Origin of the sequence: Camelimonas fluminis, assembly GCF_014656355.1 — a bacterium.
GTDB lineage: Bacteria > Pseudomonadota > Alphaproteobacteria > Rhizobiales > Beijerinckiaceae > Camelimonas > Camelimonas fluminis.
Genome location: NZ_BNCG01000001.1, coordinates 112,241 through 166,595 on the forward strand (window position 1 = coordinate 112,241; position 54,355 = coordinate 166,595).

Below are 54,355 nucleotides of genomic sequence, written 5' to 3' on the forward strand. Positions count from 1 at the left end.
TTGAAGCCGCGCCAGCAGTCAGCCGGCGCGGCGTCCGAGAGCGCCCCGCCGCCGGTTGCCCCGCGCGATGAGGGGCAGCGTTTGCAATCTGGCCTCGCGGCCGATCCTGCTTCTGTTCTGGCTGCGCGATGAGGGAGGCGGCGGAAGTGTTGAAGACGCGCCCGGCTTCTTTCCCGATGTGGCGGTTCCTGCGGCGGGCCATGCCTGTCATCGCCCTGACGGCGTTCCTGCCGCTGGCGACGGACCTGCGCGCCCAGGGGTTGCTGGACGCCGCCGCGCCCTTGCAATCAGGCTCCAGGGGCGGCGCGCAGCAGCCCCCTGCCCCGCCTCCCCCGCCGGAAGGGGCAGGGGGCGCGCAGCCCCGGCAGTTGCCGCAATCCCAGCTGCAGCCGGCGGCGCCCGCCGCCCAATCAGGCGGGTCGGCGGCGCCGAACCCCACGTTGCAGGGCAGGCGGGTGGTGTTTGGCGCTCCGCCAGGCGGTTTGCCCCAGCGCATCCGGTCATTCCTGCCGCGCGGCTCCGCAACGGATGACGGCCGTTCCGCGCCCAACGTCCAGAGCGCATCGGGTCAGGACGGGGAGTTCCTGCGGGAGGCCGGCGTGCAGTTGCGCCGCATGCCCGTTAACCTGCATGGCTACCGTTTGCGCGGCGAGATCGACGCGACCGAGTGGCCGGTCTACCTGACCGACAGCGACGCCCGTTCCCGCCTCCGGTTCCGCGTCAGCTATCTGACGGCCATTTCCGTGATGCCGGAAGCCTCGGTGCTGACCCTGGTCGTCAATGACGTGGTGCTCGGCCAGACCAACCTGCAGGCGCCCAGCGGCACGCGCTACGTGGTGTTCGACATACCGCCAGAGCTGATGCGCCCGGGCTGGAATTCAATTCGCCTGACCGCGGACATGCGTCATCGCGTCGACTGCTCGCTTGGCGCGACCTATGAATTGTGGACGCAGATCGATGCGGCCAACACCGGCCTGCTGGTGTCGGACGCGCCCAACCGTGTGCTCGACGCCCAGGACGTCGCGTCGCTGGCGCCAGACAGTTTTGGCGCCTTCCCGGTGCGTGCGGTGATCCCTGGCCGGACGACCATCGGCAATATGGACCAGGTCATGAAGGCGGTGCAGGGCGTGGCCCTGCGCGGCCGCTTCCTGCAGCCCGTGGTTGACATGGGGCCGGCGGCGCTGGGCGACGCCGGCATGAACCTTCTGGTTGGCGTTTACAAGGATATCGCGCGCCAGCCCGGCGTTGAAGGGCTTGGCGCGGTCACGGGGCCGCGGGTGGCGCTGCTGCCCGCAGGCGCCGGTCGCCGGCCGATGCTGGTCGTGACCGGTCAGAACGATCAGGACCTGGCCGAAGCGCTGGAAAGCCTGGCGAAGCCGGAGGAGGCGCGGGGCTCGCCATCCGGCCTGGCGGCGCTGGCGAATTACCGGGGTCTGCGCGTGCCGGGCGCCGGACGCATATCGCTGCGCCAGCTCAACATCCCCAGCGTCGAGTTCAACGGCCGTCTGTTCCGGGTTGCGTTTGATCTGGTGCTGCCGCCAGACTTCTACACCTCGGACTACGCCAAGGTGCGCCTGCGTCTCGATGGAGGCTACGTGGCGGGCCTTGGCCCGGAACCGCAAATCTCCATCAGCGTCAACGGCCGTGACGCCGCCACCACGGTGCTCGCGCGTCGTGATGGCGAGGTGTTCCGCAGCAACGAGATCCCGTTCCCGCTCGGCCGCCTGAAGCCCGGGTTCAACCGGGTGGAGATCCTGGCGCGCGTGCCGTCGCCGGCCGACAAAACCTGTGATCCGGTCGCCGCCATTGGCGCGCCCAAGCGGTTCCTGCTGCTTGACAGCAGCGAGCTGATCATTCCGACGCTGGCGCGCGTGGCGGATATGCCCAATCTGGCGCTGTACACGTCCGCCGCGTTTCCGCTGACGCTTGGGGAGCGCACGCAGCTCTTCCTGCCTTCGCCGGACAAGAGCGCCGTGGGCGCCGCCGCGACGCTCGCGGCGCAGATGGCGCTTGCCGCCGACATGGTGATCGATCTCGACGTCACGGTGACTCCGCCAGCTGACAGCAAGCGCTCCACCCTCGTTGTCGCGCCCGCGGGCGCGCTTTCAGACGCGACGCTCGCCGCTGTCGGCGTTGACGCCGCGGCGCTGAAATCCGCCTGGGCCAACCGGCAAAACCCGGCGGCCGTCGATCCGGCCGGGCCATCGACCTATGCGCAGCTGGCGCGTCAGCGCACGGCGCTGACCCGGAACCTGCCGGGCTATTGCATGATGCCGAAGGTCAGCGACGCGGGCGTTGTCACGCCGCGCCTGGAGGCTCAGGCGCCGCCGGGAGCCGGAAGAGCTGGACTGGATACGACCGCGCTGCCGGATCGCGACGTGCTGGCGCAATGGAACGAGAACATCTACGGCCGCACCAGCCTGCTCGCCCAGGTGCGGGGTCTGTTCAACAATATCGTTTCCCTCGGGGCCGGCATGGCCAGCGGCGCGAAATCGCTGGTGCAGGACGCCAGCGGCAAGACGCGACAGACAATTCAGGTGCCGCCTCCGACCTCTCTGGTGATGGCCCAGAGCGTGCTCACGGGTGGCTCCGCGGCGGCGCTGACGCTGGTGACCGCCCCCAATGGCGCGGACCTGTTCGACGCTACGGCCTGTCTGACCGATCCGCTGGTATGGTCCCAGGTCAGTGGCCAGAAGACGCTGCTCGACGCTGCTTCCGGCGAAGTGACAACCATCGCGCCGCGTGAAACGTACTTTATGCCCACCACCGTATTTTCAGTTGTGAATGCACGGCTGGTGGCCGCGAGCTGGCTGTCGCATAATCCGAGCGTCTATGTGGTGTCGTCCCTGCTCGTCGCCATATTCCTTGGCGGCGCGACCACATGGCTGTTGCGTAATATTGGACGGAAACAGTGAAGAGCATCGGCCCGCGGTCGCACCGCCTGAAAAGCCTGTTTCACGCCCTGCTCATTGGCGCCGGCGCTCTCGTCATGGCGTGCGACGGCGCGCAGGCCCAGACGCCGGGACAGCCGTTTCAGAGCCAGCAGCCGTCAGGTCAGGCTGTAAACGGCCAGACCGGAAACGCCCAGGCGGCGGCCGACCCGGAGTTGCGGCTGGATGCGCGGGTCATCCCGCTTGGCGGCGCTCTCAAGTCGCCCGAGATCTGGGCGGCCTTCAAGGCGCGTTTCGTCACGGATCAGGGGCGGGTGGTGGACACCGCCAATGGCATGATCAGCCATAGCGAGGGGCAGGGCTATGGCATGCTCGCCGCTGTCGCCGCCAATGACCGGGAAGGCTTTGAGCGGATCTGGGGCTGGACCCGCGCCAACCTCATGGTGCGTGACGACAAGCTGATCGCCTGGCGCTGGGACCCGGACAAGCGGCCGGGCGTCGGCGACATGAACAACGCCACCGACGGCGATATCCTCGTCGCGTGGGCGCTGGCCGAGGCGGGAGAGCTGTGGAACAACGTCGCTTACCGGGTTGAGGGGCGGCGCATCGCGGTCGAGGTTGGCCGCAAGACGGTGCTGTTCAAGACCCGGTGGGGCGCCCTGCTGTTGCCCTCGATTTTCGGTTTCGGCGCGGAACAGCGGCCTGATGGCCCGGTGGTCAATGTGTCCTACTGGGTGTTCCCGGCGTTCCCGCGCCTCTACCTGGTTGCGCCGGAGATCGACTGGGCGGGCCTGAGCCGGTCGGGTATGGAGCTTCTCGCCAAGGGGCGGTTTGGCCCGGCGCAACTGCCGACGGAATGGATGTCGGCGAGGAGCGCGACCCTCAAGCCGGCTGAGGGTTTCCCCCAGAACTTTGGCTACAACGCCATTCGCATTCCGCTTTACATGGCCTGGGCCGGCCTGGGCGACCGGGCGGACTACGCGCCGTTTGTGAAATTGTGGTCGCCAGGCGGCAAGGGCACCGGGGTGGTGGACGCCAGAAGCGGACGCGCCCAGGGAATGAATGAAAGCGGGTATGCGTCGATCGCGGCGGTAACGCTGTGCGCCGTCAACGGCACGCCCGCTTCGGAAGATTTCCTCCGCCCGCGCGCCAATGAAAATTACTATCCGGCCATTTTGCATCTGATGTCCGTGATCGCCATGCAGATGCGTTATCCGAATTGTCTGCGGGGGGGCGGGCGATGAGGCGTGAGCGGCGCGAGAATCATGGTGCGGGGGCGGGGCGGGTGATTGCCCGGCGGCGCGGTGGTCGCGCCATTCTGCTGGCGGCTTCCGGACTGGCTCTGCTAACGGGTCTGGGTGGTCTGGCCGCCCAGGCGCAGCAACCTTCCCTTGAGCCGCTCGCCAGACCGTCTGGCCAGGGCGCCGGCCAGGGCGTGATCGACGCCGGCCAGGGCATGATCCAGCTCGACGGGTCGCAGCCCGGCGGCCAGATCGCGCCTGCGCCAGCGGTGAACGGCGGGCGACCGCTCACGGAGAAAGCGGCGGACGGACGGCCCGTGGCGCGCCCTGGCGTGCAACCCGATCTTTCGGCCCTGCGGTATTACGTTCTCAGCCGCCAGAAAGAGCGGGCCGACGCCGAGCTGCGCCGCATCCAGCGGCTGTACCCCGGCTGGACCCCACCGCCAGAGGTCTATGACGCGGCGGAGAACACCTCCGGCGACGAGGAGCCTTTCTGGGCGTTGTTCGCGGCTGATCGCCTGGACGAGCTGAAGGCGGCGATTGAATCGCGCCGCAAAAGTGAGCCGGGCTGGCAGCCGTCGCGCGATCTGCGCAACAAGATCGCCCGCAAGATGCTTCGCATGGAGATCGAGAAGGCGTCGCGCGAAGGACGTGAGAAGCTGGTGCTGGCGGCGCTGCGGGATTCCGGGCTTAACGAGCGTGACCTCGAACTGGATCTGCTGTGGCTGGTTGCGGCGGCGGAGGCGCGCTCCGGCCAGCCGGAGAAAGCTCTGGACGCCTACAAGCTGATCCTGTCGACGAACAACAATTCGCAGGAGCGAATCGCGACGGTGCAGAAGGCGATGGCGGTTTTGCCCATGAACGACGTGGACCAGCTCGTCGCCATGGCGCGCCAGGTCAATGGCGCCAGCGAACTGGAGCCGATCGCCATCGACATCATCCGCGCGCGGATCAGCGCCTTCCTCAAGGAAGAACGGACGCAGCCGGTGGATCCGGCCGAATTGCGCCGTTTCGAGGAGTACGCCAACAGCGTTGACGACGGGGCCCAGGCGGCGCTTGTCGCATGGTATTTCTATAACCAGAAGGACTACCGGCAGGCGTTCGACTGGTTCAAAACCAGCATCAGCAAGGGCGGTGACGCCATGGTCGCCCATGGTCTGGCGCTGACGCTGGTCAATCTGACCATGTACAGGGAGGCGGAGGAGGTCGCCTATGCCTGGCGCAATTCGCTGATCAACAACATGATCCTGTATGTCGACATTCTCGAGCGGGATCTGACCAAGACCATTCCGCCCTATATCGAGCCGGAGCGCCTGGCGCGCTATGGTCAGGTGGCGATGCAGATCACCTCCGGCGAGGCGGCTCAGGGGCTGGCCTGGTACGCCTACAACTCATGCCAGTATGACGTGGCGCTCCAGTGGTTTTCGCGGGCGATGGCCTGGTATCCCAAGGAGGCGACCGCTTACGGCTACGCCCTGGCGCTCGATCGCATGAAAGACCGGCAGACCCTGGCCGATGTCATCAACCGCTACGACGGGCTGTTCTACAAGGTGGTCGAGCTGGTGTTTCCCGATGGAACCATCAAGCCGCCGACGCCCTGTGACCTGCAGGAGCGGCAGCAGGCGGAGCAGCGACGCGGGAAGAACCGTCGCAAGGCCGCAGTGGAGGACGTCGCCGCCCCCCAGGCGCAGGACGGCGTGAACTACCTTGGCCAGAACTACCCCCAGCAGATCGCCCGGATGCAGGGTGGAGGCGCAGCGGAAAACCAGGGGCTCGCGGGTTCCGGTTTGCGCGGCTCCGTGCCGCGCGTTCCCGCGCCCGACTCGACGCAGGGCGGCGTGGACCTGCGTGGTCAGCCATTGCAGGGCGCGCCGGCGCAGCCAAAACTGACGGCGAAGGAGTTCCCGATCAGCGTCAATCCGGCCAATCCGTTGCGCTATGCCGGCGTGGGCGCCGGCGCTGTTGTCGGGGCGCCATATGCGCCTGTGACGACGGGCTATCTGGTGGAGCCGGTGAAGGGACCGTGGCCGCTCGTGGCCCGTCGGGTGCCTGGCGTCGGTCCGATGCCTTACGAGCGTTACGGATTTTCACTGCTGCCGGCGTGGAACGGGCTGACGACGGCAACCGAGCCAACCCACGCCACCCAGCCGGCGCCTGCAGGCACGTTGTGGGCCGAACAGCGGCACGCGGACCAGTACATCGGTGGCCGCTAGAGCATGACCGGGAAGAGTGGGCCCCACTGGAACTGGTCACATCAAGCGACAGGCAAACTCTGTTTCGATCTGAGCAGATTTTGCTCCAGATCGTAGCAAAGTAGATACCAGTTTGGGCTAGAGCGCTTTCCGACCAGACGGAATCGTCTGGTCGATCAGAATTCGCTCAAAACAAGGGAAACTGGAGCAATCCCCGATCCATGTAGATCGGGAATTGCTCCAGGAAAGCGCATCAAACCCGGGAGACGGGGCGCAACGCCGCATCCGTATGAACGGAGCCTGCTCCAGTTTTTGTGGATGTGTCCAGGTTCCCTTTTGTGGTGAGATGGCGCCTTGCCCGTTGCTGTTCTGGACGGTCGTTGATGGAGTTGCTGGTGGATATGCCGTTCAGGGACCAGGCGTGGAACCGGGCGCGGATGAGCGTGACATCGACCCGCTTCCGGGCCGCTGCCGGCGCCGTCATGCTGGTTCTGGCCAACGCCAGCGCCTACGCCATGCCTGCCTCAGCAGCGCTTGCTTCATTGCCGCCTTCGGCCGGGCGCGTTATGGCGGTTGAGGAAAGTGACGCCGGGTCGGGGATGCGTCAGCGCATTGTCCTGTCGGGCGGGCATATGGGCGCCAATACGCTTGAGATCGTGCTCGGCCGGGACGCTGTTGCGCCATCCGCAACGCAACTCGAGGCCGAACTCGCCAGCCGCTTCCCCGGGGTCGCCATGACGCCGCTGCCAGGGCGGATGCTGAAGAGCCGCTATGGGGCCATGCACGTCTCCATCGGCGCGCCTGCCGACGGCGGGCGCTGTCTTTTTGCCTGGCAGTCGATCCGCGATTTCCCGGGGGACGCCGGGACCCTGAAGGGCGTGACGCCGGCGGTGGTTCGCATCCGCCTGTGCAGCGCCAGGGCGACCTTGGACCAACTGGCGGAGATGAGCGAGCAGCTGATGCTCACGGCGCCCGCAACTCCGGCGTTGGCCCGGGGGGTGGAAACGGCGGGACTGAAACTGTCGCCGATTGAACAGGCGCCGGCGGATGAAACGCCGCGCATACAGCTTGCCCAGGCGTCGGGGCGGCGGCAGTCCCGGGGCGGGGCCATTCTGGACCCGTCGCGCGGAAACCCTGGCGGGTTGATCGGCCTGCTGCGCGGCTACAGCCGCACGGATCCGATTGGCAGCACGCGGCGGTCCGGACGCGCCCGCTCCGCGCCAGCGCAGGAGACCCGTTTCGGGTACCGGCCACTGCTCGGCAATGATGATCTTCAGCCGCAATCCGGCTTGCTGGGGCGCTGGAATGGTCACAGCGAACCCCGCCGCGTCCAGTCGCCGCGTCCGCGTCGCTACGTAGAGCCGCCTGCGCCGCGCCAGGCCGCGCCGCGTCGCCCCGCCAGAACGATGTCGGCGCCGCCCCGGCGGAGGGCCGCGCCGGCGGCGCAACCGCAGCCAGAGACCGTCCGGCCGCAACGACGTCAGATTGAACAGCAGCCGTCGACGCCCAACGTTCCGGCCCCGCCGCAAGGCTACCAGACGCCGGGAGGCGCGCGTTATCTCGGGCCAGCTCCTGGCGCAGCGCCGGTCCAGACGACGCCATCAGTGGCGCCGCCGGCGGGTCAGGGCGGGGGAACGCTGGTTCCGCAGGTCCCGCGTCCGGCCCAGGATGGCCCGGCGCCTGCTACCGCCGCGCCGCTGCCGCGTCCCGCGGCCAACCCTGGCTCCCAGCCTGGTCCAATGGGTGGGCAGCCGGTCGGGCGCGGGCTTGATCCATCGCTGCCCGGGCGCGCCTATCGCGGGCCTGGGGGCTGACCCAGAACGCGAAGGGCATGGCCCTTTGCGTCCTGGTGGGGCTTGGGCGGCGCAACGCAGCCCCTGCACGGATTTGCCCACACTGATTTGCGTTTTGCCGTCGCGGCGGCGTCAGCAGCTTCGCGACCTGGCATGAGATTGCGCCCAATTGCTGAACGGGAGCGCATGGCGACGGGCCAGGCCAGGCCAAGCCAAGTAAAGCCAGGCCAAGCTATGGCGTCTGGCGACGGCGAAGCCCTGGCGGCCGCCCGGACGCGGCGGCGTCCGCATGTCTGAAACGTCCTGGCGTGTCCTGTGTCGCCCTATCCCGCGTTGACCTTGTGCTCGTCCAGATAAGCGACGATCCGCTCGACGCTGGCGCGGATATCGAGGGTCAGCGCCTTGCGCGCGGCTTCCGGGTCGCGTTGGCGCAACGCCGCGATGATCATCAGGTGGGCGTGGCGCTGTCGGGGCGCGCGGGGCGGATAATCGCGAAAGGCGTTCATCGTCGGCCCACTTTGCAGCCAGAGGTTCTCCACCATGTGGTGCAGCACCGGCATGGCTGCGATCGCGCAGAGCGCCTGATGGAAGCGCTCGTTCACCGCCATGAGCTCCTCCGCCTTGCCCTGCTCGTGGGCGACGCAAAGGGCTTCGTGGATGTCTTCCAGGGCGGTGATGTCCTCCGGGGTCGCCAGTTGCGCGGCGCGGGCGGCGGCCTCGCCTTCCAGCAGCACGCGCACGTCGCTGATATGGCGGTAGCGTTCCGCATCCATGATGGGCACGCGCACCGAACGGCGGTCGACCTGAAACAGGGCGTGCTCGGAGACCAGACGACCCAGCGCCTCGCGGATGGGCGTGGCGCTGATGCCCAGTTCCTCGCTGACCTCTTTCAGCTTGATTTTCTGGCCTGGCTTGTACCGCCCCGCCATCAGTTGCCTGCGAAAATGCCGGTAGGCCTGCAAGGCAAGACTTTCGGTGCGGACGCCTCCCTGGTGATTGGTTTCTGTTTCCATTCCCGCGCTTGTTCTTTGTTTTATGTATATTTTATATGAGATGCAGATTTTGCGCCCGGGTTCAAGAGCGTTGGCGCGGTTTTCCGATTGATTGAACAGGAAGACAGGGTGTTCCGGCGGAGCCGCAGCGTTTTCCCGCTGCGTCTGATGACAAAACAAAACGCCCGGATGATGACATCCGGGCGTCTGGTAGCGAAAGTGGAGGCAGCGACAAGATTTTGTCGCCGCGCGGCCCAGAGTTTTCCCGCGGCGGGTTATTGGCCCGGCCGCGAACGTTGCTTCCGGACAAATGCCAAAGCGCTCGCCAATGTCAGACCCGCCCGTATTGAACCGGGTCTGGCGGGGCTCAGAGCGAACGTGAGATGACCAGCTTCATGATCTCGTTGGTGCCGCCATAGATGCGCTGGATGCGCGCGTCGATATAGCGGCGGCTGATCTCGTATTCCTGCATATAACCATAACCGCCGTGCAGCTGCAGGCATTCGTCGGCCGTCTGGCTCTGCTTGTCGGTGATCCAGTACTTGGCCATGGAGGCGGTCACCGTGTCGAGGTCGCCGACGATCAGGCGCTCGATGCAGTGATCGATGAAGACGCGGGCGATGGTCGCCTCGGTCTTGCGCTCGGCCAGTTTGAAGGCGGTGTTCTGGAAGTCCAGCAACTGCTTGCCGAACGCCTTGCGTTCCTTGACATAGTCGACGGTGATGTCGACCGAGCGCTCGATGGCGGCGACGGCCTGGATGGAGAGGCTGACGCGCTCCTGCGGCAGCTGCTGCATGAGCTGGACGAAACCTTCGCCCTCCTTGGGGCCGAGCAGGTTGGCGACGGGCACGCGCACGTCGTCGAAGAACAGCTCCGACGTGTCGGAAGCCTGCAGGCCGATCTTGTCGAGGTTGCGGCCGCGACGGAAACCGGGCAGATCCTCAGCCTCGACGACGATCAGCGAGGTGCCCTTCGCGCCCTGGGTCGGATCGGTCTTGCAGACGCAGACGATGATGTCGGCGAGCTGACCGTTGGTGATGAAGGTCTTGGCGCCGTTGATGACATAGTGGTCGCCGTCGCGGCGGGCGGTGGTGCGCACGCCCTGGAGGTCGGAGCCGGCGCCCGGCTCGGTCATGGCGATGGCGGCGACCTTCTCACCGCGCGCCAGCGGCGGCAGCCACTTCTTCTTCTGCTCATGCGTGCCATACGCATTGATGTAGTGGGCGGAGATCACCGAATGCACGCTGACGCCGGTGGCCATTTCCGGCAGCCAGGTCTCCAGCTCCTGCATCACCGCCGCGTCCCAGGCGAAGGAAAGGCCGAGGCCGCCGTACTCTTCAGGAATCGAGCAGAGCAGGGCGCCCATCTCGCCAAGGCCGCGCCAGGCCGAGCGGTCGACCATCTTCTCTTCGCGCCAGCGCATCGCGTGCGGCGCAAGCTCGGTCTGCAGATAACGGCGGAACTGCTCGCTGAAGCTGGCGATGTCGTCGGTCATCCAGCTGGAACGGTATGCCATGGGACTCTCCAATCAATGATTTGCGCCGTCAATGCTTGATCCTGGCCGGTATCGCAAGAGGCGGCGGAGACGCATCCGGCGCGGGAGGGTCCGATGCGGTGAAACCTCAGGTCAGCGGCGTCATGACCGCGGTGCGATAGGCTGGACGCGCGCGCAGCCGCGCATACCAGGCGGCCAGATGCGGCAGGTCCGGCCGGGCGATCGGCATCGAAAACCATGCGTAAGCGATGCAGCCGAGCGGAATGTCGCCAATGCCCAGGGCTTCGCCCGAGAGAAACGGCTTTTCCGCCAAGGCCGCGTCCGGGATGGCGAGGAGACGCGAGCAGGCGTCGAGGCCAGCCGCCAGCGCCGCCCCGTCGCGTTCTTCCGGCGTGCGGCGCACCATGTTCCAGAATACGTCGCGGAACGGTTCGGCGAGATTGGCGGTGGTCCAGTCCATCCATTTGTCGGCGCTGGCCCATGCGGCGAGATCCGTCGGGGCAAACGGTTCAGAGCCGTAACGCCGCGCCAGGTAGCGGACGATGACATTTGACTCCCACAGGGTCAGCGTCCCGTCCTGCAGGCAGGGGATGCGGCCGTTGGGATTGAGCGCCCGGTACTCCGGCGTGTCGACAACGCCAAAGGCGCCGCCGGCGTCCCGCCGTTCGAAGGTCAGGCCGAGTTCCCCGGCGCACCACAGGGTCTTGCGGACATTGGTCGAATTGGCTCGGCCCCAGATCACCATCATCGCGACGTCTCCCGGCGCAGCGCGCCAAACAACACATCAGCGCGCGCGCAACGCGCCAATCAGAAAATCGGCCATTTGATCCAGCTCTGGTCCGTGCGCGAATGGCTCGTCGATCAGCAGGGGATGGCAGAAACGCAGCCAGCCGACCATGATGCAGGCGCTGGCCGTGGCCGGACTGTCGGTGAAGAAGGCGCCCTCGGCGACGCCGTCGCGGATGATCTGTTCAGTCATCAGCCGCACCCGCTCGACATGGTCGTCGATGGCCGCCCAACGTTCGTTGACGGCCACCGCCACCATGTCGCGGATGCGGGAATCACCAACGAAATAGCGCATGCTCAGCTGGTGGTTGGCTTCCAGCAGGGCGCGCAGGCGCTGCTCCGCGGTCCCGTCGACGCGGACCGCCGCCTCAAGGCCACGCTCCACCACGTCGAGCAGGTTGATGGCCACCGCCTCGAAGATGGCGCGCTTCGATTCGTAGAAGCGATAGACATTGGCCGGGCTCATGCCGAGGGCCCGGGCGATGTCCGCCACGGCGGTCTTCTGGTAGCCGTATTCGCGAAACAGCCGCTCGGCGGTTTCCAGCACGCGCAGCCGGGCGGCGGCGTGGCTGTCGGTCGCGGGCGCGACCGGGACGGGTTGGCGATCGTTCCGCATCATGTATTCGGGGCCTCCGTCATGGCTCCGTTATTGGCCCCGGCAGGCTGCGTGTCCAGGGATTTGCGGAAGCTCAGGGCATAGAGCGCCGGCAGGAACAGCAGCGTCAGGAAGGTGGCGACGAACAGGCCGCCCATGATCGTCGTCGCCATCGGCCCCCAGAATGCCGAACGCGACAGCGGGATCATGGCGAGGATGGCCGCCAGCGCCGTGAGCACCACAGGCCGGGCGCGGCGCACCGTGGCCTCGATGATGCCCTGGCGCCGGGTCGCGCCATGGGCGACGTCGGTCTCGATCTGATCCACCAGGATCACCGTGTTGCGCATGATCATGCCGGCCAGCGCGATGAGGCCGAGCAGCGCCACGAAGCCGAACGGCTGCCGGAACAGCAACAGGCCGAGCGTGGCGCCGATGATGCCCAGCGGCGCGGTCATGAAGGTCAGCGCCAGGCGCGAGAAGCTCTGCAACTGCACCATCAGCAGGGTGAGCATGATGATGACCATCAACGGCAGCAGACCAACCAGCGAGGCGTTGCCCTTCTGCGATTCCTCAATGGCGCCGCCCATCTCGATGCGGTAGGCCGGCGGCATGGCGTCGCTGATCGCCTTCAGTTGCGGCCAGATCTGCATGGTCACGTCCGGAGCCTGGACGCCGTCGACGATGTCGGCGCGCACGGTCATCACCATGTCGCGGTTGCGCCGCCACATGATCGGCTCCTCATGCAGATATTCCAGCCGGGCGACCTGGGCGAGCGGCACGGAGGCGCCGCCGCGGGTCATCACCGAGAGGTCGGCGATCTTGCCGAGATCGAGACGCTCCGAGGGGAGGGTGCGGGCCACCACGTCGACCTTCTCGACGCCATCGCGCACCGTGGTGACGGTCACGCCGGAGAGCAGCGTCTGCAGCGACTGCGACAGATCCTGCGGCGTCAGGCCGAGGGCGCGGGCGCGTTCCTGATCCACCACCAGCCGCACCGAGGGGCTCTGCTCGTTCCAGTCCAGATGCGGATCGATTACATTGCGGTTGGCGCGCATGACGTCGCGCACCTGATTGGCGTAGTCGCGCACCTTGCCGGTATCCGGGCCAATGACGCGAAACTGCACGGGGAAGCCGACGGGGGGGCCGAAGTTGAAGCGGTCGACGCGCACCCGGGCCTGGGCGAGGGCGCCGTCGGCAATCGCCTTGTCGAGCCGCGCCTTGACGCGCTCGCGCTCCTCCACCCCTTTGGTCAGGATGACGATTTCCGCGAAAGCTTCGTTCGGGAGCTGCGGGTTGAGGCCCAGCCAGAAGCGCGGGCTGCCCTGGCCGACATAGGTGGTGTAAGTGGCGATGTCCCTGTCGTTGTGCAGCAGCTTTTCCGCCTGCTGCGCCGTCGCCGTGGTGGCGCCCATGCCGGTGCCCTCCGGCATGCGCATCTGCAGGAACAGCTCCGGACGCTCCGACAGCGGGAAGAACTGCTGCTCCACCCTGGTGAAGCCGACAAGGGCGAGCACGAACACGCCGGCCGTGGCGGCGACGACGACCAGACGGTGGTTGACGCACCAGGTGATCACGGCGCGCAGGCCGCGATAGAGCCGCGTCTGGTAGATGGCGTTGGGGTCGTGGTGGCCCTTGCTCATCTGCGGCAGCAGCTTCACGCCGAGATAGGGCGTGAAGATCACCGCCACGAACCATGAGGCGACGAGGGCGATCGCCACCACCCAGAAAATGCCGCCGGCGTATTCGCCCGTGGCCGAATTGTTGAAGCCGATCGGCAGGAAGCCGGCGGCGGTGACCAGCGTGCCGGTGAGCATCGGAAAGGCGGTGGAGGTCCAGGCAAAAGCCGCCGCCTCCATCCGGTTCACGCCCTGCTCCATCTTCACCACCATCATCTCGATGGCGATGATGGCGTCGTCGACCAGCAGGCCGAGCGCGATGATCAGCGCGCCGAGCGTGATGCGGTGCAGGTCCAGCCCCATGGCGGCCATGACGATGAAGACGATGGCCAGCACCAGCGGCACCGACAGGGCGACGACGATGCCGGTGCGCCAGCCAAGCGACACAAAGCTGACCAGCAGCACGATGCCCAGCGCTTCGATGAACGAACGCACGAACTCGCCGACGGCGTGGTCGACCACCAGCGGCTGGTCGGCCACCTGGGTCAGGGACACGCCCTGGGGTGCCGCGGCCATGAACAGATCCTTGGCGGCGTTCACGTTCTTGCCGAAGTCGAGGATGTTGCCGCCGCGCGCCATAACCACGCCGATGCCGATGGCGGGTTTGTCCTCCTGACGGATGACATAGTCCGGCGGGTCCTTGAAACCGCGCGTCACAGTGGCGATGTCGCCGAGGCGGAAGACGCGGCCGTTGGCCTCCACCGGCGTCTCTTCCACCGCCCGGGCCCCGTCGAGCGCGCCGGTGACGCGCAGCGGCACGCGCTGGGCGTTGGTTTCGACCACGCCGGCGGGAACCACGGCGTTCTGGCGGGCCAGGCTGTCGAACAGCGACTGCACCGGAATGCCGAGCGTGGCGAGGCGGGCGTGCGAGAACTCGACGAAGATCTTCTCGTCCTGGGTTCCGTACAGATTGACCTTGGTGACGTCGGGCACGCGCAGCAGGGCCTGGCGCAGGCCTTCCGCCACCTTCTTCATCTGGGCGTAGTCGGCGCCGTCGCCGGTCATCATGTAAAGGATCGAGTCGACGTCGCCGTATTCGTCGTTGAAATTCGGCCCGATCAGGCCAGAGGGCAGCGACGGTTTCAGGTCGCTCATCTTCTTGCGCAACTGGTAGAACAGCTGCTGCACGTCCTTCGGCGGGGTGGTGTCGCGGAACGCCACCTGCATGGCCGTGAACGACGGCTTCACATAGGTGATGACCTTGTCGAAATACGGCAGCTCCTGCAGCTTCTTCTCAATCGGATCGGCCACCTGCTCCTGCATCTCGCGCGCGGTGGCGCCCGGCCAGATCGCCGTGACGATCACCACCTTGATGGTGAAGGAAGGGTCCTCGGCGCGGCCGAGCCGCAGATAGGAGATGAGGCCGCCGGCGCTGACGGCGATAATGAGGAACAGGATCAGGGCCGGATGGCGGACGGCCCAGGCGGAGAGGTTGAAACCCTTCATCGCGACGCCTCAGAAGCTCAGGCTGTCGACGACGCGGACTTTCCGCGCCGGGTCGATGCTGTGGACGCCCATGGCGATCACTCTGTCGCCCTCGTTGACGCCGCCGGCGATGATCACGTCGTGGCTGTCGTAGGCCTTGACCTTCACCGGCGTCAGCGCGACGGAGCCGTCCGGCTTGACCACATAGACGGCGGGACCCGCGTTCTGGTTGAACAGCGCGGCCAAAGGCAGACGGGCGACGCGGTCGGAATGCGCCGCCTTGACCGACAGGGTTCCGGTCATGCCGATCTGCACGTCATTGTCGGCGTCGGGCAGCGAGAACCTGGCCTGATAGGTGCGGGTGACGGTGTCGGCCGAAGGCGACAACTCGCGCAGGCTGGCCTTGAACGTCTTGTCGGGACGCGCCCACAGGGTCAGCGTCGCCTCGCCTTTGCGGATGCGCTCCAGCATGATTTCGGGCGCCGCGACGATCGCCTCCTTCTCGCCGCTGCGGGCGATGCGGATGGCCGGCTGGCCGGCGGCCACCACCTGGCCTGGCTCGATCAGGGTCGCCGTCACCACGCCGTCGGCGTCGGCCTTCAGGCGGGCGTAGGAGATGCTGTTGCGGGTCAGTTCGACGGCGCGCCCGGCGCGGGCGATGCGGCCGCGCGCTTCTTCCGCCGCGGCGCGGCTGTTGTCGACGGCGACCTGGGTTGACCAGCCCTGCTGGCGCAGGTCGGCGGCCCGCTTTTCAGCGGCGGTGGCCTGGGCGAGGGCGCCGGTGGCGGCGCGCAGCTCGGCCTCCGCCTGCTCGGCCTGGAGCTTCAGGTCGACGTCGTCGAGCACCGCGAGGGTGTCGCCGGCGCGGACGCCCTGGCCCACTTCCACGGCGCGACGGGCGACCTTGCCGCCAACGCGAAAACCGTGATCGCTCTCAACGCGCGGGCGGATGGTGGCGACGAGGGTCCGGGCCGGATCTTCCTCGCCATAGCGCACTGTCGCCACCAGCACAGGCCGGTCCGCGCTGGTCTTCGCCGGCGTCTTGTCGTTGCAGGCGCTGAGGGCGGTCAGGCCCGCAAGGGCGATTGCCGGAACAAAGCCGCCGCGCCATCGGCCGCCCCGGAAAACGCCCTTGTGGCTCGCTGGCGCATCGCCGGAACCGGGAACGCGGATTGATCGCACAAAACTGGACAGACGGGTCATGCGGGGTCTCATCAGGCGGCCGCAGCGCGGGCTTTTGCAACAGGTGTAACTGACGAATGATGAATGTCAACTTTCGTCAGTCGAAAGGTATTCAGTCCTGCCAAAGCCTTTTGTCTTAACGCTCCATCGCCTTGGTTAGCGCAAAATTTACCATTCACCGCCACTGTGCCCAGGTAGCCGAAAACCGTGCTGAAAAGCCGGGCTGAACACCGGGGGCGGAGCGTGGGGGACATCAGCCGCAGAGGCGTCGTCAGAGGAATTGCGGCGGCGGTCATCGCCAGCGCCGCCGGGCCAGCGCTGGCGCGACCCCAGGATAGCGCGCGCTATTTCGCCGGCATGGCGACCGATCGCGGCCAGAGCTACCGACGCACCAATTTCAACGTGATCGATCCGCGTTGGCGCCGCCAGCTCGTCCAGTATTATTCGGACGAGCCGCAGGGCACGGTTGTGGTCGACACGCGCCACCACTTTCTCTACGTGATTTTTGAGAACCGGACGGCGCTGCGTTATGGCGTCAGCGTCGGCAAGGAAGGTTTCCAATGGTTCGGCCGGGCCCAGATTGACCGCAAGGCGATCTGGCCGCCGTGGTCGCCGCCCGCCGACATGCTGAAGCGTCGGCCCAACCTGCCGCGTTTCATGCCTGGCGGCCCCGACAATCCGCTGGGCCCACGCGCGCTGTATCTGTATCGCGACGGCCAGGACACCGGCTACCGGCTGCACGGCACGACGGAGCCGTGGTCGATCGGCGCCGACGCCTCCAGCGGCTGCATCCGCATGTTCCCCGAGGACGTCATCGATCTGTACCAGCGCTGTCCGCAGGGCACGCGCGTGCTGGTGCTCCGGCACATCGCGGCCCGCGCCGGCAATACGGCCTCCAGGTGACGTGTATCCAGGTGACATGCCTCCAGGTGACATGCATCCGGCGTGGCTGGAGCGTTTTCGGTGAAAACCAGTTCACGGAAAATGCTCCATCGCTTTGAACCAACGCGTTTCCTCACGCGAGGCGGCGTCCGGCCCGCTGGGAAAAGTTCCGGCGTCGGCCCTGATCCGCTTCCTGTCTTGCAGGCCATCTCCATGACCATGATCCGATCCGGCGCCGCCACCATGATCGCGGGAGTCGCCCTGGCGATGATGTTGGGCGGTTGCGCCGCCGAACGCTTCAACTTCGCCAGCCTGACCGGGAAGCAGCAGGCCGCGCCAGTGGCGCAGGGTGGTGCTCCCGCTCCCACGTCCGCTCCTGCGATGGCGCAGCCGGTCGCCACACAGCCAGCGCCGCCGAAGGCCACGCCCGCCGTTTGGGCGCCGCCAGCGACGCCGACGGGCAAGGTCACCGACGCGCCGGTCGGCGCCGGCGTCAATGTCCAGCCAGGCGGCAATGAAGATTTCATCGTCAATGTGGGCCGCCGAGTCTTCTTCACGGAAGGATCGGCGCAACTCACCAACATCGCCCGCGACACCCTGGACAATCAGGCGGCCTGGCTGAAGCGCTTTCCGAAATGGAACGCCAAGATCCAGGGATTCGCCGATGATCCGGGCACGGACGCAAGCAACATGACTCTCGGCCAGCAGCGGGCGGAGGTCGTGATGGTTTATCTGGTGTCGAAGGGCGTGGCTGCGGGCCGGCTGCGGGCCAAATCCTATGGCCGCGAGAAGCAGCGCATCGTCCGCGCCTGCACCGACGCCTCCTGCACCGCCCAGAACCGGCGGGTTATCACCAATCTGGAGGCGGCGCGTTGAAGCGCCTTCAGCCGAAACGACGTCGTTCCGGCTGAAGGGAGCGGTTCAATTCAATGAGACAGGGCGAAACTCCGTTTCAGGGCGAACGGATTTTCACTCTGGAAGCGCCGGGCCACGGCATTGCTGACGCATCGGCAAGCACATGCGCGGGCGACGCCGCATCCCGGCGGGCCGGCATGCGCGCGCGTTTGCGATCCGGTTTCAGTCCACGCCCTGGTCGGGATCGCGCGGGGTCGGGATGGCGGCTTTCGGCTTCAGCTTCTTGATGACGCCCGAGTAGTTGAGGATGACGCGCTCGCCCACCTTCAGCACGCCGCGCACGAACAGCACCGAGCCGCCGGCCTTCAGAACCTCGCCGGTGGCCTCGACAATTTCGCCGACATAAGCGGCGCCGATGAACTCGCTGTTCAGCGACACGGTGACCGAGGGGCCGCCGCGCAGGTGGTCGAGGGCGAACATGAAGATGGCGTGGTCGGCGAAGGTCACCAGACAGCCGCCGTGCGCGACGTCGATGCCGTTAAGGTGGCGCTTCTCGATCTGGAAGGCGCACCGCACCGCGCCGTCGGGATCACGGCGGTGGTAGAACGGGCCAGAGCGGGTGTCGAAGGTGTCGCGGTCCGGCCGTCGCCAGCCGGCCCATTCGCCGGTTTCGATGAGGACGGAGCGGGCGTTGCTTTTCGGCGCGTCGCTTTGGGGCGGGGCGCCTGGGGGAAGAGCGCCTGGGGAGACGTCGGTCGTCAAGGGGAAGTCCTTCGCGGTCGGGCGCATCCTCCGGCGCGGCGATGACCGCAATGCCGGGAATGGGCGGGAATTTGCGCGCGGCGGGCGCTCAGGAGGCGTTTGCGAGGCCGCCGTCGATGGTGAGAATCGCACCCGTTGTATAAGCCGAGCGGTCGCTGGCGAGAAAGGCCGTGGCGGCGGCGATTTCTTCCGGAGCGCCAGGGCGGCCGAACGGCATGTCCGCCGTCAGCTCGCGCCAGCGCCCGGCGTCGCCGAACTGGCGCTCCGCATGGGCGCGCAGCCGGGTTTCCATGCGATCCGTGGCGATGGGGCCTGGATTGATCCCGACGACGCGGACGCCGTCGCGGTGGCTGGCGCCGCCGAGGGCGCGGGTGAAGGCCATCAGCGAGGCGTTGCCGGCGGCGCCGGTGATGTAGTGGGCGTCAAGCCGCTCGCCGCCCATGCCAATGATATTGACGATGACGCCGGCCCGCCGCGCCGCCATGCGGGCGTAGAAGGCGCGGGTCAGGCCGATGAAGCCAAATACCTTCAGGTCCCAGGCTTCGCGCCAGCGCTGCTGGTCGACCTCCTGCAGGGTTCCCTGTGGAATCGCTCCGGCGTTGTTGACCAGAATGTCGGCGTCGCAATGGGCGTCGGCCAGCACCGCCGCGCTGGCGTCGCGGGCGATGTCGGCGGCGAGAATGGCGATGTCCGCGCCCGGCGTTTCGGCGAGGATCGCTGATCTGGCCGCTTCCAGCCGGGTTTCGTCCCGGGACGCGAGGACAAGCCGACAGCCTTCCGCCGCCAGTTGCCGGGCGATGGCGAGGCCGATGCCTTTGGAGGCGCCGGTGACCAGCGCCTTGCGTCCTGTCAGATGAAGATCCATGGCCTGTCTCCTGTGGCCGGGCCGGCCCCCGTCACGCCGATTCGCGCGGACCCCAGACCAACGCGCCCGGCGGCCACGCCGCCATGGGGCCCGGCGGCGCGCCGTTCAGCGCGGCCAGCCGGCCAGCAGGCCGCGCAGGGCCGAAACAAAAGCCAGCGGTTGATCGACCATGATGTGATGATGCGCCTCCGGGATCATCACGCAAGGTGAGCCAGGCGGCGCCACTTCAAGCGCGTAGTCAATGATCTTCTCGGTCAGGAAGATCGATTTCTCGCCGAAGATCATGGCCACCGGGCATTGCGCCGTCGACATGTCGATGTGCGGCGCGCCGTCGTGGTAGCCCTTCCACATGAACGGATCGAATTTCCAGGTGAAGCCGGCCGGGCTGTCCGCCGTGGCCGCGACCTGCTTCAGCGAGCCGCGGGCAATGAAATCAGCGATATAGAGGTTGTCGCAGGGCTGGACGGGCTGGAAGCGAAAGCGGTTCATGGCTTCCTGCCAGGTCGGGTAGACCCGGTTGGGCTGCGGCGTCTTCAGCGGGCCGCGCCTTGAACGCCGGTCGCGACGGCGCTCAGGCGACATGACCGGCGAGTCGACGGTGATCGCCGCGGCGATCTCCGCGCCATGGCGGGAGGCGCAGGCGGTGAGCGGCAGGCCGCCAAAGGAGTGGCCGACGAACACGGGCTTGCCGGCGTCGAACAGCCCGGCGGCGCGGGCCACCGTCATGATCTCTTCGACGAAAACATCGAGATCGTACTGCGCGCGGTGGTCTGAATTGCCCATGCCGGTCCACGACATGGCGGCCACCCGGTAGTCGGCGGCGAAGAATGGCGCGATGAAGCTCCACCAGTCGGCGTGGGCGCCGTTGCCGTGGAGAAACAGCAGGCCCGGCTTGCCGCGCTCACCCCATGTCAGCATCTCGACGCGGGCGCCGCGCACCTCGACGAAATCGCGCGCGGGGGCATGCCTGATGGCGTCGTCAAACCATGCTGGCGCTGGCGGCGGGGCGCCGTTGAAAGAGGCGAGCAGGGACGGCGGCGCGGCGGATTGCGCAGCGCCGGCGTCGGCGGTGGTTTGGGCTGGCGACTCCAGGATCGTTCTCCCCGAATATCTGATCAAATATTTTGTTCCGGATTTTCAGAGCCGGCGAGCGGAGTCAAGCTGGGAGGGTGGCGCGCTTCGATCCCGACCGCCATGATGTTCGCGCCAGCGACCCGCCCGGTGCCGGCGGGCGCCCGCAGCCATGCAGCCAGCGCTGCAGCCGGTATGGCGCATCCATGGCGCGGGGCTGGCGTTCCCGCCGGTTTCCGTGCAACGTGATTTCTGGCAGCATAATTCCTGCATAAAAAATATCGGTTCTCAGGACTGGCCCCTGCTGGTAATCCTTGCCAGGCAGAAAAGGGAACGACCGGGTCGCGCAAAGCCCCGGCGCTAACGGGAGAGGAAACGAGATGGATTTCACCATCACCGAGCGTGAGTCGTACTGGCGCGACCGTGTCCGCAAGTTCATCCAGGACAATATCGTTCCGGCTGAAGCCGAATACGTCAAGGAAATGGACCTCGTCGGCAAGGATCGCTGGCGCGTCTCCCAGGTGCTGGAAGGCCTGAAGGCCAAGGCGAAGGCCGAGGGCCTGTGGAACCTGTTCCTCGCCCCCAACCCTGAGCATGACGAAGGCGAATATCGCGGCGCTGGCCTCACCAACCTCGAATACGCCATGTGCGCCGAGGAGATGGGCCGCTACGGCATCGCTTCGGAAGCCTTCAACTGCTCGGCGCCTGACACCGGCAATATGGAAGTGCTGCACCGCTACGGCACCAGGGCGCAGAAGGACAAGTGGCTCAAGCCGCTGATGAACGGTGAGATCCGTTCGGCCTTTCTGATGACCGAGCCGGAGGTCGCGTCCTCCGACGCCACCAATATCGAGACGGAAATCGTCCGCGATGGCGATCATTACGTCATCAACGGCCGCAAGTGGTGGTCCTCCGGCGTGGGTGATCCGCGCTGCAAGGTCGCCATTGTCATGGGCAAGACCGACAAGTCGGCCCCACGCCACCAGCAGCAGTCGCAGATCCTCGTGCCGATGGATGCGCCCGGCATCGAAGTCGTCCGCATGCTGCCGGTCTTCGGTTATGACGACGCTCCGCACGGCCACGCCGAAGTCATCCTGCGCAATGTGCGCGTGCCGGCGGAAAACCTGATCCTCGGCGAAGGCCGCGGCTTCGAGATCGCCCAGGGCCGCCTCGGACCGGGCCGCATCCATCACTGCATGCGCACCATCGGCGTCGCCGAGGTTGGGCTGGAGAAGATGGTGAAGCGCCTGCAGTCGCGCGTCGCTTTCGGCAAGAAGGTGTCCGAGCAGTCGATCTGGGAGCAGCGCGTCGCCGAGGCCCGCACCGACATCGAAATGACCCGTCTGCTCTGCCTCAAGGCGGCGGACATGATGGACAAGGTCGGCAACAAGGCCGCCGCGCTCGAGATCGCCATGATCAAGGTCGCCGGCCCGCGCATCGCGCTCAAGATCCTTGACGACGCCATCCAGGCCCATGGCGGCGGCGGCGTCACCACCGATTTCGGCCTGGCCTTCAAGTGGGCGCACATCCGCACCCTGCGCCTCGCCGATGGTCCGGACGAAGTGCACAACCGCGCCATCGCCCGCATCGAGTTCGCACGTCATTCCAACGCAGGATAACACTGAAGTGCTGGATAAGAAGGAAGTCGCGGAGGAGGTTTTCTCCGGAACCAAGCCGGTTGAGGAGCGCCATCGTTTCGACGAGGCGCGTCTCGCCGTCTGGCTCGCCGACAATGTGGAGGGCTATCAGGGCCCGCTCACCGTCGAGCAGTTCAAGGGCGGGCAGTCGAACCCGACGTATTGCCTGATCACCCCGTCGCGCAAATACGTTCTGCGGCGCAAGCCGCCGGGCAAGCTGCTGCCTTCCGCCCATGCGGTGGACCGCGAGTTCCGGGTGCTCTCGGCGCTGAACACGGTCGATTTCCCGGTCGCGCGCGCCTATGCGCTGTGCACGGACGACGACGTCATCGGCACGATGTTCTACGTCATGTCGATGGAGGAGGGCCGGGTGTTCTGGAACGGCACGCTGCCAAGCGTGCCGAAGGAGCAGCGCGCGGTGATGTACCGCGACGAGATCGAAACCCTGGCGAAGTTGCACAACCTTGATCCGGTAGCCATTGGCCTGGCGGATTTCGGCAAGCCGGGCAATTACTTCTCGCGCCAGATCGACCGCTGGACCAAGCAGTTCCGCGCCTCGGAGACATCGCGCTTCGAATCGATGGAAAAGCTGATCGAGTGGTTGCCCTGCACCGTCCCCGAGCAGACCCATACCTCGGTGGTGCACGGCGATTACCGTCTCGACAACATGATCTTCCACCCCACCGAGCCGCGCGTGCGCGCGATCCTCGACTGGGAGTTGTCGACCCTGGGCGACCCGCTGGCCGATTTCACCTATGTCATCATGGGCTGGGTGATGCAGCACGACGGGCGCGCTTCGCTGGGCGGCGTCGACTTCAGGGAGTTGGGGATCCCTGACGTTGATGAAGTCATCGAGATCTATTGCAAGGCCACGGGCCGCACCGGCATCCCGGACGTGAACTGGTACTTCGCCTACAACCTGTTCCGGCTGTCGGCGATTTCCCAGGGCATTGCCGGCCGCGTTCGCGACGGCACGGCCAACAGCCCGCGCGCGGCCGAGGCCGGCAAGCGCGCCGAACCGCTGGCCGACATGGCCTGGGCCTACGCGGTCAAGGCCGGAGCCTGACGTTATGGGATGGCGGCCTGGTCGCCGCCATCCCCCGTCGCCTTTTCCAGTGAAGCGCGCGCCGCTTCGCTGGAAAAGCGCGTTCATTTAACGGGATTGGGCAAGGCCCGGGCCAGTGCGCTCCGGTTTTGCTCCGGTCCGCGGATCTTTGGGCAGACGGACAAAAGCCGCGCCCCTGCGCCACTCCGGCGCGCCATGTTTCAGGGAGACAGGAAGCGTCCATGACCACATTGTTTGATCTGACCGGCAAGGTCGCGCTCATCACCGGTTCGTCCCGCGGCATCGGCCGCGCTATCGCCGAGCGCATGGCCGAACACGGCGCCAGGGTTGTCATTTCCTCCCGTAAACCGGGGCCGTGCGAGGAGGTGGCGAAAATCATCAACGACCGGCACGGCGAGGAGCGGGCGATCGCGGTTCCCGCCAACATTTCGGAGAAGGAAGAGCTGCAACGCCTAGTCGACGCCACCAACGCCAAATGGGGCCGCATCGACATCGTGGTGTGCAACGCCGCCTCCAACCCGTTCTATGGGCCGATGGAGAAGCTGCCGGACGACGCCTTCCGCAAAATTCTCGACAACAATATCGTCTCCAATCACTGGCTGATCCAGATGACGGCGCCGCAGATGCGCGCCCGCAAGGACGGCTGCGTCATCATTGTCTCGTCGATTGGCGGCGTGCGCGCCTCGACGGTCATCGGCGCCTATTGCATCTCGAAGGCGGCTGACATGCAGCTCGCCCGCAATCTGGCGGCGGAGTACGGCCCCGACAATATCCGCGTGAACTGCATCGCGCCGGGCCTGATCAAGACCGATTTCGCCAAGGCGCTGTGGGAAGACCCGGACAATCTCGCCCGCACGACCTCGACGGCGCCGCTGCGCCGCATTGGCATTCCGGATGAGATCGCCGGCGCGGCGGTGTTCCTCGCGGGCCCGGCGGGCAATTTCATGACCGGGCAGTCCCTGATCATCGACGGCGGCGTCACCGTGGTCTGATCCGCGGCGGACGGGCGTTTAACCAGCAACGCGGCCGGCGCGGCCGCACACCATGCAAGAGCGACGTCCCTGCATGCTGCAGGGCGTCGCATGGCAGTCAAAAGGACGGAGCAGCACAGAATGAAGGCGATCCTCAGCAAGGCCGTTGGCGGGCCCGAAACCCTGGTTCTTGAGGAGGTTCCGGATCCGGTTCCCGGTCCGAAGCAGGTGCTGCTCGCGGTCAAGGCCTGCGGCGTGAACTTCCCCGATACGCTGATGATCGAGGACAGGTACCAGTTCAAGCCGCAGCGTCCGTATTCGCCCGGCGGCGAGGTGGCCGGCGTGGTCGAGGCGGTCGGCGCTGAAGTGAAGGGCGTCAAGGTTGGCGACCGCATCATCGGCTCGACCGGACACGGCGGTATGGCCGAGAAGGTGCTGGTGGACGGTTTCCGCTGCATCCCCATGGTCGATGAGATGCCGTTCGATGAAGCTTCGGCGTTCATCCTGACCTATGGCACCTCCCACTACGCGCTGAAGGAGCGCGGTCAGCTCAAGGCGGGCGAAACCCTGCTGGTGCTGGGCGCCGCGGGCGGCGTCGGCCTCGCTGCTGTCGAACTGGGCAAGGCGATGGGCGCGCGGGTGATCGGCGCCGTCTCAAGCCAGGACAAGGCGGATCTGGTCAAGGCGCACGGCGCCGATGACGTGGTGATCTATCCGCAGGGGCCATTCGACAAGGACGGCAAGAAGAAGCTGGCCGAGCTGTTCAAGAACGCCTGCGGCGAGCATGGCGCCGACGTGATCTATGACGGCGTCGGCGGCGATTACGCCGAAGCCTCGCTGCGCGCCATCGCCTGGGAAGGCCGCTTCCTCGTCGTCGGCTTCCCGGCTGGCATTCCGCTGCTGCCGCTGAACCTGACCCTGCTCAAGTCCTGTCAGGTGATCGGCGTGTTCTGGGGCGCCTGGGTTGCTCGCAACAATGACGGCTTCGCCGAAAGCGTCGCGGAACTGATGGACTTCTACAAGCGCGGCCTCGTGAAGCCGCACGTGTCCGAGCGGTTCCCGCTGGCGCGGGCTGGCGACGCCATCGCCCACCTGGCGGCCCGCAAGGCCATGGGCAAGGTTGTGGTGACCATGGATTGAGCGCGATCGGGCGTCCTGGTCGCAGGACGCCCGGGCGCCCGCGCATTTTCGGGAAAAGTGGAATCCGCTTTTCGTCGGAAAAATGCGTCAACTCGACAAACTGGGGCATGTCCGGCGAGCCAGGTTTCACCGGACATGCCCCAGAAGCGCGCCGCCGGCGGTTGGGCCGTCTGGTGGGGCACAGGCCGGAACAGGGGTTCCGGCGCGCGGGTCGGTCGGGAGGCGGGCGGCTGGGCAAGGCCAGCGATCCTGTCGTTCCCCAGACGGCCCGTCTTCATGACGAGGGCATGATGGCTGATCTTGAGACATTCCGCGCCGAAACCCGCGCATGGCTGGAGGCGAATTGCCCGGCCGAGATGCGCACGCCGACCGAGGACGAGGAAGACACCGTCTGGGGTGGGCGCAATCCGACTTTCCGCAATGACGCCCAGCGCGTCTGGCTGGAGCGCATGGGCGCGAAGGGCTGGACCGCGCCGGAGTGGCCGGCCGCATATGGCGGCGGCGGACTGTCCCGCGACGAGGCCAAGATCCTCGCCGGGGAAATGCGCGACCTCGGCTGCCGCTCGCCCCTGTCGTCGTTTGGCCTCTGGATGCTTGGCCCGGCGCTGTTGAAGTACGGCTCCGAGGAACAGAAGAAAAAGTATCTGCCGCCAATCGTGCGCGGCGAGATCCGCTGGTGCCAGGGTTATTCCGAGCCGGGCGCGGGCTCTGACCTCGCCTCCCTGCAAACCCGCGCCGAGGACAGGGGTGACCATTTCCTCGTCAACGGTTCGAAAATCTGGACCAGCTACGCCGACAAGGCCGACTGGATCTTCTGCCTTGTGCGCACCGATCCCAAGGCGCCCAAGCACGAAGGCATTTCCTTCCTGCTGTTCGACATGGCCTCGCCTGGCGTCAGCACCCAGCCGATCCTGCTGATTTCCGGCAAGTCGCCGTTCTGTCAGACCTTCTTCGACGACGTGAAGGTTCCGAAGGACCAACTGGTCGGCATTCCGAACAAGGGTTGGGAAATCGCCAAATACCTCCTGACTCACGAGCGCAATTCAATCAGCTCGATGGGTGGGCGCGCCCACCGGCCGGTGCATGAGGTCGCCGCCGCTCATGTTGGTCTCAACGATCAGGGATTGCTCGACGACAATCTGTTGCGCGGCCAGATCGCCCGTCTTGAGGTGGATGAAATCGCCTTCGAGTTCGCCATGGAGCGGGCTGGCGACATGGCGAAGCGCGGCGAGATCCACGGCGCCTATTCCTCGCTGCTGAAATATTATGGTTCGGAACTGAACAAGCGCCGTCACGAGACGCTGATGGCCTCGGGCGGCTCTGACGCGCTGGAGTGGGAAAGCGATCGGTCCGAGCACGGCGCGGCGCCGCGCGCGTGGCTGCGCACCAAGGCGAACTCGATCGAGGGCGGCACTTCCGAGGTGCAGCTCAACATCCTCGCCAAGCGCATTCTGGAGCTGCCGGGCGCGTAACGCGCTCCCGGTGTTTCGCCCGTTGTTTTGACAGACGCGGCGTTTCCCGGCGGCAGGCCGGTCGAGACGCCGCCATGTAACAGGAACAGAAGTCATGGCGCTTGTGCTGAATGACGAACAGACCATGCTGCGCGACACGGCCCGCAGCTTCCTCGCCAGCGAGGCGCCGGTGGCGGCGCTGCGCCAGTTGCGCGACGCCAATGTCGCCGACGGTTTCTCACGCGAGCTGTGGAAGCAGTTCGCGGGGATGGGTTTTGCCGGCGTGCTGATCCCGGAGGATTTCGGCGGCGTTGGCCTCGGCCATGTGGAGGCGGGCGTTGTGGCCGAGGAGATCGGCCGGAACCTCGCGGCGACGCCGTTCCTGTCCACCGCCGTGCTGACGGCGAGCGCGCTGCTGAACGGCGGCTCGGACGCCCAGAAAGCGGCGTGGCTGCCGAAGATCGCCGGCGGCGAGATCATCGGCGCCCTGGCCGTCGACGAAGGCGCCAAGCATCGGCCGGAGAAGACGGCGCTGCAGGCGACCCGCACCGGCAACGGCTTTACCCTCAACGGCGCCAAGACCTTCGTGGTCGACGGCCATGTGGCCGATCTGCTGGTGGTGGCGGCGCGCACCTCTGGCCAGCCGGGCGAAACCCAGGGGCTGACCCTGTTCCTCGTCGCCGGCGATGCTGGCGGCGTCAGCCGTGAGCGCACGGTGATGGTCGACGCCCACAACGCCGCGCGCGTCAACTTCGACAATGTCCAGGTTGACGCCGACGCGGCGCTGGGGCCGGTCGATGGCGGCTATGAGCTGCTGGAGCGGGTGCTGAACGTCGGCCGCGCCGTGCTGGCGGCGGAGCTGTCTGGCGTCGGCGGCCAGGCCTTCGACATCGCTCAGGCATATGTGAAGGAGCGCAGTCAGTTCGGCCGCATCATCGGCGAGTTCCAGGCCTTGCAGCATCGCTCGGCGCATTTGTTCAGCGAACTGGAAGTGACCCGGGCCGCCGTCATCAAGGCGCTTCAGACGCTTGACGCCAGCCCGGAGAAGGCGGCGACCATCGTGGCGGTGGCCAAGGCCCGCGCTGGAGCCAGCACCGAGCTGGCGGTGCAGGAGGGCGTGCAGATGCATGGCGGCAACGGCATGACCGACGCCTTCGACATTGGCCTCTACATGAAGCGCGCCCGGGTGGCGCAGGAGTTGCTGGGCGACAGCAATTTCCATGCTGATCGTCTGGCCCGCGCCAACGGTTACTGACGCGGCTCAGGGCAAAGCCGGCCGCAGGGCCGGATTTGCGTTTCTTTTTTGGTTCGACGCGGTTTTCCAGCAGGGCGGCGCATCGCTTTTCCGGAAAAGCGCGCGCCTGCGCAGAAGGGGTTTTCCATGAAGCTTGCCGACAGGGTGGTGGTGATCACGGGCGGGGCCGACGGCATCGGCAAGGGGCTGGCCCAGCGGTTCCTGAAGGAAAATCCGAAGGCCGTGATTGTCTGCGACATCAATGAAGCCAAGGTGAAGGCCGCGGCCGGCGAGATTGGCGCCAGCGCCGCTTACGGCTGCGACGTTTCCGATGAAGCGCAACTGGTCGCCATGATCGACGATGTCGAGAAGCGTTTCGGCCCCATCGATCTGTTCTGCTCCAACGCCGGCATCGGCGACTTCAGCCGCTCCGATCCAAATTTCGTCGGCGCGGCTGGCAACGACATCTGGCAGAAGAGTTGGGACGTCAATGTGATGGCCCACGTCTATGCGGCGCGGGCGCTGGTTCCGCGCATGGCCCAGCGTGGCGGCGGCTATTTCCTCAACACCGCCTCGGCCGCCGGCTTGCTGTCGCAGATCGGCAGCGCCGTTTACGCCACAACCAAGCACGCCGCCGTCGGTTTCGGCGAGATTCTGGCCATCACTCACCGTGACGCCGGCATCCGCGTGTCGATGCTGTGCCCGCAGGCGGTGGATACGCCGATGCTGCGCGCCGGCGGCGAAGGCCCGCAGCACGTGGACGGCGTGCTGACCCCGGCGCAACTGGCCGACGTGGTGGTGGAGGGGCTGGACGAGGAGCGCTTCCTGATCCTGCCGCACGCCCAGGTGCTCGGCTACATGCGGAAGAAGACGGAAAACTACGACCGCTGGATTGGCGGCATGGCCAAGCTGCGGCGCAGCATGGGCGGCAACTTCGGACCGGCCGGCGACTGACCCGGCGTCCTCGTCAGACGCGTGGCGGTGCGGCCCCGACGCCGGGCAAGGCGCGCGCAAGACGGCCTGAAATCAAGGTAAGAAACCCGGAGAGCCACGGCTTCTCCGGGTTTTTTGCTGGAGGCGGCTTCCGTTCAGGTCGCCGCCACAACCGGAACGGGTCTGAGGCGCGCGCCTCAGGCGGCGTTGTCAAGGCTGACGGCGGCGATGGCGTCGAGCGGCAACTCGATGTGGCATTCGACCCCGGATGGGGCATAGGTCATCTCCACCTTGCCGCCCAGTTCACGGCGCAGGCCGCGATCGAGCAGCCGGGAGCCGAGGCCTTGCCGGGTTGGCGGCTTCACCTCGGGGCCACTGCTTTCTTTCCAGGTCAGCACCAGTTGCGCCGGCGTTGATCCCGCCGGCGGCGTGATGGACCAGGCGACCTGTACGCGGCCGGCGTCGGTCGACAGCGCGCCGTATTTGGCGGCGTTGGTCGCCAGCTCGTGGAAGCACATGCACAGGGTCAGGGTGGCGCGCGGACGCAGACGGATGCGCGGGCCCTCGGTCATGATCCGGGTGTGGGCGGCGTTCTGGTACGGCTTCAGTTCCGAGGCGAGCGCCTCGTCCAGCCAGGCGCCGCGCCAGTCGCTGGCGGTCAGTAGGTCGTGGGTCTTAGCCAGGCCCACCAGCCGCTCCTCGAAGGCTTCCCAGGCCTGGTCGGCGGCGGTGGAGCGGCGGGTCAGCAGGGCGATCGACTGCACGGTCGCCAGCGAGTTTTTCACCCGGTGGTTCAGCTCCCGCAACAGCATGCGCTGCCGGTCGGCCGCCGTGCGGCGTTCGGTGATTTCCTGCACGAGGCCGACGACGGTGGGCGGCCCGCTTGCCCGCATGACGGGCCGGCCCCGCACCTCAATCCAGTGCGTGGTGCTGTCCGGCCACTGCACGCAGATCTCGACGATGAACTGTTCGCCTCCGCCGATCCCCCTGGCGATGGCGTTGAAGTGCTCGGCGCGATGCTGGGGGTGCAGGGCGGCGCCCAGGGTATGCAGATCAAGCCGGCCGGCGGGAATGCCCATCAGCACGCGGCTGCGGTCGGAGCCGGTGAGTTCATTGGTTTCGGGGTCAAAGCTCCAGGCGCCCAGCTCGCTGGCTTCCATCGCCAGGCGCAGACGCTGTTCACTGGCGCGCAGCATGGCCTCAACCTGGTCCCGCTCCGCATTGCGCCGGGCCAGTTGGTGCGAGGCGTCGCGGAGCGCCCGCTGCACCTCATCGAATTCCGTGACGCCGGTGCGGCGACCGGGAATGATGTCGCCGCGCGCCAGACGGCCGGCGGATGCGGTGAGCCGGGCCACCGGCCGCAGGAGCTGCCGGGACAGATAGATGACGTGCAGAAGACCGAGCACGGCCACGAGCGCGAGGGCGCCCAGCCAGGCGAGGGAGCGGTTGAACGCGGCTTCCAGCCGGTGCTGCGGGTAGGCGAGGATGAAGTACCAGCCATAGCGCGGCGTTTTGCTGAACACGGCGGTTGACGTCGCCTGGCCCTGCCGTTCGAGATTGATCACCCCTTCGTCGTGCTGTCCCATCTGCACGCGCAGGGCCGGTGGGGCCAGCGGCTCGCTGAACAGGTTGTCGTTCCGGGTGCGGGCGACGATGTCGCCGAGTGGGCCAGCGGCGGCGCCGTTCCATTCGCTGGAGCCGAAACCGTTGCCGGCAAGGAAGCGGGCCAGGACCGAGGAACTGATCTCGGCGCTCATGATGCGACGCTCGGGGCCATCGCCCGGAAACGGCGCGTCGATGATCACCACGCGGCCATCGACCGAGGGCGCCGGATGAATGGAAATCACCGGCTTGCCGGTGAGCAGGGCGTCATGTAGCGCACGGTGGCGGGCCGGCGTCCCGCGGAGCGCTGTCAGCGTCTCGCTCTCCGAAAATTCCAGCTCGCCGCTGGCGCGTTCGAGGGAGATCCGCACGCCTTCCAGCAAGGTCTGTTCATTGATCCGGCGGCGCAACGCCGCTTGGTGGTCGGTGGCGGGAAGGGGTTGCTGCACCACGACCTGAACCGATGTCTCGAGCTTCTTCAGCTCGCGATCGAGGTGAAGGGCGAGGGTGCGCGCCGTTTGCAGCAGGATCTCTTCCGTGGCGCTTTTTTCCGCGTCATAGGCCGAATACAGGCCGCCCGCCGCAATGACGAGCGCGGGAACGATCAGGGAAATGACCAGCCACAGCAGGCGTTGGGCGAAGGGAAGGCTCTTGCGCTCCCCACGATCTGAAAACAGCCCCAAACCGGTCACCCCCGTCACGCCAGACGGTCCCCTTCGCAGCACGGCGCGCCGTGTCACTGGCCCCTCCGTGAGATCAGACGCCCGTCAGGATAGAGCGGTCAATAATATGGCTGGTTACATGGCGGATAGAGTGTGCGCAAGTCTTGTCAGTTACGTCAATCGTCGCGCACAGGCGCATGTTACGCATGTTTGCGCGTCTTTCGCCAAACGCTTTACTGTGGCGCGGCGGGCGACTTTGGCGGTCGCCCAGCGAGAACCAGGGTCACGCAGCCGGAAAAACCCAGTATGGCGGCAAAAAGATAAGGCGCCCCATAGTCGTGAAACGCGTCGTGCAGCAGGCCCAGCATCATGGGGCCGCCAGCAACGCCGGCCATGGTGATGAGCGTGTGGGCCGAGTAAATCCGGCCATATTCACGTGTCCCGAATGCCTCGGCGACAAGTAGCGGCTGCATCATCAGCAGGTTGCCGACGGGCAGGCCAAACAGCACCACTGCTGTCAGCAGCAGGATGCGGTCCTGGCTGAATGACACCAGCAGCAACGCCGCCGCCTGGAAGAACATCGAGATCAGCGTGAACGGCAGGCTGGGCGCCCGCAGCAGGATGACGCCGCCGCTCAGCCGGCCGGTAATGCTGGCGAAGGCGAGCAGTGAAACTCCCAGCGCCGCCGCATCGTGGCCGGCGCGCGAGGCGATCATGCTGAACAGATGGGCGATGCCGCCAACCTGCGCCGACATGGTGAAGACGTAGGCGATGGACAGGCCCCAGAAGAAGCGGCTGGCGCGCGCCTGCGGCCAGGTGAAGCCGGTGCGCACCAGGCCAGGTTTCTGGCCCGGACGGACCGGGACGCCATCCGGATTGAGGCCCATGCTTTCAGGCGAGGGGCGCAACACCAGCAGGGTGAGCGGCACGACGCCAATGAAGAAAGCCGCGCCGAGCCAGGGGCCGGCGCCGTCGAGGCCGACGCGGGCAATGAGCCAGGCTGTGACAGGGGTGATGAGCGCGCCGCCCAGCGACAGGCCGGTCATGGCGATGGACAGCGCCGTTGCCCGCCTGGCGTCGAACCAGCGGGTGAGCAGGGTCATGGCCGGCACCAGGCCGCAACCGCCATAGGCCAGGCCAAACAGCAGGTAAAACAGGTAAAGCTGCCATGGCGTACGCACCCAGCCGATGGCGGAGAGGGCGAAGGCGCTGAGCGTCGCCGCGCAGATGACGAAGTATCGGGCGTCAATCCGGTCGATGAACCGGCCAGTGACGATGCCGGCGATGCCTGATGACAGGAAGAACAGGGCCGTCGCGTTGCTGGCCATGGCGACCGGGAAGCCGCGCTCGGCCACGAAAGCCTGCAGCAGCACCGACAGGTTATAGAAAGCCAGACCGCCGATGGTGGTGAGCAGCACGGTCATCGCCGCCACGATCCACCAGCCATAGAAGACGCGGGAGTCAGGGCGCGGCGCGGGAGCAAACGACATGAAGACGGAATCCTGGCGGTGCGTTCCGGGCGAGGCTACGCCGCCTTGCCTGGGGAATACGTCGGGGCGCCGGCAGGGGCAGGGCGCCGGTCCGGCGCGCCTGCCAGCGTCCGGTAGCCTGGCTTTTCGGTCGCGGTTCCTGCCCGGATGTGGTCCGGTCCGCGAAAGACGGCGGAGTGGGCGGGTTGTCCGCTTCCTGTTTCTACACGGTGGCTGAAGGTTGTGGCCAGTGAGCCGGGCGCAGTTCACGGCCGGCCGCCACGCGCGCTGGACATGCCCCCTGGACAACGCTCTGGCGGACGATGACCTGGGACCGGCCGTCAGCCGGCGAAAGCAGCGCCGGGAGCCGGCGGGCGCGGCCGCGGGCGAAGCGCGCGCGCTGTTGCCCATCCTGCAAAAAAAGGGGGGCCCGAAGGCCCCCCGCAGTCCGGAGTGAGCTGCAACAATCAGAAGTCGCGCTGGATGCGGATGCGACCCTGCCAGACGTAGTCCATGTTGGTCGTCTTGGCGTAGTTCACGCCGTTGACGCGGTAGCTGATGTTCTTGTTCTGGTCGGTGACGCGGCCGTTGTTGATGTTGACCTGCGCGAAGTTGACCTCGGCACCGATGTCGAGGTCCTTGACCGGCGACCAGACGAGGTTGGTGCCGACGTTGAAGACGCTCCAGTCACGCAGGGCGGAGTTGTTGTTGTAGTTGACGGTCTGCTGGGGCGTGAACGCGAGGTTGGCCGGGATCAGCGCGCCGCCGAGGCCGGCGTAGAGCGGGCCAACCGCGCTGCGGGCGCCGCTGCCGTACTCAAGCTGGCCATAGCTGGCGAACACGGCCTGACGGACGGTGGGGGTCCAGTAGTGCAGGAAGGCCGCGGTGAGGGTCCAGCTGGTGCTCAGCTTGATGTCGCCGAAGGCATTGACGTAGCCGTCAACCGTATTGACCGTGAAGCGGCCGAGGTTCTGGCCGGTGAAGGTGTCGCCGCCAAGCATGGCGCTGACGCCGGTGTAGGACATGGCGCCCTTGCCGTAGGCGGCCTGCAGCCAGAGCTGGTCGCCCTTGGCGATGAACGGCAGGTTGAACTTCACGCCGGCCTGAACGGCATAACCCCAGGCGGCGTCCGGACGGACCGGGGTGGCGTATGTGCCAGCCGTTCCGGCGGTGGCGAAGTTGCCGAGGCTGACCTGATGCAGGGCGCCCGAAAGCTGGGCGGAGCCCCACGAACCATCCTGACGCAGCACGCCGACGAAGTCGGGCACATTGAGGCGCTGGGAGCTGTCAACCGAGGCGTAGCTGGTGGGCAGGCCGGTGATCGGGTTGAAGCTGGCGCCGACGTTGGCGTAGTACTTGCCGCCGGTGATGATCGCGCCCGTGTTGCCGGACGAATAGATCGGCTGGCGACGGAAGGTGGGGTCTTCCACCGAAACCGTGGCGCTGAAGCCGTTGCCGAGCTTGGCGGTGTAGGCGATGCCGTTGGTGCTCTGGACGTCGGAGCTGGTGGTGGAGCCAATCAGCTCAAGTTCGTGGCCGTAGAAGTCATAGAACGAGCCGAAACGACCGGCAGTCAGGCCAGCGAACTGGATGAAGGCCTTGTCGACTTCAACATACTTCTGGGCGCGACCGTAGGTGTCGACGCCGGTGGCGAAGAACGCCTGGGCGGTGCGCTCGGCGGTGCCGGAGCGCAGCGGCCAGCCGCCGGTGCGGCTTGCGATTTCGAAGCGGACGAAGGTGCGCAGCGCGCCCCATTCGGTGTTGGTGCGGGCGTCGACCTGCAGGCGGCCGAGGGCGCGATAGCTCGACTTGTCGGCGTTGATCGTCTTCAACGGACCCGAATACTGGTATTCGAAGCGGGCGCGGCCGCCGATGCGGATGCAGGTGTCCGTGCCGGGAATATAGAAGAATCCAGGGCCGAAGGTGTTGCAGACCTTCACATACTCCACGGGGGCCGACTTCGTCATGGGAAGGTCGGCGGCATTGGCGCCAGCGACAGCGCCAAGGGACGCGACGGAACCGAGCAGAAGCGCTCTGACGATGCTCACGATGGAAACTCCAGAAGTATGGGCGCCCTCGGCCCAATGACGAATTTGTGCGTTTCCGGACTTTTGGCGCCGGCTGTCGAGGGGATAGCGGCGCGATATGACAGTCTTGCAACAAGAGCTGACGCAATGCAAAGGCGCGGATATCATGAAGATGTGTGGTTGATCGTAGTTTTTATTTATAATATCTGTCACAAAAATGTTATAATTTGGAAAATTATTCCAATAACCAAGACTTTCATGTTCCAGATTTTGGATTGTGCAATTTTGAACGGGAGGCATCACCCCGGCGCCAGCCTCCTGTTGCTGGATTGGCCATGGCTTGCCTTTGGAAAGATTCAGAATTCCGGCGCGTTTGGCGAAAAAATTTTGATGATGGCTATACGCAATGTGGCCAAATCCGCTGAAGAGGGCGCCGGCAATGTGGCGGAGTTGCGCCGTGACTGTGTAGGTGTTGCGGCTTGGCCACATATTTAGGCCGCGGATTGCTTGCCGTGACCGGCTGATTGGGGTCAACTCCCCCAAAATATGGCAAATCACAAATACAGGTGAGGATACGTGATGGCAGAAGCTGCTTCGGCCACATCCCAGGGATTCGCTGCCGGCGCATTCGCCATGTCGCCGGCTGGGGCAATGGCGCAACTCACGGCCCCGGACGCGCCGTTCGCGTTTGAGACGATCGACATTCGCGGCCTGCCGACGCGCGTCTGGAAAAACGCGCCGCCGAGCCTGCGCGCCATCATCGAGGCCAGCGCCGCTTTTGGCGACGCCGACTGCATCGTGTTCGAGGATGAACGTCTCACCTATCGCCAGCACTTCAACGCCGTGTGCTCGCTGGCGACAGCGCTGGTCACGCGCTTTGGCGTGCGCAAGGGCGACCGGGTGGCCATCGCCATGCGGAACTATCCGGAGTGGTCGATCGCCTTCTGGGCGGCCACGGCCATTGGCGCCCTGGCGACGCCGCTCAACGCCTGGATGACGGCGGACGAACTGGCCTATTGCCTGAACGATTCCGGCGCGACGGTGTTGGTTGCCGACGGCGAACGCATCGACAGCCTCGGCGACCAGCTCGCCGCGCTGCCGATGCGGGCAGTGATCGGAACACGGCCGGAAAAGCCCTTCGGCGCCGGGGTCATTCCGTGGGAGGACGTCGTCAGTCCCGCCGATGGCTCCAGCCTGCCGGAGGCGGAGATCGCGCCGGATGACGACGCCACCATCTTCTATACGTCCGGCACGACCGGCATGCCGAAGGGCGTGCTGGGCACGCACCGCAATATATGTTCGAACCAGATCACCGTCGGCTATGGAAAGGCCAAATCGCTGTTGCTGGCGGGGGAAAGCCTGCCGGATCCGGCGACATTGCCGAAAAAAGCTTTCCTGCTGCCGGTGCCGCTGTTCCATGTCACCGGCTGCCACTCGGCGATGGTTCCCACCATTCTGTCCGGCAACAAGCTGGTGCTGATGTACAAATGGGATGCGCGTCGCGGCATGGAGCTGATCCAGCGGGAGAAGGTCAGCGGCTTTACCGGCGTGCCGGCCATCGCCTGGCAGATCATCGAGCACCCGGATTTCGACAAATATGACCTGTCGAGCCTGGAGGCCGTGTCTTATGGCGGCGCGCCAGCGCCGGCTGAGCTGCCCAAACTGGTCAAGAAGACCTTTCCCACGGCTGGCGCCGGCAATGGCTATGGCCTCACCGAAACCTCATCGGTCACGTCGCAGAACCAGGGGCTGGAATATCTGCGCAAGCCCGACAGCGTCGGCATGCCCGTGCCGGTCTGCGAGGTGCGGGTGGTTGGCCCCGACGGCGCCGACGTTCCGCCGGGCGAGATCGGCGAACTTTGGATCAAGGGCCCCAACGTGGTGAAGGGCTACTGGAACAAGCCGGAAGAGACAGCGAAGAGCTTTTCTGACGGCTGGCTGCATTCCGGCGACCTGGTGCGCATCGATGAGGAAGGCTTCATCTATATCCTCGACCGCGCCAAGGACATGGTGATCCGTGGCGGCGAGAACATCTATTGCACGGAAGTTGAGAGCGCGCTGTATACCCACCCGGCGGTCATGGACGCGGCGGTGGTCGGCCTGCCGCACCGGGTGCTCGGCGAGGAGGTGGGCGCCGTCGTCCAGTTGAAGCCGGGGTTCGATGTGAGCGAGCAGGACCTGATCGCGCACGTCGCCGCGCGACTGGCGGCGTTCAAGACGCCGGTGCGCATCGACATCCGCGTCGAGCCGCTGCCGCGCAACGCCAATGGCAAGGTGCTGAAACGCGACCTGAAGGCGGAGATGACCCGCTAGAGCAGTTTTTGATCAATCTGGATCGCAAACTGCTCCAGTTCTCTTTGTTTTGAGCGAATTCTGATCGGAAAGCGCTCCAGAGCCTTGTCGCGAAAGGAATGCGCCAAATTAAAGAGACGGAGCATTTTGGGTGAGCCGGTTTTCACCGAAAATGCTCTGGCAGTCGGATATAGGCATTCGCATCCCGTGATGCAGAATGAAAACATTCCGGGCGAGGCCGGTTCACAGGAACCGGGCTCGCCCTTTTTGTTGCACTGGCGTGTTTCCGCGCTGCTCGCCGGGCGCTCCGTCAGGCGGCCGGATGGGGCTCCGGCATCAGGCTGACGAGCAGGGCCGAGAGCAGCCCCAGCACGCCGGCGATGGCGATGGGAACCGTATAGCTCTGGGTGAGGTCAAAGGCGTATCCCGCCAGCGGCGGCCCCAGCAGCGAGCCAAGGGCGGCGGCGGTGTAGCTGACGCCGATGACGCCGCTGGCGTTGCGGGGGCCGAACACATCGACCAGCAGCGCGGGCGCCAAAGCGACATAGCCGCCGTAGCACAGGCCGAACACCAGGGCGAAAACGGCGAGGCCGATGGCGCTGCTGGCGAAAATCCACCAGCCCATCATCAGGCCGAGACCCAGGAACATCAACGCCAGCGAGCGCCGGCGGCCCATGCGGTCGGCGACGCCGCCGATCAGGAAGCGCCCGGCCGTGGAGCCGATGCCGATGAGCGCGAACAGGGTCACGGCGGTCGACGGGTCGACGCCCCTGTCCTGGGCTGACGGCGTCAGGTGGACGAAGGGGATGAACAGGCCCACCGAGGCCAGCACCGAGGCGAGGTAAAAGATGCGGAACTGGGATGAGCGGACGGTTTCGCCGAGACTCATGCCGGGGAGTTCGTGGCGCGAGGGCAGGGGGCCATGCAGCAGCTTGCCGTCCGGCGCCATGCCGCGCTTTTCAGGCGCGTTGTCGACGAACAGCGCCGCCGCCCCGCCGGCCAGCACGACGAACAGGCCAAGAATGGTGTAGGCGCCGCGCCAGCCCACGTTCGTCACCAGATACTCGGCGACCTTGGGCATGATCAGCGTGCCGAGGCCGATGCCGGACACGGCGATGCCGGAGGCGAAGCCGCGCCGAACCAGGAACCAGCGCTGCACGGCGCTGACCGCCGGCACGTAGGAAAAGCCGATGCCGAGGCCAACGCCGAGGCCGATGGCCAGCGCCACCATGGCGATGGATGTGGCCATGCCGGCGAACATCAGGCTGAAGCCGACAAGCGCGATGCCGCCGAGCACCACCGGGCGGGCGCCCAGCCTGTCGGTGAGCGGGCCGCTGACGACGCCAATGGCGAAATACAGCGCCACGGCGCCGGAAAACACCCAGGACAAGGCGGCGCGGCTGGCGGAAAAGTCCTGCTGCAAGGCATTGAAAAAGGCCGGGAAGGCGTAGAGGCCGCCAAGGCCGCAGAACATGACGACAAAGGCGGCGGCCACTACGATCCAGCCGCGTCGGGCCGAGGCTGCGAGCAGGGCGGTTTCGGAGGTTTCTGTTGTGGATGTCATGGGCGGGGCTCCTGGGACGTTGCGTCCGCAGACGGGGAACAGCCCCGTTGCCGCACGCCTGGCTGGTGTGATTGCTGTCGTGCGCTCATGACGCTCCCGTTCGTTGCCTCTTGAACCGGGCTTTGCCCTGTTTTTGCCTTGACGCCGGTTTCACGGGCGATTTGCCGGTTGTAACAGGGCCTGCCAGCCGCGCCAGAGGCCGGCCATGTCCTCGCCGGGGTCTGCTGGCGGCCCGATGCGGGTTTCGCACATATCGCCCCAAAGCCGGCGCCGGGGCGATTACCCCGCAGGTAACGGCCAGACGCATCCAGCCGTCCGTCCCCGCAGTTCCCGGCTCGCGGCGCCAGCGCCGGTCACGCCGCGCCGTGCTTTTTGAAAAACGCCAGCATCAGTTTCCAGCCAGCCTCCGCCGGTTCCTTGCGCCAGGTCGGCCGGTAATCGGCGTGGAAGGCGTGCGGCGCGTCGGGGAAGATCTCCAGCTCCACCGTCTTGCCGGCCGCCTGCGCCTTTTTCTTCAGCTCCTCGACGCTGGCGACCGGAATGCCGGTGTCGGCGCCGCCATACAGGCCGAGCACCGGCGCCTTCAGCTCGCCGGCCACGTCCAGCGCTGTCTTTGGCTGGATCGGCGACGTTTGCCCGCCCACCGGACCATACCAGGCGACCCCGGCCTTCAACGCCGGATTGTGGGCGGCGTACAGCCAGACGGCGCGCCCGCCGCGGCAGAAGCCGGTGACGGCAAGTCGTTGCGCGTCGCCCTTGTGCTGCGCCGCCCAGGCCGCTGTCGCATCCAGATCGGACATCACCTCCGCGTCCGGCGTTTTCGCGATGAAATCGCGCAGCAGCGCCTGGACGTCAGTGACCCTGGAGATGTCGCCGCGCCGGGCGTAAAGCTCCGGCGCGACCGCCAGATAGCCGGCTTTGGCCAGCCGGCGGCAAACGTCCTTGATATATTCGTGCACGCCGAAGATTTCTTCGATCACCAGCACGATGGGGAAGGGGCCGGCGCCTTCGGGCATGGCCCGGTAGGCCGGGATGTCGCCGTCCTTCACCGGGATTTTGACCTCGCCGGCCACCAGACCGTCGGCGGGTGTTTTCACCGGTGGATTGGCCTGGGCGTGGGCCGTGGCCATGGTGAAGCCGCTCATCAGCGCCGTCATCACCACGAAGCCCCGGCGGGAGAGCTGCTCCGGCAGCAGGCCATCGAGGCCCAGCATGCCCGCTTTCGGCGACCGGTCGCCCGTCTCCGCGCTCATCTGCGTTCCTCCTGCGATTGTCGTGAACTGGCGCTTGTGACCAGCCATCGGCCGCGTCGCCCTGTTGTCCGGGCTTCCCGCAACAGCAGTGCATGTCCGCCGGCCGGATGCAAAGGAAGAATGTCGCGCCAGAAGCCTGTCTTGTGCGGGGCCGGAGCGCCTGTCGACCAGACGAAAACCGCCCGTCGACCAGAATTCGCCCGAAACAGGACAAGCCGGAGCGGCGTCCGTTCCGGCTTGTCCTGAACGACTCCGGGTCCGCTATCGGCCGCCCAGGTCGGGAAGACGTCGGAAACGCGCCAAAACGCCGCCAGAATCCCGCCGCGCCTTGCGATTGGGGGGGACGACCGTTAGATAGGCGGTAGCTTTCCCGAACCGCGCCGGCCGTGCGCCGGCCCAGTCCCTTCAGCGCCCCTTCAGGGGGTGGAGCCGAGTTTATGTCACGTCAGTTCATCTATCACATGCGGGGCCTGACCAAGGCTTATTCGAACGGCAAGAAGGTGTTGGAGAACATCAACCTGTCGTTCTACCCCGACGCCAAGATCGGCGTGCTGGGCGTCAACGGCGCCGGTAAATCGACCCTGCTCAAGATCATGGCGGGCATCGACAAGGACTGGACCGGCGACGGCTGGGTCGCAGAGGGCGCCCGCGTCGGCTACCTCTCCCAGGAGCCGTGGCTCGATCCGGACAAGACCGTGCGTGAAAACGTGCTCGACGGCGTGGCGGCGAAGAAGGCGATCCTCGATCGCTACAATGAACTCGCCATGAACTATTCGGACGAGACCGCCGATGAAATGACCGAGTTGCAGGACCAGATCGAGGCTCTGGGGCTGTGGGATCTGGACAGCCAGGTCGACCAGGCCATGGAAGCGCTCGGCTGCCCGCCGGACGACTGGAACGTGGAGAAGCTCTCCGGCGGCGAGCGTCGCCGCGTCGCCCTGTGCCGCCTGCTGCTGGAGCAGCCCGAACTGCTGCTGCTCGACGAGCCGACCAACCACCTCGACGCCGAAACGGTGAACTGGCTGGAAGGCCATCTGCGCACCTATCCGGGCGCCATCCTGATCGTCACCCACGATCGTTACTTCCTCGACAATGTCACCGGCTGGATTCTGGAGCTGGATCGCGGTCGCGGCATCCCTTACGAGGGCAACTATTCCTCCTGGCTGGAACAGAAGCAGAAGCGCCTGAAGCAGGAAGGTCGCGAGGAAGAATCGCGCCAGCGCGCCCTGGATCGCGAGCGCGAGTGGATCAGCGCCTCGCCGAAGGCCCGCCAGACCAAGAGCAAGGCGCGCATCCAGCGTTATGAGGAGCTGCTGGCCAAGCAGGACGAGAAGTCGCCGTCCACGGCCCAGATCATCATCCCGGTGGCCGAGCGCCTCGGCAACAAGGTCATCGAGTTCGAGGGCATCAAGAAGGGCTTCGGCGACAAGATGCTGATCGACGATCTGTCGTTCAAGCTGCCGCCGGGCGGCATCGTCGGCGTCATCGGTCCCAACGGCGCCGGCAAGTCGACGCTGTTCCGCATGATCGCCGGCGCCGAGCAGCCCGACGAAGGCAAGATCACCATCGCGGACGCCGTGCAGCTTGGCTATGTCGACCAGTCGCGCGACGCCCTGGATGACAACAAGACGGTGTGGGAAGAGATTTCCGAAGGCAACGAGGTGATTTACCTCGGCAAGAAGGAAATCAACTCGCGCGCCTATTGCGGCGCCTTCAACTTCAAGGGCGGCGACCAGCAGAAGAAGGTCGGCATGCTCTCGGGCGGCGAGCGCAACCGCGTGCATCTCGCCCGCATTCTGAAGTCCGGCGCCAACGTGCTGCTGCTCGACGAGCCGACCAACGACCTCGACATCGACACGCTGCGCGCGCTGGAAGAGGCGCTGGAAGACTACGCCGGCTGCGCCGTGGTCATCAGCCACGATCGCATGTTCCTCGATCGCATCGCCACCCACATGCTCGCCTTCGAGGGCGACAGCCATGTCGAGTGGTTCGAAGGCAACTTCCAGGACTACGAAAACGACAAGAAGCGCCGCCTCGGCGCCGACTCGGTGATGCCGAAGCGCATCCAGTACAAGAAGTTCTCGCGCTGAGCGCGGAACTTTCACGGTGATGGAGCGGGGCGCGGCTGCGCCCCGTTTTCGTTTGCGGGAGCCGTTCAGGCCTTGACGGGCAGGGGCGCCAGGCGCGCGCTGGCCGAGGCCTGGACAAGCAGACGTCCATCGGCTGCGAACAGACGCCCTTCCATGAAGGCGACGGTGCGCCCGCACGACAAAACGCGGGCTTCCGCCGCCAGTGGGCCGGGCGCCGCCGGGGCCAGGTAATGGACCGCCATGCTGATGGTCGCGCCGAAGCGCGCGCCGCCCGTGTGGATGAGAATGGCCGGCCCCATGGCGTCGTCGAGCATGGCGGCGAGCATGCCGCCCTGAATCATGCCGGCCGGGTTGCGAAAATCGGCCCGCCCGTCGAAAGCGACGCGGATGCGGCCGGCCGGACCATCGGCGCGCAGCAGCCGCCAGCCCAGCAACAGGGCGCAGGGCGGCGCCGGCATGCGCGAGACGATGGCGAGCGCAGCGCGGGTCGGGGCGTCATCGACCGGCTCCATGTTCCGCAAGTTTTCGTTTTGCCAGTGTTCGTTTTGCCAGTATTCGTCGCGCCCGTTGTAATCCCGTGGCGTCTGAAATCCCGTTTCCATGTCATGCTCCCTGATGGCGCATTGTCGCCGCCAGGAGGCATGAATAAGCTCAGGCTACTGACAGCGTGGCGTCAGGAGTTTCGCCAATGCGACGGGCCGACCGCCTGCTTGAACTGACCGGATATCTGCAGGAGGGCGGCGTGGTCACCGCCGCGACGCTGGCGGCGCGTCTCGAGGTCTCGGTGCGCACCGTTTACCGGGATATCGCCGCCCTTCAGGCGCAGGGTTATCCGGTCGATGGCGAAGCGGGCTCCGGCTATCTGTTGCGGGCGCCGGTGCGGCTGGCCCCGCTTGCCTTCAGCCATGACCAGCTTGAAGCGCTGGCGCTGGGGCTGGCCTACGTGGAGCAGGTGGGCGACGCCGCGTTGCGCCTCGCGGCGCGCGACGCCCGGGTCAAGATCGATCTCACCTGGTGTGAGGATGACCCGGGCCGGCGGCTGGGCGCCCGCCCCATGCGCGCCGTGCAGCGGCCTGAACGGCGGGCGCCGACCTGGACGGCCGACCTGCGACGGGCCGTGCGGCAGCGGCGGACGGTCGAATTTGACTATATGGCCGCCTCTGGCGCCGCCAGCCGGCGCATGGTGCGGCCGCTTGCCCTGAGCGCCTTCTCCGATGGCTGGCTGCTGGCTGCCTGGTGCGAGATGCGCGGCGCCCACCGGCTGTTCCGGCTCGACCGGATCAGCGCCCTGATCGTCGGCGAGCGGGAGTTCCCGGACGAGCCAGACAAAGGCCTGGCCGCCTGGCTTGCCGGGCGGGAAGATCGACCGCCGCGGCTGTGATTGCCGCTATCGCATTTGCACGAAAAGTGGCTCCACTTTTCCCGGAAATGTTCTGGATGGCCTCTGCGTTCAGGGTTTTGGCGCGGGATCAGGCGCTGGCGGCTTCTGCGCGTCCGGTTGCGCCGCCTGCGGGTCATAAACCTGCCAGTACTCCTTGACGAAGCCACGTTTGTCGACAGAGCGCACGGCGCCTGAAACGATCGGCTCCGGGCCCTCGCAGCGCCAGGCGAAAATTGTGTCCCGGCCGGTCGCCCAACTGGGCACGTCCACGGCGCTGGGGTTCTCATGGCAATACTGGCGGGCTTCGGGTGAGGGCACCACCTGGGTGTCTGCCCGCCCGCAAAAGCGCCTGCCGCCAGCGATGCAAACCATGATCTTGCCGTCCATGCAGCGCCAGACGGCGCGCACCGGCTCATGCTCGGGCAGGGTGACGCCAAGCTTTTTCGCCGCCTGCTCCAGCATGTCCGGCGGAACGGCGTTGATCATGTTGTTGTCGCCGGCGGAACGGCAATAGGCGAGCGCATCCTCAACCGGTCCGGCGGCGGCCGGACCGGCCCAGGTCGCGCAGGCGCCGCCCGCGGCGAGGAACGCCGCCAGGCCTGCCAGTTTCCATTCTGTCGAAAAGAAATGTTTCATCTGTCCGCGACCATATTCCGTCACCGGTAATATAGTCACTCCCCGGCGCACAGGGCAGCGCTGGCGGGCATGGTTCTGCGGAAAGGGTGAATGATGGCGCGCGGCGCGGGATGGAAGCGCGGGATGGGGCTGGCCATGTTGCTGGCGACGGTGCTGGCGGGCGAGGCCAGCGCCCAGGGAGCCCGTGCGGAAACCGGGGGGCCTGGCGGTCGGCCGGCCAGCGGCGATTTTGCCGGCTTCCTCTCCGCCATGCGGCCGAAAGCGCTGGCGCTGGGCGTTTCGGCGGCGACCTGGGAGCGGGAGACCGCCGGTCTGACGCCTGACCTCTCCCTGCCCAATCTTGATCGCGGCCCCCGCAAGCCTTCACACGCCGGTCAGCGCGAGTTCAGCGCCACGCCGGCGCAATATCTCTCCGACCAGGCCATGGCGGCGACTGCGGCGAAAGGCGCGGGGCTGGCCGCGCGCTACCGGCCGCAACTGGCGGCTATCGAACAGCGCTTCGGCGTGCCGGGCCAGGTGGCGCTGGCCATTTTCGGTCGCGAGACCGGCTATGGCGCCAATACTGGCAAATACGACGGGTTGCGCACCCTCGCCACCCAAGCGTGGACCGGCCGCCGCCGCGAGACATTTGCCCAGGAATTCCTGTATGCGCTGAAGATGCTGGACGATGGCGTCGTCAGCCGCCCGGCGATGAAAAGCTCATGGGCAGGGGCCATGGGGCTGACCCAGATGCTGCCGTCGCAATACTACCGCTATGGCGTCGATCTGGATGGGGGCGGCCGGGCTGATATCTGGACCTCGGTTCCAGACGCTTTGGCCTCCATCGCCAATCACCTGCGCGGCGAAGGCTGGCGCCCCGGGGAACGCTGGGCTTATGAGGTCGCGCCGCCAGCGCGGGCGGACTGCACCATGGCTGATCCGGATGCGCCGCGCCCGTGGTCGCAATGGGCGGCCGCCGGCTACCGGCCGGAGAATGGGCCCGCGCCGGCGCGTGGGACGCAACTGGCGCTGCTGTTGCCGGCTGGCGTGTATGGCCCTGGCTTTCTCGTCGGGCCGAACTACTTCGTGCTCAAGGCGTACAATTTCTCTGATCTTTACGTGTTGTATGTGGGCCATCTGGCCGACCGCATCGCCGGCGGCGGGCCGTTCGCCACCGCCTGGGGCAAGGTCGCGCAGCCCTCGGCGGCGCAACTGGCGGCCATGCAGCGCGAGCTGACCCGCCTTGGCCTGTATCGTGAGAAGATCGATGGGTTCGCCGGCATGAAAACCCGCCTTGCCGTCGGCGCCTTTCAGAAGGCCCATGGCCTCGGCGTGGATTGCTGGCCGACGCCCGAGACGCTGAAAGCCATTTCCGCCGCCGCAAAACAGGGAGCGACTCCATGACCGCATGGAACCCGGCGCAATATCTGAAATTCGAGGACGAGCGCACCCGGGCGGCGCGCGATCTGCTCGCCAGGGTTCCCGGGCACGGCTACGGCCCGGGCGGCGACGCCGCGCCGGCGCGGCTTTTCGATTTGGGGTGCGGTCCCGGAAATTCGACCGGGCTGCTGGCCGACCGTTTTCCGGAGGCGATGCTGGAAGGGCTGGATTCCTCGGCCGACATGCTGGATGAGGCGCGCCGGCGCCTGCCGCAGGTCAGCTTTGCCGCGGCGGATCTCGCGACCTGGACGCCGCCGGAGGACGCGGATCTGCTGTTCGCCAACGCCGTGTTCCAGTGGGTGCCGGGACACCTGACCGCCATGGCCCGCATTCTCGCCGCTCTTTCCAGCGGCGCGGTGCTGGCGGTGCAGATGCCGGACAATCTGGAGCAGCCATCGCACCGTCTGATGCGCGAGATCGCCCAGGAGGCGCCGTTCTCCAGCAAGCTCGCCGGGGCAATCATCCTGCGCCGGCCGCTGGAGCCGGTGGGCGCCTGCTATGACGCGTTGAGCGGGCTGTGCAGCGATCTCGATATCTGGGGCGTCACTTACCACCATCGCATGGCCAGCCCGGCCAGCATTACCCAATGGGTGATGGGCACGGGCCTGCGCCCGTTCCTTGAGCCGCTGGACGCGAACGAGCGCGCCTGGTTCCTGGAAACCTATACCCAGGCGGTGAGTGAGGCCTATCCACCCCAGCGCGATGGAACCACGTTACTGCCGTTTCCGCGCCGGTTCATCGTGGCGCGGCGGGCCTGAGCGGAGCAACCCATGACGGACGGCGGCCATCGGCATCACCACGGTCTGGCGCAGCGTATGGTCCGCATCGTCCGGGGGCGGGCGCGCACTTTTTTCGCGTTCCTGATGATGGCCGCCACATGGCCGGCGACAGGCTGGGCTCCCTGGGGCGACGCCCTGTCCGCGCCGGCGCGGCTGCTGGTCTCCTGGAATGTTGGCGCGGTGCTCTGGCTGGTGCTGGCGGTGGTGATGATGATGCGTTCCGACGCCGCCCGCATGCGGCGGCGCGCGGCGGAGCAGGATGATGGCGCCGCCATTATCCTGCTGGTCTCATGCATCGCCGCGAGCGCCTGCCTGGTGGCCATCGCCTCGGTGCTCGGCAACGCGCCGCACCTGCCGGCCGCGCCCAGATCCTGGCATATCGGCCTTGGGGTGCTGACCATCTTCAGCGCCTGGACGTTCATGCACGTCGCGTTCACGCTGCATTACGCCCACGCCTGGTATGAGCCGGATGGCGAGGGATTGCTGTTTCCCGATCACGAGAAGTCGCCGGATTATTTCGATTTCGCCTATTTCGCCCTGACGATCGGCGTCGCGTGCCAGACATCGGACGTTTGCGTGGCCGGCAGGCGCATGCGGCGACTGGTGACCGGGCACTCGGTCCTCGCCTTTTTCTTCAATACGGCCGTGCTGGCGCTCGGCGTGAACGTCGCCGCCAGCGTGGTGGGCGGCGGTTAGAGCATTTTCGGTGAAAACCAGCTCCCTTCAAATGCCCCATCTCTTTCATTTAACCCAGTTTTTCACGAAAGGCGGGCTCCAGTTTTCTTGAAAATGCTCTGCAGCAAGGGTTTTGCGGCGCAGGGATGCGTCAGCCGCCCCCCGCGCCCGTCAGGCTGCACGGGGCGCGGCGGCTCCCTCAGGGGGATGCGCCGCGCCGTTCCCGGGCCGCGTCAGGCGGCGCGCGCCAGATCGCGGAAGCGTTCTCCTGACGACAGCTGCGCCTCGATGTCCTCCAGTGAGGCGCCTGAGGTTTCCGGCACCAGCGCCCAGGTAAACGCCACCCCGACGAGACAGGCGATGGCGAAACCGGCGAAGACGCCCGCCAGGCCGATGCCCCCGAGCAGGGCCGGAAAAGCAAACACCACCAGCGCATTGAACGTCCAGTTGGCGATGGAGGCGAGCCCCATGCCGAGCGGTCGCACGTCAATCGGGAAGATTTCCGCCATCATCAGCCAGGGCAGCGGCCCGATCGAGATGGCGAAGGCGGCGATGTAGGCCAGCAGGCCGGCGAAGGCCACCGCGTTGAGCCACGGGCTGTCGCTGGCCGCGGCGCAGGCGATCACGGTGAGGCTGAGGGCCGCGCCGACAAAGCCGATGTAAAGCATGCGACGCCTGCCGATCCTGTCGATCAGCGCCATCGACACCAGGGTCATCGCCACATTGACCACGCCAATGCCGATGGTGGCCAGGAGCTGGGCGCCGTGGCTGTCGAAGCCGGCCTCGCGAAACACCAGGGGCGCATAATAGATCACCGCGTTGATGCCGCTCAGTTGCTGCAACACGAACAGGCCGACGGCGACGATGGTGGCGGGAAGGACGCGGCGGGAGAACAGCGCCGACCAGCGGGCGGCTCGCGGCGTCGCGGCGATGGAGCGCCGGATTGCCTGCAGTTCCGCGTTTGCCTGGCCGGCAAGACCATTCTGGATCAGGGCCGCGTGCGCATCCTCCGTGCGTCCGCGCAGCATCAGCCAGCGGGGCGTGTCATGCATGGTCGTCATGGCGGCGGCGAGAACGACGCCCGGCGCCATGCCGATGGCGAACATGGTGCGCCAGCTGCCTTCAAGCCCATAGCCAGCGATATAGGCGCCAAGGATGCCGAGGGTGATCGCCAACTGGTAGAACGACACCAGCATGCCGCGATGCCGGGCCGGCGCGTTTTCCGAAATGTAGAGCGGAGCCGCCACGGCCGCCAGACCAATGGCCAGGCCAATCGCCAGCCGCGCGGTTGTCAGCGACGTGCAGTCCCAGGCCAGTGACGAAACCGCCGCGCCGGCGGAAAACAGGATTCCCGCGAGAATCAGGGCGCCGCGTCGCCCGTAGCGGTCAGCGAGCCACCCCCCGGCCAGCGAACCAAACAGGGCGCCGAATGGCACCGCCGCGGTCATGCACCCCTCCAGCAGGGGCGAAACCGTGAATTCATGGCGGAGCCCGCTTAGCGCCCCCGCAATAACGCCTTCGTCATATCCAAATAGAAAGCCGGAAATTCCGGCGATAATTGCGACAATATACGGCATGTTGCCCCATTCATAATAATTGTCACTAACAATTCATAATATTTTGTAATATATTACATGATTAATTCATAAGCGTTGCATGCGACCTGGGTCAAGCGTCGCATGCGCCCGCGCCGCCAGAGGGACAGGCGCGCGGGCGCGGCGGGCATTGACCGCGCGGAAGCGGCGGGGCATGGGGAGGAAACAACAGACAGGAAACGCCCGTGACCGAGCAGGAAATTCTTCAGACCTTCCGCAATAACGTGAATCCGTGCCTGCGCACCCTTGGCGGCGGCATTGCCGGTTTCGATGTGGGAACTGACACCACAACCATGGAATGGACCGCCACCCGGGATCACTGCCACTCGGTGGTCGGGCATCCGCGCGGCGGCGTCGTGCAGGGCGGCATCGTCACCGGCTGGATCGACGCGGCCATGGCCCACGCCTGCATCGCCAAATCGCGCTTCACCGTTGTCGTGCCCAGCCTCGAGATCAAGGTGAGCTTCCTGCTCGCCGCCCATCCCGGCAAATATCGCTCCACCGGCTGGATTACCCGCTGGGGCAAGTCGATCGCCTTCCTGGAGGGCGAGCTGCGCGACATGGACGGCGAACTCATCGCCCGCGCCAGCTCCACCGCCGCGCTGCGGCCGCTGAAGCCCCCGGAGGCGTGACGCTCGCCGCGTTCCTCCTCACCCGCGTCATGGATGGACTGTTCCGGTCATGACGGTTGGGGGGCGGCCGGACGCGGGGCCCCGGCATGGCAGGGGTGCAAAAATATTTCCTGTAACAGATGGGCGGGCGCCGTATACAGGCGGCCATGTCGACGATTCTGTCCATCTCCGATCTTTCGAAGACCTACAAGGGCGGTTTCACCGCCCTGCATCCGCTCAGTCTCGATATTGAGCGGGGCGAGATCTTCGCCCTGCTCGGGCCCAATGGCGCCGGCAAGACGACGCTGATCTCGATCATCTGCGGACTGGTCAACGCCTCCACTGGTCGGGTGGCGGTCGATGGCCACGACAGCATCGCCGGATTCCGCCGGGCGCGGGAGCAGATCGGCCTGGTGCCGCAGGAACTGGCCACCGAGTCGTTCGAAACCGTCTGGGCCACCGTCAGCTTCAGCCGCGGCCTGTTTGGCAAACCGCCCAATCCGGCGCTGATCGAGAAGCTGCTGCGCGACCTGTCCCTGTGGGACAAGAAGGACAACAAGATCCTGACGTTGAGCGGCGGCATGAAGCGGCGCGTGATGATCGCCAAGGCGCTGTCGCATGAGCCGCGCATCCTGTTCCTCGATGAGCCGACCGCCGGCGTCGACGTCGACCTGCGCCGCGACATGTGGCGACTGGTGCGCCGCCTGAAGGAATCTGGCGTCACCATCATTCTCACCACCCACTACATCGAGGAAGCCGAGGAGATGGCCGACCGCATTGGCGTCATCAATCGCGGCCGCCTGATGCTGGTGGAGGAAAAGGACGCCCTGATGCGCAAGCTGGGGCGCAAGCAGGTGACCGTGACCCTGGCCTCGCAACTGGCGGCGCTGCCGCCGCGGCTGGCGGAGCGCGGCGCGCGCCTCGGCGACGACGGCAGGGCGCTCACCTGGATCTATGAGCCGGCGCGGGTGCAGGCGGGCATGCCCGGCCTGCTGGCCGATATCGCCGCCGAAGGGTTGACTGTCGCCGACATCGACACGCGGCGCAGCTCGCTCGAGGATATTTTTGTCGACCTGGTGAAGGGCGCCCAATGAACCTGCGCGCAATCGCGGCGATCTATCGCTATGAAATGGACCGGACGCGCCGCACCATTCTGCAGAGCGTTGTGGCGCCGGTGATTTCGACCGCCCTGTATTTCGTGGTGTTCGGGGCCGCCATCGGCGGCCACATGGGCGCGGTCAATGGCGTGCCATACGGCGCCTTCATCGTGCCGGGCCTGATGATGATGTCGCTGCTGACGCAGAGCATCTCCAACGCGTCGTTCGGCATCTATTTTCCGCGCTTCGTCGGCACGTTCTATGAGCAGCTCTCGGCCCCCATTTCGGTGGTCGAGATCGTCGCCGCCTATGTGGGCGCGGCGGCGACAAAATCGGTGATTCTTGGCCTGATTATCCTGGCCACCGCTGCGCTCTTCACGCCGCTGACCGTGCAGCATCCGTTCTGGATGCTGGGCTTCCTGGTGCTCACCGCCGTCACCTTCAGCCTGTTCGGCTTCGCCATCGGCATCTGGGCCGACAATTTCGAAAAGCTGCAGCTGATGCCGATGCTGGTGGTGACGCCGCTGGCGTTCCTTGGCGGCAGTTTCTATTCCATCGACATGCTGCCGCCATTCTGGCGTTCGGTGTCGCTGTTCAATCCGGTGGTTTACCTGATCAGCGGCTTCCGCTGGAGTTTCTTCGGAACCTCGGACGTCAACATCGTCGTCAGCCTTTTGATGACGCTTGGCTTCATGGCCGCCTGCCTCGCCGTCATCGGCTGGATGTTCCGCACCGGCTACCGTCTGAAGGCCTGACGCATGACGGGAGTCAGGCTTCGGGCCGGCTCTCGTGCATGACGTCGATCATGCGGCGGAAGTGCTGCTGGGTGACGGCGCGGGCGTTTTGCGCGTCGCCGGCGAGAACGGCGCGGGCGATCACGGCGTAGTCCTGGTGCCGCAGTTCGTCGTAACGCGCCACCTGGACGCGGAACTGGATGCGCAGCAGATGCGACTGCACCCGCGGCATGACGCGGGCCAGTTCGGCGTTGTTGGCGAGGTCGACCAGCGCGCCATAGAAGCGGTCACGCGCCAGGGCGTAACCCGGCGTGAGCGCGGCGTGATCAAAGGCGGCGAGCTGGTTCGCCGCCGCTTCCAGACGCGCGGCCCCCGCGGCGTCGCTGGCGGCGCGGCGCGCGGCTCCGGCGGCGGCCAGGCCGACAAGCGCTTCCAGCAATTCCAGCAGATCGATGGCTTCTCGCCACGCCAGCTTGCGGATGGCGGCGCCGCGCCCCGGCGACAGGGTGACGATGCCTTCGGCGGCGAGGCGGCTGAGGGTTTCGCGCACCGGGCCGCGACTGACGCCATATTCCGCCGTCAGATCGGCTTCCACCAGCCGCTGCCCTGGCGCGTAGCGACCTTCATAGAGGCCGCGCACGATGGCGCTGAACAGGCTCTCACGAAAGCCGGCGGCGGTATGTGCGGCGGGTGCGCCGGTATGTGACGGTGCGTTTGCCATGTAGGATGTCAGCGTGCTGATGGAGGAGCCCAATGCTGGAGCTGCGCCCCAATTGCGAATGCTGCGACCGCGACCTGCCGCCGTCCAGCCCCGATGCGCGGATTTGTTCGTTCGAATGTACGTTTTGCGCCAGTTGCGCGGACCAGACGCTGGGCGGGGTTTGCCCCAATTGCGGCGGCGGGCTTGTCGCCCGTCCCATCCGTCCGGCGCATCTGTTGCCACGGGCGCCGGCGTCGACACAGCGCGTCGTCAAGCCGGCGGGCTGTGCGCCCGCCAGCAGGTCAGGGACGGCGCCCTGACGGGTGGCCCGGCGCGGTGGGCGCCGGGCGCTGTCGCGGTTTACTCGGCCCAGTCGGCCGGGCGCGGCCACAGGCCGGCGTCAGCGAACTCCTGGGCCTCCTGGCGGGTGAAGCCAAGGCCGCGGCCGCCGGTGACGTCCGGATCGGTGTTGCGGTGGCGCTTCAGCTCCAGACGGGCGATCTGGTTGCGATGCACCTCGTCCGGGCCGTCGGCCAGACGCAGGGCGCGGGCCAGCGAGTAGCAGACGGTGAGGTAGTGGTCGTTGTTGGTGCCGCCGCCGCCAAAGACCTGGATGGCCCAGTCGACGATCTTGCAGGCCATGTTCGGAGCCGCCACCTTGATCATGGCGATTTCCTGCTTGGCTTCCTTGTTGCCGACCGTGTCCATCATATACGCGGCCTTCATGGTCAGCAGGCGGCACTGCTCGATCATGATGCGGGCCTCGGCAATGCGCTCCAGGGTGACGGTCTGCTCGGAAACCGGCTTGCCGAAAGCGACGCGGGCGTCGGCGCGCCGGCACATGCGCTCCAGGATGCGCTCGCTCATGCCGATCAGGCGCATGCAGTGGTGAATGCGGCCCGGGCCAAGGCGTCCCTGGGCGATCTCAAAGCCACGGCCTTCGCCAAGCAGCATGTTCGAGACCGGCACGCGGACGTTGTCGAACCACACTTCCGACGCGCGGTCGGGCACGCCATAGAAGCCGAACACCGGCAGCGGGCGGATGACCTTCACGCCAGGGGTGTTCTTCGGCACGAGGATCTGCGACTGGATCGAATGCGCGCTGGCGCCCGGCTCGAAGTTGCTGCGCCCCATGACGATGAAGATCTTGCAGCGCGGGTCAGTGCCGCCGGTGGTGTACCACTTGCGGCCGTTCAGCACGTATTCGTCGCCATCGCGGCGGATTTCGAGCTGGACGTTGGTGGCGTCGGAGGAGGCGACGTCGGCTTCGGTCATGCAGAAGGCCGAGCGGATCTCGCCCGCCAGCAACGGCTCCAGCCACCGCTTCTGCTGCTCTGGCGTGCCATAGCGGACCAGAACTTCCATGTTGCCGGTGTCAGGCGCGCTACAGTTGAATATTTCCGGGGCCATGACCGAGCGGCCCATGATCTCGCACAGCGTGGCGTACTGCTGGTTGTTGAGGCCGGCGCCGCGCGGATCATCCGGCAGGAACAGGTTCCACAGCCCTTCGGCCTTTGCGATCTTCTTCAGTTCCTCAACGACAGGGATCACCCGCCACGGACCGAGCTTCTCGCCTTCCGTGTAATAGCGCTGCTCGTTGGGGTAGATGTGCTTCGCCATGAAATCCTTCAGGCGGGCCTGAAGTTCGGCGAGCTGGGTTTCGGTCACGGCCACGGTGCTCTCCTCCTGTTGTCCGTGTTTTGTAGCGCAGGATTGTCCTACAATTAAGTCGGGCAATTTGTCGCCCCATGGAGGACCGGTCCGCTGCCGGGCGGGACGGGGGGCGGAAAATCACGGAAATGTCATTGAGGGGAGTGTGGCTTCGCGGCAATGGCCGCGATGGATTGCGCCTGCCCGCCGCCGGCCCCGTTTGAGCATCCCCCATCAGCCAAATGGTTGATGAAAAGTAAATCTGGCCAGTCGTCCGCCCCCTGGCGGCGACGGCGGGGCGTCGTCATGGGTGGATGGCTCCAATTCTCTCCCGGCAGGCGCGTGGTTCATATATGGCGACAATGCAGCTGAATCGTGAAAGTCAGCGAAATATTTTGCCTGATTTTTGTATTTCGAAAAATTATTTGTAAATTTCCATAAACAATTATGTTTCGACTACCTATGTGATGCGGCCGTTGATGTAATGGAGGCTTGATCGTGGCTGTTCTTCATACGAACTGAAGCGAACCTGCATTGACAAGTGGCCCGGGATATTGTTTGCGGAGGTATCGAATTTATTTTTTAACGGGGAAGCGCATGTCGTCATTTCGTTGGTCTCTCGCCGCTGCGGCCGTTGGCGTCGCTGCGATGCTGGCTGGCTGTCAGAGCGCCCAGGAATCGGCGGTGACCGCCGAGATGACCTGCCGCCAGACGGGTCTGCGCCCTGGCACCGCCACCTATGACCGCTGCGTCGCGGCTGCTTATGACCAGAGCCGTCGCCAGTCCGACCAGGCCGCCACCGCCGTCGCCGTTGGCGCGGCCGCCGGCGTCGTGGGCGGCGCCATTCTCGGCGCCAACTCCGGTCCCCGTTATGGCTACTACGGCTACCGCCGTTGCAACGCCTGGGGCTGCTGGTAAGCATCTCCCGCCGCTCCACGCCGGAGCGGCCCCGGTTTGACAGGCCCCGCCTTCCCCTGGAAGGCG

General features: G+C 66.3%; 45 protein-coding genes (1 of these 45 only partly in view). 26 read left to right on the plus strand and 19 right to left on the minus strand.

Annotated features, from left to right (window positions below):
* The 5 genes from bcsA to bcsN all read left to right on the plus strand — a co-directional run.
* Nucleotides 1-132: the 3' portion of a UDP-forming cellulose synthase catalytic subunit gene (bcsA, locus tag IE243_RS00530; protein ID WP_191317403.1), read on the plus strand. 2,136 nt of this gene lie to the left of the window's left edge; 132 of the gene's 2,268 nt are visible here — the last part of the coding sequence; its start codon lies off the left edge, out of view; the stop codon is at nucleotides 130-132.
* A 14-nt stretch (nucleotides 133-146) separates the two neighbouring features.
* Nucleotides 147-2,915 (plus strand): cellulose biosynthesis cyclic di-GMP-binding regulatory protein BcsB, encoded by a 2,769-nt coding sequence (locus tag IE243_RS00535; RefSeq protein ID WP_191317404.1) that lies wholly within the window; start codon nucleotides 147-149, stop codon nucleotides 2,913-2,915.
* Complete coding sequence (locus IE243_RS00540; RefSeq protein WP_244642557.1) at nucleotides 2,912-4,135, plus strand: family 8 glycosyl hydrolase; 1,224 nt, start codon at nucleotides 2,912-2,914, stop codon at nucleotides 4,133-4,135. The genes IE243_RS00535 and IE243_RS00540 overlap by 4 nt, the downstream gene beginning before the upstream one ends.
* Entirely contained in the window at nucleotides 4,132-6,345 is a 2,214-nt protein-coding gene (locus IE243_RS00545) for a tetratricopeptide repeat protein (RefSeq protein WP_191317405.1), read from the plus strand. Before IE243_RS00540 ends, IE243_RS00545 begins: the two co-directional genes overlap by 4 nt.
* Nucleotides 6,346-6,707: 362 nt before the next feature.
* Nucleotides 6,708-8,138, plus strand: a complete 1,431-nt coding sequence (gene bcsN / locus IE243_RS00550; protein WP_191317406.1) for a cellulose biosynthesis protein BcsN — start codon at nucleotides 6,708-6,710, stop codon at nucleotides 8,136-8,138.
* Nucleotides 8,139-8,440: 302 nt separating this feature from the next.
* Here bcsN and IE243_RS00555 read toward each other — a convergent pair whose 3' ends face one another.
* The 6 genes from IE243_RS00555 to IE243_RS00580 all read right to left on the minus strand — a co-directional run bounded on the left by IE243_RS00555 (nucleotide 8,441) and on the right by IE243_RS00580 (nucleotide 16,289).
* A complete protein-coding gene (locus IE243_RS00555) occupies nucleotides 8,441-9,130 on the minus strand; it encodes a GntR family transcriptional regulator (RefSeq protein WP_191317407.1) in 690 nt (229 codons plus the stop codon).
* Nucleotides 9,131-9,476: 346 nt separating this feature from the next.
* Nucleotides 9,477-10,625: an acyl-CoA dehydrogenase family protein gene (locus IE243_RS00560; protein ID WP_191317408.1), complete on the minus strand. Its 1,149-nt coding sequence runs from the start codon at nucleotides 10,623-10,625 to the stop codon at nucleotides 9,477-9,479.
* Between the two features lie 106 nt (nucleotides 10,626-10,731).
* Entirely contained in the window at nucleotides 10,732-11,352 is a 621-nt protein-coding gene (locus IE243_RS00565) for a glutathione S-transferase family protein (protein ID WP_191317409.1), read from the minus strand.
* Between the two features lie 36 nt (nucleotides 11,353-11,388).
* A complete protein-coding gene (locus tag IE243_RS00570; RefSeq protein ID WP_191317410.1) occupies nucleotides 11,389-12,009 on the minus strand; it encodes a TetR/AcrR family transcriptional regulator in 621 nt (206 codons plus the stop codon).
* Nucleotides 12,006-15,107, minus strand: coding sequence for an efflux RND transporter permease subunit (locus tag IE243_RS00575; protein WP_191317411.1), 3,102 nt, complete (start codon nucleotides 15,105-15,107; stop codon nucleotides 12,006-12,008). The genes IE243_RS00570 and IE243_RS00575 overlap by 4 nt, the downstream gene beginning before the upstream one ends.
* Nucleotides 15,108-15,116: 9 nt before the next feature.
* A complete protein-coding gene (locus IE243_RS00580) occupies nucleotides 15,117-16,289 on the minus strand; it encodes an efflux RND transporter periplasmic adaptor subunit (RefSeq protein ID WP_191317412.1) in 1,173 nt (390 codons plus the stop codon).
* A gap of 222 nt (nucleotides 16,290-16,511) precedes the next feature.
* Here IE243_RS00580 and IE243_RS00585 point away from each other — a divergent pair, with 222 nt between their 5' ends.
* On the plus strand, nucleotides 16,512-17,171 hold the full coding sequence (locus tag IE243_RS00585) for a L,D-transpeptidase (RefSeq protein WP_210319774.1): 660 nt from the start codon (nucleotides 16,512-16,514) through the stop codon (nucleotides 17,169-17,171).
* A 192-nt stretch (nucleotides 17,172-17,363) separates the two neighbouring features.
* Complete coding sequence (locus IE243_RS00590) at nucleotides 17,364-18,026, plus strand: OmpA family protein (RefSeq protein ID WP_244642561.1); 663 nt, start codon at nucleotides 17,364-17,366, stop codon at nucleotides 18,024-18,026.
* Nucleotides 18,027-18,227: 201 nt separating this feature from the next.
* Here IE243_RS00590 and IE243_RS00595 read toward each other — a convergent pair whose 3' ends face one another.
* The 3 genes from IE243_RS00595 to IE243_RS00605 form a co-directional block, all read right to left on the minus strand.
* The gene (locus tag IE243_RS00595; RefSeq protein ID WP_373301521.1) at nucleotides 18,228-18,767 is read right to left on the minus strand and encodes a PaaI family thioesterase; all 540 of its coding nucleotides are present in this window, start codon (nucleotides 18,765-18,767) and stop codon (nucleotides 18,228-18,230) included.
* An 88-nt stretch (nucleotides 18,768-18,855) separates the two neighbouring features.
* Nucleotides 18,856-19,632 carry a short-chain dehydrogenase/reductase gene (locus IE243_RS00600; RefSeq protein WP_191317414.1) on the minus strand — a complete coding sequence of 259 codons (777 nt, stop codon included), beginning with the start codon at nucleotides 19,630-19,632 and terminating at the stop codon, nucleotides 18,856-18,858.
* A gap of 105 nt (nucleotides 19,633-19,737) precedes the next feature.
* Complete coding sequence (locus IE243_RS00605; protein WP_210319775.1) at nucleotides 19,738-20,751, minus strand: alpha/beta fold hydrolase; 1,014 nt, start codon at nucleotides 20,749-20,751, stop codon at nucleotides 19,738-19,740.
* 332 nt (nucleotides 20,752-21,083) lie between these two features.
* Here IE243_RS00605 and IE243_RS00610 point away from each other — a divergent pair, with 332 nt between their 5' ends.
* The 7 genes from IE243_RS00610 (at nucleotide 21,084) to IE243_RS00640 (ending at nucleotide 29,156) form a co-directional block, all read left to right on the plus strand.
* On the plus strand, nucleotides 21,084-22,322 hold the full coding sequence (locus IE243_RS00610) for an acyl-CoA dehydrogenase family protein (protein WP_191317415.1): 1,239 nt from the start codon (nucleotides 21,084-21,086) through the stop codon (nucleotides 22,320-22,322).
* Nucleotides 22,323-22,332: 10 nt separating this feature from the next.
* On the plus strand, nucleotides 22,333-23,406 hold the full coding sequence (locus IE243_RS00615) for a phosphotransferase (protein WP_373301546.1): 1,074 nt from the start codon (nucleotides 22,333-22,335) through the stop codon (nucleotides 23,404-23,406).
* Between the two features lie 221 nt (nucleotides 23,407-23,627).
* On the plus strand, nucleotides 23,628-24,398 hold the full coding sequence (locus tag IE243_RS00620; RefSeq protein ID WP_191317417.1) for an SDR family oxidoreductase: 771 nt from the start codon (nucleotides 23,628-23,630) through the stop codon (nucleotides 24,396-24,398).
* 120 nt (nucleotides 24,399-24,518) lie between these two features.
* Complete coding sequence (locus IE243_RS00625; RefSeq protein ID WP_191317418.1) at nucleotides 24,519-25,517, plus strand: NADPH:quinone oxidoreductase family protein; 999 nt, start codon at nucleotides 24,519-24,521, stop codon at nucleotides 25,515-25,517.
* A 290-nt stretch (nucleotides 25,518-25,807) separates the two neighbouring features.
* Complete coding sequence (locus IE243_RS00630; RefSeq protein ID WP_191317878.1) at nucleotides 25,808-26,989, plus strand: acyl-CoA dehydrogenase family protein; 1,182 nt, start codon at nucleotides 25,808-25,810, stop codon at nucleotides 26,987-26,989.
* Nucleotides 26,990-27,083: 94 nt separating this feature from the next.
* A complete protein-coding gene (locus IE243_RS00635) occupies nucleotides 27,084-28,223 on the plus strand; it encodes an acyl-CoA dehydrogenase family protein (RefSeq protein ID WP_191317419.1) in 1,140 nt (379 codons plus the stop codon).
* A gap of 126 nt (nucleotides 28,224-28,349) precedes the next feature.
* Complete coding sequence (locus tag IE243_RS00640; protein ID WP_191317420.1) at nucleotides 28,350-29,156, plus strand: SDR family oxidoreductase; 807 nt, start codon at nucleotides 28,350-28,352, stop codon at nucleotides 29,154-29,156.
* Between the two features lie 176 nt (nucleotides 29,157-29,332).
* Here the strand turns inward: IE243_RS00640 and IE243_RS00645 are convergent, their stop codons facing one another.
* The 3 genes from IE243_RS00645 to IE243_RS00655 form a co-directional block, all read right to left on the minus strand.
* Nucleotides 29,333-31,477 carry a sensor histidine kinase gene (locus IE243_RS00645; protein WP_191317421.1) on the minus strand — a complete coding sequence of 715 codons (2,145 nt, stop codon included), beginning with the start codon at nucleotides 31,475-31,477 and terminating at the stop codon, nucleotides 29,333-29,335.
* A gap of 155 nt (nucleotides 31,478-31,632) precedes the next feature.
* Nucleotides 31,633-32,889, minus strand: a complete 1,257-nt coding sequence (locus IE243_RS00650; RefSeq protein WP_191317422.1) for an MFS transporter — start codon at nucleotides 32,887-32,889, stop codon at nucleotides 31,633-31,635.
* Between the two features lie 446 nt (nucleotides 32,890-33,335).
* Nucleotides 33,336-34,916, minus strand: a complete 1,581-nt coding sequence (locus IE243_RS00655; protein WP_191317423.1) for a porin — start codon at nucleotides 34,914-34,916, stop codon at nucleotides 33,336-33,338.
* An 18-nt stretch (nucleotides 34,917-34,934) separates the two neighbouring features.
* Here IE243_RS00655 and IE243_RS00660 point away from each other — a divergent pair, with 18 nt between their 5' ends.
* Both IE243_RS00660 and IE243_RS00665 read left to right on the plus strand, forming a co-directional pair.
* Nucleotides 34,935-35,390, plus strand: a complete 456-nt coding sequence (locus IE243_RS00660; RefSeq protein WP_191317424.1) for a hypothetical protein — start codon at nucleotides 34,935-34,937, stop codon at nucleotides 35,388-35,390.
* Nucleotides 35,391-35,474: 84 nt separating this feature from the next.
* Nucleotides 35,475-37,208, plus strand: a complete 1,734-nt coding sequence (locus tag IE243_RS00665) for a class I adenylate-forming enzyme family protein (RefSeq protein WP_191317425.1) — start codon at nucleotides 35,475-35,477, stop codon at nucleotides 37,206-37,208.
* Between the two features lie 289 nt (nucleotides 37,209-37,497).
* On the opposite strand, the gene IE243_RS00670 is transcribed toward IE243_RS00665, so the two are convergent.
* Nucleotides 37,498-38,751, minus strand: coding sequence for an MFS transporter (locus IE243_RS00670; protein ID WP_191317426.1), 1,254 nt, complete (start codon nucleotides 38,749-38,751; stop codon nucleotides 37,498-37,500).
* 353 nt (nucleotides 38,752-39,104) lie between these two features.
* Nucleotides 39,105-39,965 carry a dienelactone hydrolase family protein gene (locus tag IE243_RS00675; protein ID WP_191317879.1) on the minus strand — a complete coding sequence of 287 codons (861 nt, stop codon included), beginning with the start codon at nucleotides 39,963-39,965 and terminating at the stop codon, nucleotides 39,105-39,107.
* Between the two features lie 476 nt (nucleotides 39,966-40,441).
* Here IE243_RS00675 and ettA point away from each other — a divergent pair, with 476 nt between their 5' ends.
* Complete coding sequence (gene ettA, locus IE243_RS00680) at nucleotides 40,442-42,094, plus strand: energy-dependent translational throttle protein EttA (protein ID WP_191317427.1); 1,653 nt, start codon at nucleotides 40,442-40,444, stop codon at nucleotides 42,092-42,094.
* Between the two features lie 65 nt (nucleotides 42,095-42,159).
* Here the strand turns inward: ettA and IE243_RS00685 are convergent, their stop codons facing one another.
* A complete protein-coding gene (locus IE243_RS00685) occupies nucleotides 42,160-42,696 on the minus strand; it encodes a PaaI family thioesterase (protein WP_308432007.1) in 537 nt (178 codons plus the stop codon).
* An 86-nt stretch (nucleotides 42,697-42,782) separates the two neighbouring features.
* Between IE243_RS00685 and IE243_RS00690 the strand changes: the two genes are divergently transcribed.
* Nucleotides 42,783-43,475 (plus strand): helix-turn-helix transcriptional regulator, encoded by a 693-nt coding sequence (locus IE243_RS00690; RefSeq protein WP_191317428.1) that lies wholly within the window; start codon nucleotides 42,783-42,785, stop codon nucleotides 43,473-43,475.
* 69 nt (nucleotides 43,476-43,544) lie between these two features.
* Here the strand turns inward: IE243_RS00690 and IE243_RS00695 are convergent, their stop codons facing one another.
* Complete coding sequence (locus tag IE243_RS00695) at nucleotides 43,545-44,111, minus strand: hypothetical protein (protein ID WP_191317429.1); 567 nt, start codon at nucleotides 44,109-44,111, stop codon at nucleotides 43,545-43,547.
* 90 nt (nucleotides 44,112-44,201) lie between these two features.
* Here IE243_RS00695 and IE243_RS00700 point away from each other — a divergent pair, with 90 nt between their 5' ends.
* Genes IE243_RS00700 through IE243_RS00710 form a run of 3 tightly spaced genes read left to right on the plus strand, consistent with a single transcriptional unit; the run spans nucleotide 44,202 to nucleotide 47,005 of the window.
* Nucleotides 44,202-45,494 (plus strand): lytic murein transglycosylase, encoded by a 1,293-nt coding sequence (locus tag IE243_RS00700; RefSeq protein ID WP_244642566.1) that lies wholly within the window; start codon nucleotides 44,202-44,204, stop codon nucleotides 45,492-45,494.
* Nucleotides 45,491-46,288: a trans-aconitate 2-methyltransferase gene (gene tam, locus IE243_RS00705; protein WP_191317430.1), complete on the plus strand. Its 798-nt coding sequence runs from the start codon at nucleotides 45,491-45,493 to the stop codon at nucleotides 46,286-46,288. Before IE243_RS00700 ends, tam begins: the two co-directional genes overlap by 4 nt.
* A 12-nt stretch (nucleotides 46,289-46,300) precedes the next feature.
* Nucleotides 46,301-47,005, plus strand: a complete 705-nt coding sequence (locus IE243_RS00710; protein WP_191317431.1) for a DUF1345 domain-containing protein — start codon at nucleotides 46,301-46,303, stop codon at nucleotides 47,003-47,005.
* 212 nt (nucleotides 47,006-47,217) lie between these two features.
* On the opposite strand, the gene IE243_RS00715 is transcribed toward IE243_RS00710, so the two are convergent.
* A complete protein-coding gene (locus tag IE243_RS00715) occupies nucleotides 47,218-48,561 on the minus strand; it encodes a sugar porter family MFS transporter (protein ID WP_191317432.1) in 1,344 nt (447 codons plus the stop codon).
* A gap of 203 nt (nucleotides 48,562-48,764) precedes the next feature.
* Between IE243_RS00715 and IE243_RS00720 the strand changes: the two genes are divergently transcribed.
* The 3 genes from IE243_RS00720 (at nucleotide 48,765) to IE243_RS00730 (ending at nucleotide 51,042) form a co-directional block, all read left to right on the plus strand.
* The gene (locus IE243_RS00720; RefSeq protein ID WP_191317433.1) at nucleotides 48,765-49,211 is read left to right on the plus strand and encodes a PaaI family thioesterase; all 447 of its coding nucleotides are present in this window, start codon (nucleotides 48,765-48,767) and stop codon (nucleotides 49,209-49,211) included.
* A gap of 146 nt (nucleotides 49,212-49,357) precedes the next feature.
* A complete protein-coding gene (locus IE243_RS00725) occupies nucleotides 49,358-50,284 on the plus strand; it encodes an ABC transporter ATP-binding protein (protein ID WP_191317434.1) in 927 nt (308 codons plus the stop codon).
* Nucleotides 50,281-51,042 (plus strand): ABC transporter permease, encoded by a 762-nt coding sequence (locus tag IE243_RS00730; protein WP_191317435.1) that lies wholly within the window; start codon nucleotides 50,281-50,283, stop codon nucleotides 51,040-51,042. Before IE243_RS00725 ends, IE243_RS00730 begins: the two co-directional genes overlap by 4 nt.
* A 13-nt stretch (nucleotides 51,043-51,055) precedes the next feature.
* On the opposite strand, the gene IE243_RS00735 is transcribed toward IE243_RS00730, so the two are convergent.
* The gene (locus IE243_RS00735; protein ID WP_191317436.1) at nucleotides 51,056-51,742 is read right to left on the minus strand and encodes a GntR family transcriptional regulator; all 687 of its coding nucleotides are present in this window, start codon (nucleotides 51,740-51,742) and stop codon (nucleotides 51,056-51,058) included.
* A 32-nt stretch (nucleotides 51,743-51,774) separates the two neighbouring features.
* Between IE243_RS00735 and IE243_RS00740 the strand changes: the two genes are divergently transcribed.
* Entirely contained in the window at nucleotides 51,775-52,041 is a 267-nt protein-coding gene (locus tag IE243_RS00740) for a DUF1272 domain-containing protein (RefSeq protein ID WP_191317437.1), read from the plus strand.
* Between the two features lie 40 nt (nucleotides 52,042-52,081).
* Here the strand turns inward: IE243_RS00740 and IE243_RS00745 are convergent, their stop codons facing one another.
* A complete protein-coding gene (locus IE243_RS00745) occupies nucleotides 52,082-53,395 on the minus strand; it encodes an acyl-CoA dehydrogenase family protein (protein ID WP_191317438.1) in 1,314 nt (437 codons plus the stop codon).
* Nucleotides 53,396-53,968: 573 nt separating this feature from the next.
* Here IE243_RS00745 and IE243_RS00750 point away from each other — a divergent pair.
* Nucleotides 53,969-54,289 (plus strand): hypothetical protein, encoded by a 321-nt coding sequence (locus IE243_RS00750; RefSeq protein ID WP_191317439.1) that lies wholly within the window; start codon nucleotides 53,969-53,971, stop codon nucleotides 54,287-54,289.
* Nucleotides 54,290-54,355 lie beyond the last annotated feature (66 nt).

What these genes read in the sequence shown, in the direction of transcription:
- IE243_RS00545 (WP_191317405.1), top strand. Translation starts at nt 4,132, where the DNA reads ATGAGGCGTGAGCGGCGCGAGAATCATGGTGCGGGGGCGGGGCGGGTG.
- bcsN (WP_191317406.1), top strand. Translation starts at nt 6,708, where the DNA reads ATGGAGTTGCTGGTGGATATGCCGTTCAGGGACCAGGCGTGGAACCGG.
- IE243_RS00555 (WP_191317407.1), bottom strand. Translation starts at nt 9,130, where the DNA reads ATGGAAACAGAAACCAATCACCAGGGAGGCGTCCGCACCGAAAGTCTT.
- IE243_RS00560 (WP_191317408.1), bottom strand. Translation starts at nt 10,625, where the DNA reads ATGGCATACCGTTCCAGCTGGATGACCGACGACATCGCCAGCTTCAGC.
- IE243_RS00565 (WP_191317409.1), bottom strand. Translation starts at nt 11,352, where the DNA reads ATGATGGTGATCTGGGGCCGAGCCAATTCGACCAATGTCCGCAAGACC.
- IE243_RS00570 (WP_191317410.1), bottom strand. Translation starts at nt 12,009, where the DNA reads ATGATGCGGAACGATCGCCAACCCGTCCCGGTCGCGCCCGCGACCGAC.
- IE243_RS00575 (WP_191317411.1), bottom strand. Translation starts at nt 15,107, where the DNA reads ATGAAGGGTTTCAACCTCTCCGCCTGGGCCGTCCGCCATCCGGCCCTG.
- IE243_RS00580 (WP_191317412.1), bottom strand. Translation starts at nt 16,289, where the DNA reads ATGACCCGTCTGTCCAGTTTTGTGCGATCAATCCGCGTTCCCGGTTCC.
- IE243_RS00590 (WP_244642561.1), top strand. Translation starts at nt 17,364, where the DNA reads ATGACCATGATCCGATCCGGCGCCGCCACCATGATCGCGGGAGTCGCC.
- IE243_RS00600 (WP_191317414.1), bottom strand. Translation starts at nt 19,632, where the DNA reads ATGGATCTTCATCTGACAGGACGCAAGGCGCTGGTCACCGGCGCCTCC.
- IE243_RS00610 (WP_191317415.1), top strand. Translation starts at nt 21,084, where the DNA reads ATGGATTTCACCATCACCGAGCGTGAGTCGTACTGGCGCGACCGTGTC.
- IE243_RS00620 (WP_191317417.1), top strand. Translation starts at nt 23,628, where the DNA reads ATGACCACATTGTTTGATCTGACCGGCAAGGTCGCGCTCATCACCGGT.
- IE243_RS00625 (WP_191317418.1), top strand. Translation starts at nt 24,519, where the DNA reads ATGAAGGCGATCCTCAGCAAGGCCGTTGGCGGGCCCGAAACCCTGGTT.
- IE243_RS00630 (WP_191317878.1), top strand. Translation starts at nt 25,808, where the DNA reads ATGGCTGATCTTGAGACATTCCGCGCCGAAACCCGCGCATGGCTGGAG.
- IE243_RS00635 (WP_191317419.1), top strand. Translation starts at nt 27,084, where the DNA reads ATGGCGCTTGTGCTGAATGACGAACAGACCATGCTGCGCGACACGGCC.
- IE243_RS00640 (WP_191317420.1), top strand. Translation starts at nt 28,350, where the DNA reads ATGAAGCTTGCCGACAGGGTGGTGGTGATCACGGGCGGGGCCGACGGC.
- IE243_RS00650 (WP_191317422.1), bottom strand. Translation starts at nt 32,889, where the DNA reads ATGTCGTTTGCTCCCGCGCCGCGCCCTGACTCCCGCGTCTTCTATGGC.
- IE243_RS00660 (WP_191317424.1), top strand. Translation starts at nt 34,935, where the DNA reads ATGGGCGCCCTCGGCCCAATGACGAATTTGTGCGTTTCCGGACTTTTG.
- IE243_RS00665 (WP_191317425.1), top strand. Translation starts at nt 35,475, where the DNA reads ATGGCAGAAGCTGCTTCGGCCACATCCCAGGGATTCGCTGCCGGCGCA.
- IE243_RS00670 (WP_191317426.1), bottom strand. Translation starts at nt 38,751, where the DNA reads ATGACATCCACAACAGAAACCTCCGAAACCGCCCTGCTCGCAGCCTCG.
- IE243_RS00675 (WP_191317879.1), bottom strand. Translation starts at nt 39,965, where the DNA reads ATGCTGGGCCTCGATGGCCTGCTGCCGGAGCAGCTCTCCCGCCGGGGC.
- ettA (WP_191317427.1), top strand. Translation starts at nt 40,442, where the DNA reads ATGTCACGTCAGTTCATCTATCACATGCGGGGCCTGACCAAGGCTTAT.
- IE243_RS00685 (WP_308432007.1), bottom strand. Translation starts at nt 42,696, where the DNA reads ATGGAAACGGGATTTCAGACGCCACGGGATTACAACGGGCGCGACGAA.
- IE243_RS00690 (WP_191317428.1), top strand. Translation starts at nt 42,783, where the DNA reads ATGCGACGGGCCGACCGCCTGCTTGAACTGACCGGATATCTGCAGGAG.
- IE243_RS00695 (WP_191317429.1), bottom strand. Translation starts at nt 44,111, where the DNA reads ATGAAACATTTCTTTTCGACAGAATGGAAACTGGCAGGCCTGGCGGCG.
- IE243_RS00700 (WP_244642566.1), top strand. Translation starts at nt 44,202, where the DNA reads ATGATGGCGCGCGGCGCGGGATGGAAGCGCGGGATGGGGCTGGCCATG.
- tam (WP_191317430.1), top strand. Translation starts at nt 45,491, where the DNA reads ATGACCGCATGGAACCCGGCGCAATATCTGAAATTCGAGGACGAGCGC.
- IE243_RS00710 (WP_191317431.1), top strand. Translation starts at nt 46,301, where the DNA reads ATGACGGACGGCGGCCATCGGCATCACCACGGTCTGGCGCAGCGTATG.
- IE243_RS00715 (WP_191317432.1), bottom strand. Translation starts at nt 48,561, where the DNA reads ATGCCGTATATTGTCGCAATTATCGCCGGAATTTCCGGCTTTCTATTT.
- IE243_RS00725 (WP_191317434.1), top strand. Translation starts at nt 49,358, where the DNA reads ATGTCGACGATTCTGTCCATCTCCGATCTTTCGAAGACCTACAAGGGC.
- IE243_RS00730 (WP_191317435.1), top strand. Translation starts at nt 50,281, where the DNA reads ATGAACCTGCGCGCAATCGCGGCGATCTATCGCTATGAAATGGACCGG.
- IE243_RS00735 (WP_191317436.1), bottom strand. Translation starts at nt 51,742, where the DNA reads ATGGCAAACGCACCGTCACATACCGGCGCACCCGCCGCACATACCGCC.
- IE243_RS00740 (WP_191317437.1), top strand. Translation starts at nt 51,775, where the DNA reads ATGCTGGAGCTGCGCCCCAATTGCGAATGCTGCGACCGCGACCTGCCG.
- IE243_RS00750 (WP_191317439.1), top strand. Translation starts at nt 53,969, where the DNA reads ATGTCGTCATTTCGTTGGTCTCTCGCCGCTGCGGCCGTTGGCGTCGCT.